Source organism: Anaeromassilibacillus sp. Marseille-P3371 (assembly GCF_900169665.1).
GTDB lineage: Bacteria > Bacillota > Clostridia > Oscillospirales > Acutalibacteraceae > Anaeromassilibacillus.
Genome location: NZ_LT835157.1, coordinates 1,206,726 through 1,263,712 on the forward strand (window position 1 = coordinate 1,206,726; position 56,987 = coordinate 1,263,712).

Consider the following 56,987-nt stretch of genomic DNA (forward strand, 5'->3'; position numbering starts at 1 on the left):
CCACCGCCAATGACGAAAGGAAGCATGTTGGAGACGCCGTTCATCAGATGCTTGTAGATCTGATGGCCGATCCCCTCCTTTTCGGCGGAGGCTTCGGTTTTTGTCGATCCGCCTTGTGCATGGAATACTGGTGCTTTGCCGTCGAGAATGGTCTGAATCAGTTCTTGTGGGCGAGAGATGCCATCGGATACCTGCGTCTGGATAACAGGCTTTCCGTTAAAACGGGGCATATCCACTTTTGTATCCGCGGCGACGATGATGCCGTCCGCGGCAGAGATCTCCGCCGGTGTCAAGACGTTTTTCTTTCCACCGGACCCATTGGTCTCAACTTTTATCGTTACGCCCATTTCCTTAGCCTTTTCTTCAAGGCTTTCCGCTGCCATGTAGGTATGTGCAATTCCTGTTGGGCAGGCGGTTACAGCAAGGACACGGTAAGTACCAGGAGCAACATGCTTTGCTTCGGCCTCCTTTTTCTGAGTTTCCGCGACCTTTTTGTTTTCAGCTTCATCGACTAGGCGGAGAAATTCATCCTTATCTTTGGCATCGATCAGGCTCTGCCGGAAATCATCATCCATCAACAGGACACTCAGGCGGCCCAGGACATCCAGGTGTATATTGTCCTCCGTGTCCGGCGCTGCAATCAGGAAGAAGAGCTTTGCGGGTTCCCCATCCAGAGATTCAAAATCCACGCCGTCATGTGCCACGATCACCGCCAGGCCGGCCCGTTGAACCGCCTTTGTCTTTGCGTGTGGGATCGCAACGCCTTCCCCGATGCCGGTAGAGCCGATGGTCTCCCGTTTTAAAACACATGCTTTATACACTTCTTTGTCGAGAATATTGCCAGACCGCACCATCAGGTCCACTAGAAGATTGATTGCCTCCGCTTTGCTTTTTGGTGCCGCATGCAGGTCCATAGCGTCTTTGTTTAGAAGTTCCGTAATACGCATAAAAAGTCCTCCTATCAAAAATCTCAAGCGGTTTATAGGGTTTTCAAGAGCTTCCGAATATCGTCGCCGCTGGCCAGCCACTCTTGAAACGCGGAGGCGCTGCCTGCGGCCAACCCAGTTTTAAAAGCAGTTTCATAGTTATGCGAAGAAAGATAACCAGCGAGGAATCCCGCGACCATGGAATCGCCAGCCCCAACAGAGTTGACGACCTTCCCTTTTGGGGGAAGACTCTTGTGGATCGTTCCGCCTTCATCCACTAGGATTGCCCCATCTCCAGCCATTGAAATCAGAACATTGCGCGCCCCCATCTGTTGAAGTTTTTGCGCATAGAAGATGATCTCTTGATCCGTTCGAAGCGATTGTCCAAAGAGATCGCCCAACTCGTGGTTGTTTGGTTTGATGAGGAAAGGGTGGTACTTCAACACATTGCGCAGCAACTCCCCGGTAGCATCTACTACCACGCGGATATTACGACCTTCCAGCTGTTGCAGAATCCTTTCATAAATATTGGATGGTAAGGTATTGGGGATACTTCCTGCTAATACCAAAAGATCTCCGTCTAAAAGTTGGTCCAACTTTTGGAACAGGTTTTGCAAGTTTTCTGTGGTGAGATTTGGCCCCTGTCCATTGATTTCACTTTCCTGTTCAGCCTGGATCTTCACGTTGATCCGTGAAAACCCTTCCGGCACTTGGATGAAATCCGTGCGGCAGCCACATCGATCGAGTAACCGGCAGATTTCGTTCCCAGTGAAACCGGCGGTAAAACCGAGTGCCGTGCTTTCAACACCCAGATTGCGCAGGACAATGGAAACATTGATTCCTTTTCCGCCTGGATAGAGTTCCTCCGCCTCCGTGCGGTTGACGCTGCCGAGCGCGAGTGTGGGCAGTTTTACAATGTAATCGAGGGAGGGATTGAATGTTACCGTATAGATCATAAAGCGGTCTCCTTTCCAAGATCCGTTTCAATCACAGTGGTGTGGGAACGGATCTGTTTATCCGGCAAGCTGGTGGTAATGATGGCTGCTTGGGACAAGTCGGCAAAGATCACGGAAAAGAGTTGGTTGTATTTGGAGGGGTCCGCCAGAACATAACGTTTGTTACAGCGGCGTATAGCTTCTGTTTTTACCCGTGCTTCTTCAATGTCTGGAGTGCTGAATCCATCGCGGATACCCATTCCGTTTGTACCGAAAAAACCAATCGAAAAACGGTACCGCTGTAGGCTGTGTACCGCTTCTGTACCGACAAGTGCTTCGGTTACGGCCTTGACCTTTCCAGAGAGAATATAGGCCTCCAATCCTTTTTCCGCAAGCTTCCGCGCATGTACAATTCCGTTGGTTACATAAATAGCATTTTTTTCCGTAAGATACTCTATCATGCGTTCGGTTGTAGTGCCCGCGTCCAGGAACACAAAATCATTTTTATGTACCAGGGAGGCGGCACATTGTGCGATTCGGTTTTTCTCATCTACATGAAGGCTGTGACGCACAGACGTTTTATCTTCTGTCATTTGATAGACACCATCGACCGACGTGGCGCCTCCGTGTACTTTGTTTAGCTTTCCCATCCGGTGTAGAGCGGACAAATCGCGCCGTATGGTAGATTCCGAACTGTTGAGCAGTTCTGTCAATTCTAAGACGGATACGGCTTTTTTTTCATTCAGTCGTTTGAGGATGGCAGCATATCGTTCCTCTGTCAACATTCCGATCACTTCCTTTGTTATGATAATACAATCAAATTCAACCAAAGTCAAGCAAAATCAATCATTAAATTGACGAAATATGAGCACAGAGATTGTGCAAAACTGCAATTTTAATAAAGATTACAGGGACATTCTGTGCATATAAATGGTTGCTGTGATTGAAATTGAACGATTTTACGCAAGCGTATTGAAAGGAAGTCCATGCCAATTTGCACATACTTTTAGTTGTATTTTGCCAGGGAATCGGATATGATAGGTTCATACAGCGTGTTATCTACAAAAGTTTGCGCGATAAATGATCGATTATGAGCGAATGGCAACGGTTTTTCGGAATCAGAGAACCGACAATGGATACAGAAAAGGGGATGCAGAATGATTTCACAGGATATATTGCGTAAATATGCTGAATTGGCTGTGCGGATCGGTGTGAATGTACAACCGGGGCAACTGATGGTACTGACGTCCCCTGTGGACTGCGCCTTTTTTGCCCGCCTTTGTGTGGAGGAAGCATACCGCGCTGAGGCCGGAGAAGTGCGTGTCAACTGGGTCGATGAACGAACCGACAAATTGCGCTATCAATATGAAGCGCAGGACTCTATGACGTCCATTGCCCCTTGGCGAATAGAACAAAAACAAAATGACATTGACCGTCAATGCTGCTTTTTGTATTTGAAATCCAGCACACCCGGTCTGCTGGCGGATGTCCCGGGAGAAAAGCTTCAGGCCGTGCGTGTCGCAGAAGAACTGGCTTTTGAGAAGTTTGAGTTTTATACAATGGCGAATCATGGTCAGTGGAGCATTGTCGCCGTACCCTCTTTCGCTTGGGCCAAGAAGGTCTTTCCAGAATTGGAAGAACAAGCGGCACTGGATGCACTGTGGGATGCTGTTTTGGCGGGCGTGCGGATCGGCAGCCACCGCGATGCGGTCGCAGAATGGCGGGAGCATATTGCAAATTTGGCGGAGAACAGCCGGCGGTTAAATGCATACCATTTCGAATCCCTGCATTTTCAAAACTGCCTGGGGACCGATCTCTTGGTTGGGCTGGCAAAGGGGCATGTATGGGAGGGCGTAAGCTCTCGTGCAGACAATGATGCTGTTTTTGTGCCGAATATGCCCACCGAAGAAGTTTTTACGGCGCCGGATAAGTACCGTGTCAACGGGCGTGTTTATGCAACAAAGCCGCTCAATTATCAAGGGAAAATGATTCACAATTTCTGGTTCGTATTTCAAGATGGCAAAGTCTGTGAATACGGTGCGGAAAGCGGCGAAGATGTGTTGAAGAATCTCGTGGAATTCGATGCAGGAAGCGCGTATCTCGGCGAGGTGGCGTTAGTTCCAGACGATTCACCCATTTCGCGTTCAGGTTTGTTGTTCCTCACCACGCTGTTTGATGAAAATGCTTCATGTCATTTGGCGCTGGGAGCTTCCTATCCGGAAAATATTGCAGGAGGCGCTACGATGGACTGCGGCCAGCTGGAAGCAGCCGGAGCGAATCAGTCAAAAGAACACTGCGATTTCATGTTTGGCAGTTCAGACATGCAGGTCGATGGAATTTTACCCGATGGACGGGAAATCCCGGTGTTCCGCAATGGTGTGTTTGCTTTTCCAGATACGATATAGATCAGAAATAAAAGTAAAGGAGTGATCTTTGATGATGAACATTCAAAAAGCAGCAATGATCGGTTGTGGTGCGGTGGGCGCGACTTCTGCGTTCAGCCTCATTCAGAGCGGCTTGTTTTCAGAGCTGGTACTGATCGATGCAAACCAGGAAAAAGCGGAAGGAGAAGCGATGGACCTCAGCCACGGCCTTCCATTTGCTCGTCCCATGAAGGTCTATGCAGGAACGTATGATGATTTGGCCGACTGTTATTTGATTATCATAACAGCTGGGGCTGCACAAAAACCCGACGAGACGCGCATCGATCTGGTCAACAAAAATGTAAAAATCTTTAAGAGTATTATCCCGGAGATTGTAAAACGCAATACCAATGGCATACTGCTGGTCGTTTCCAACCCTGTGGATATTCTCACTTATGTGACTTTAAAACTCTCGGGATTCCCGGCAAACCGCGTGATCGGGTCCGGCACGGTGCTGGATACAGCGCGCTTAAAATACCTGTTAGGAGAACATTTGCAGGTCGATAGCCGTAGTATCCATGCGTTTATCATCGGTGAGCACGGCGATAGTGAGCTCGCAGTTTGGAGCAGCGCAAATGTCTCCGGTGTGGATTTGAATCATTTCTGTGAACTGCGGGGGCACTACAACCATATGGAAGCGATGGAACGCATTTATACCGACGTCCGTGACAGTGCTTATGAAATCATCGAAAAAAAAGGCGCCACCTACTACGGCATTGCAATGGCAGTGCGCCGCATCTGTGAAAGTATTATTCGGGACGAACACTCCATTTTGCCCATTTCCAGTTTGATTTGTGGGCATTACGGTTTGGGCGATGTCTGCATGGGTGTTCCGACCGTTGTGGGGCGTTGTGGAGCGGAAACCGTCTTGGATATTCCTCTCAGTGGACTGGAACAAAGAAAACTGATGGCTTCAGCCGATGCGCTCCGTACGGTATTGGACGGGATTGAACTGTAATTTTATCTTTCGATCAAAGAGGGTATCCCAAAAGTCATGAAATGACGGAAGGATACCCTCGTTTTTTTAGAAACTCAAATATTTTTGCAGACAGAAAGAGGACGCCCCTTTCCTATGAATCGAAAAATTCGTAGTTTTGGGGTACCCTCTTTTGTAGATTGTGCGCATAATGGGTTCCATCGATTATGAATGAGGGGGAAAGGGATTGGTCCCAAATATATCAAAAGAAATCTTTCTGGCTGTCGTTTGATTGAAATAGTTAACCTTGACAAAGTTTTGATAGTGGGCTTATAATACATAAGGTAGCATAGGCTAACTTTTAAAAACATTATCAAATGGGGGATTGAGGGAATATGACATTAAACGAATTGAAGATCGGCCAAAAATCCCGAATTTTAGCGGTGAATGGGCAAGGGGCGCTGCGCCGCCGCTTGCTGGATATGGGGCTGACACCCCATACAGAAGTGATGGTCCGCAAGGTTGCGCCAATGGGGGACCCAATTGAGTTGCATTTGCGCGGCTATGAACTGACCCTCCGCATAGAAGATGCGAAAAACATCGAAGTGGAGGAGGAATAAACCATGATGTTTGCATTGGCTGGGAACCAAAATTGCGGAAAAACGACCTTGTTCAACCAGTTAACTGGTTCCAACCAACATGTGGGAAATTTTCCGGGCGTGACTGTGGAAAGCAAAGAGGGGGTCATCCGTGGCTATAAAGAGAATACTGTGGTGGATCTCCCTGGGATTTATTCGCTTTCCCCCTACACAAATGAAGAGATCGTCACGCGTGACTTCCTTTTAAAAAATAAGCCGGATGGGATCATCAACATAGTGGACGCCACGAACATTGAGCGAAATCTTTATTTGAGTATGCAGCTGATAGAGCTACATATCCCTATGGTGATCGCACTAAATATGATGGACGAGGTGCGTGCCAATGGTGGGACCATAAAAATTGATAAGCTTCAAGAAGAATTGGGAGTGCCAGTTGTCCCGATTTCTGCCAGTAAAAATGAAGGAATCGATGAACTGATCGATACAGCTGTTCGGACGGCGCGCAACCGGCAGTATCCCCGCCGGCAGGATTTTTGTTCTGGAGCTGTGCATAGAGCGATTCATTCCATTGCTCATCTTGTGGAGGATCACGCAGAACGCATTCAGACTCCACCTCGTTTTGCTGCTACCAAACTGGTCGAAGGCGATGAACCCATGCGAAACGCCTTAAACCTTTCGGAAAATGAAAAAGATATGGTGGAGCATACGGTCTCCGAGATGGAACATGAACTCGATACGGATCGAGAGGCTGCATTGGCGGATATGCGTTATACGTTTATCGACCATCTCTGTGCAGACAGCGTGGTAAAATGCGGAGAGAGTAAGGAACACGCGCGCAGTGTGAAAATCGATAATCTTTTGACGAATAAATATTTAGCGATCCCGATTTTTCTGCTGATTATGATGACGATTTTTTGGCTCACTTTTGGGGTAATCGGCAGTTTTTTGAGTGACCTTCTCTCGGAGGGAATTGATCTTCTCACTGCTGTTGTAAGTGATGCGCTTACGGCTTATGGAATGAATTCTGTGGTACACTCCTTGGTAATCGATGGAATCTTTGCGGGAGTGGGGAGTGTTCTATCCTTTATTCCAACAATCGTTGTACTATTTTTCTTTCTTTCGATTTTGGAAGACAGTGGCTATATGGCGCGCGTCGCATTCGTCATGGACAAGCTTTTGCGTAAAATAGGGCTTTCGGGCCGGAGCTTTGTTCCGATGTTGATTGGATTTGGCTGCTCTGTTCCTGCCATTATGGCTACGCGGACTCTGTCCAGCGAGAGAGATCGGAAGATGACCATCTTGCTGACACCGTATATGAGTTGCTCAGCAAAGCTTCCCATTTACGGAATGTTTACCATGGCCTTCTTTCCGGAAAACCGCGCTTTGGTGATGATTGGTCTTTACGTTCTTGGCATGGCGGTTGGCATTTTAATGGGCTTATTGTTGAAGGGAACCCTGTTTCATGGGAATCCAGTGCCATTTGTAATGGAACTTCCCAACTATCGGCTACCCAGTCCCAAGAGTGTCTGTATGTTGTTGTGGGATAAGGCAAAGGACTTTTTGACCCGTGCCTTCACTGTGATTTTTGTTGCCACAATTGTTATATGGTTCTTACAGAGCTTCGATACCCGCTTGAATCCTGTTTCCAGTGGAGAAGCAAGCATGTTGGCCGGAATCGGCCGGTGGATTGCCCCGGTCTTTGCACCGCTTGGCTTTGGAGACTGGCGTGCTTCGACTGCATTGTTGACTGGATTCAGTGCAAAAGAGGCAGTTGTGAGTACCTTTGCAGTTCTTACGGGTGCCAATACGGCGAATATGCCCTCTGCTCTTGCGTCTGTATTCTCTCCGTTGACCGCATTCTCTTTTCTGGTGTTTACATTACTTTACACACCTTGCGTTGCAGCCATTAGCGCAGTGCGTAGGGAAATGAACAGTGGAAAAGCGGCAGTCGGTGTGGTTTTTTTACAGACAGGTGTTGCTTGGATTGTCTCGTTTGCCATTTATCATCTGGGGATGTTGTTTGTGTGACAGAGAGGACATGATTTTATGAACGGAATCGATTTTGCCATTCTAGCGATTATTTTTGTGTTGGTTGTTTTAGCAGTTCGCTATGCTTGGAACCATCGGAATTCCTGTGGTGGGAATTGCTCCGGATGTTCCCACAGTCAATCGTGCCAGAACTTACGCGACCATTCAGAGAAGAAATAACGAGTAGGATTTTGATGATTTTGTATTTGGTGAGGAAAAGCATAATACAACAAAAGACGCCCTGTATCACGGTATGTTTAACCGGATACAGGGCGTCTAGCCTTGTTAGCAGATTTTGCTTAGTCGGTTGCGATCGCCTTTTATCTTGACAATCCATTCTTCAGCAAGTCGAACCAAGTTGCCTATTCCACCGAAATTCCAAGCTCGTCCATCTTCTCCCTCAGTTTTAAGAAGTCCTCAAAAGCGCCGGGCTTACTGCTCGGATTGCGCAATAAAGCGGCGGGATGAAGTGTGGCCATCATCCAAACGCCATTTTTTTCTGTAAATATGCCGTGCTCCTTTGTGATTTTAAAATCCGGGCGGATAAGTTTCATCGCTGCAATACGGCCGAGACAAACAATTATCTTTGGTCGAATGAGATATACTTGATTGCGCAGCCAATGGATACAAGTCTCCTGTTCCTCTGGTAGAGGATCACGGTTTTGGGGCGGACGGCATTTGACAATATTTGCAATATAGATGTTCTTTTGACGGTCTAAATCAATGGCATCCAACATTTTGTCCAAAAGCTGGCCGCTGCGTCCTACAAATGGTTCTCCTTTCAAGTCTTCCTGTTCTCCAGGGCCTTCTCCAATAAATAGAACCTTGGCTTCTTTGTTACCAACACCAAATACCAGGTTGGTTCGCCCGGAACACAGGCCGCACTTTTGACATCCCATACAGGCGGTTTCCAGCTCTTCCCAAGTTTGATACATATGGATTTTCTCCTTTATATCATTTTTGCGAAATTTTTTTAAACATGACCGTTGTGATCGCTAACCATATTGGCAGATAAGGTGATTCTACTTTACTCTTTAGTGATCAGAGGGAGGCGAGCTTTAGCGAAGCCGGCTTCCGGTTACAGCGTGAGGTTATCTAAAACATCCGAGTTTGAAGAATGGAAAGGCACTAATAGAAAATTTGCGAAATCACAAAGCCGGATGTTTCAATGCTCTCTCAGCCGTCGGAAGAGGGCGAGCTTTTGCGAAATCGACTTCCGGTTACGGCGCGAGGTTATCTAAAACATCCAAGCTCGAAGAATGGAAAGGCACTAATAGAAAATTTGCGAAATCACAAAGCCGGATGTTTCAATGTTCTCTCAGCCGTCGGAAGGAGGCGAGCTTTGGCGAAGCCGGCTTCCGGTTACGGCGTGAGGTTATCTAAAACATCCAAGTTTGAAGAATGGAAAGGTGCCAAGAGAAAATTTGCGAAATCACAAAGCCGGATGTTTCAATGCTCTCTCAGCCGTCGGAAGGAGGCGAGCTTTAGCGAAGCCGGCTTCCGGTTACGGCGTGAGGTTATTATAACACGAAATATTCCCCAGGAAAAGAAGGGAATTCCGTTGAATTTTCTTGCGTCCTGCGGTACAATAAATCCAGAACCAATTACCCTTTTAAGCAATTCGCATATTTTATAGAATTTAGGAGATGGATGATATGAAAATTATGGTGGAAACGTCCGCGCGTCATGTGCATTTGACGCAGGAACATTTGGATATTCTATTCGGAAAAGATTATGCCCTCACTCCCAAGAAAGCATTGTCCCAGCCTGGCCAGTTTGCTTGTGTGGAAAAAGTAGAAGTAGTTGGTCCAAAGGGATCTCTGAAAATGTCCATTTTGGGACCGGTCCGTCCAGAGACACAGATTGAAGTCTCAAAGACGGAAACCCGTACCTTGGGAATTGATGCGCCGCTGCGGATGTCTGCCGATTTAGAGGGAACGCCGGGGTGTAAAATCATCGGTCCCAAAGGGGAGATCACCGTTGATAAAGGTGTGATCGTTGCAAAACGCCACGCGCATTTTACGCCAGATGATGCAAAGGCATTTGGTGTGACAGATGGACAAGCCATTCAAATCAAGTTGGATTATAATGGCCGTGCATTGATTTTTGGAGATGTGATTGCTCGCGTAAGCAAGACGGCTGGTTTGGCTGTGCATATCGACACGGACGAAGCAAATGCCGCAGGTCTGACAGGGACTGTTGACGGCGAAGCAATTGTCGGCTGATTTTATCCGTTTTTTATGAAAGGGATGCTGCACGAGAAGCGGCATCCCTCTTTTTGATTTAAAACTGACCTGGTTAAATTTGCGAAAATTGGATATTGTGAAAGATACAGATGCGATTATAATAAAGACAACATGGGGAAGCCCTTGTTCCATCGGATGGAGTGTTTTGGCGCCGGATCAATTGGGAAATGTGGTTGCAAACACATACCCATTTATACAGGCTTGGAAGGGATCAATTTGTTGAGGCCTGTAATATCAACTGGATAGGAGGCCATTGAAATGCAAAATAACCGTTACGAATTGAACAAACAGCTTGCCCAGATGCTCAAAGGCGGAGTAATTATGGATGTTACAACACCGGAGCAGGCAAAGATCGCAGAGGCGGCAGGTGCTTGTGCTGTTATGGCTTTGGAGCGTATACCAGCGGATATTCGTGCAGCTGGTGGTGTCTCTCGTATGAGCGATCCAAAAGTGATTAAAGGAATTCAGCAGGCTGTGTCGATACCAGTGATGGCAAAGTGCCGGATCGGACATTTTGCAGAGGCGCAGATTTTGCAAGCCATTGAGATCGATTATATTGACGAAAGTGAGGTTCTCTCTCCGGCAGACGATGTTTATCACATAGACAAAACAAAGTTTCAGGTTCCGTTTGTCTGTGGGGCAAGGGATTTGGGAGAAGCCCTTCGTCGAATCAGCGAGGGAGCCTCGATGATTCGCACAAAAGGGGAGCCAGGGACAGGAGATATTGTCCAGGCTGTGCGCCATATGCGCAAAATGAATGCAGAAATTGCCAGATTGACAGCTATGCGTACGGATGAGCTCTATGAGGCGGCAAAAGAACTGCGTGTTCCATACGAATTGGTACAATATATCCATGAGAATCGAAAACTTCCGGTTGTCAATTTTGCAGCGGGAGGTGTGGCAACCCCGGCTGATGCGGCGCTCATGATGCAACTTGGCGCAGAAGGAGTATTTGTAGGCTCTGGAATCTTTAAGTCTGGAAATCCAGAAAAAAGGGCCGCTGCCATTGTTAAATCGGTTACAAATTATATGGATGCTTCCCTTTTGGCCGAGCTTTCCGAAGATCTGGGAGAAGCCATGGTTGGTATCAACGAACAGGAGATTGAGATTCTAATGGCAGAGAGGGGAAAATGACCCATGCGAATCGGTGTTTTAGCCGTACAAGGGGCATTTATAGAACATGAACAGATGTTGCGAAAATTGGATGTAGAGACTTTTGAGATCCGACGAAAAGAAGATGTAAGCCAGCCTTTGGATGGACTCGTTCTTCCAGGTGGAGAGAGTACCGTTATGGGAAAGTTGTTGCAGGAACTGGGGCTCTTTGAACCACTGCACAAACAAATAGTACAGGGGTTGCCTGTATTGGGAACCTGTGCTGGATTGATCTTGTTGGCGGAAACACTTTCTAATGATTCGCATACGTATTTTGGTACGTTGCCGGTCACAGTACGGCGGAATGCTTATGGGCGGCAGTTGGGAAGTTTTTTAAAGATTGGGCAGATAGATGGCCATGAAGCATTTCCTATGGTTTTCATCCGAGCGCCATCTATTGAATCGATTGGAGCGGATGTAGAAGTTTTGGCAACCGTTGACGGAAAGACCGTCGGTGTGCGATACAAAAATCAGATCGGCGTTTCGTTTCATCCGGAATTGACCAGCAACCTTACTTTTCATAGACTCTTTTTAAAAATGATAGAACAATCCAAAAACAAATCGGAAAAGCGTCGATTTCCCGATGTAGAAGGATGGGAAAAAGTAGGATCGGGTTGAAAACCGTATAGCTCGATTAAAAGATCGTTTGACAAAAGCGCACCTTCGATTGGCCTTTTACAGCCAATATCTCAAGGTGCGCTTTTCATAGCTTGATTATTTTGTGATCTTTAAGCGTCAAAGCGTATGCTAAATCAAAGATTTAATAACGCCTTTATCACTTGTGATATTTTTCCACAATGTCCGTCACAGCGTCAATCACGTATTGTACCTGCTCGTCCGTCATGGTGGGATAAAGCGGAAGAGAAATCAATCGTTCGAAGTGCTTTTGTGCCATTGGAAAATCACTGTCAGCAAAGCCAAAACGCTTCTTATAGGCGGACATATTGTGAACCGGAATGAAGTGGACACTGGTGCCGACATTTCGTTCATTGAGTTCTACGATGAATTGGTCGCGATCAATGGCCAAAAGCTTGGGAACAATGCGAAGCACATACAGATGCCAACAATGTGTGGCGTAGTCCGGGACGAAAGGCGGGTCTAAAGCGTCAATCTTTCCAAACGCTTCCTGATATTTAGCGGCGATTTTCAGACGCGCGGCCTGCATTTCCTCCAATCGGGAAAGCTGCACCAGCCCCAGAGCGGCTTGAATGTCGAACATATTATATTTAAAACCCGGCTCTGCAATATCATATCGCCAAGAACCGCCTTTTGCATAGCGATTCCATGCATTATGGCTCATCCCCTGGCCGGCAAGGACGCGCGCTTTTGCATCAATTTCATCGCTATCGGTGACAAGCATTCCACCGTCGCCTGTACACAGATTTTTTGTTGCGTAAAAACTGTAGGAAGCGGCTCCCTGCAACCGATTGCCGATCAAGCGTCCCTTATAGCGGCTCCAAAGCGCATGCGCTGCATCTTCGCTTACATACAAGCCGTGTTTATCGGCAATGGCATAGATACGGTCCAAATCGCATACCTGCCCACTGTAATGTACAGGAACAATGGCCTTCGTCCGGGAAGTAACTTTTTTTTCAATCTCGTCTGGATCGATGCAACCAGTCCGATAATCAATATCCGCAAATACAGGGGTAGCGCCCGTGTGGATAATGGTGCTCGCGGTGGAAGCGAATGTCATTGGAGTTGTAATCACTTCGTCGCCTGGACCAATCCCTTTTGCAAGCAGCGAAATATGCAGTGCCGCTGTACAGGAGTTCATAGCAATGGCGTGCTTTGCACCGAGATAACCGGCAAATTCCTGTTCAAAACGGTTGGTTCGAGGGCCTTTTGCAACCCAACCGGATTTCAGGGTTTCTACAACTTCGTTGATTTCCGCATCGGTAATGTCCGGTACATTATAAGGGATAAAATCGTCCCTTTTCTGAAAATCACTCATGAATCAATTGCCTCTTTTTCTCACAAAATATGGGCATACCATATAACGTGCAACCTGGATGGGAGTTCCTTGCAAATTTGCTGCGGCCGCACAGCCACACAAGAGTATTTTACGCCCAATATGCGGTTTTACTAATAATTACGTGTAAATCATAATACGATTGATACCTATTGTCAACACTAATTCCATGGCGAAAGATTGACTAAAAAGGGCCTTCGAGCTATAATGTTAGGGAATAAATGGCGGGAAGAATCGGGTAAAATAGGAAAAAACGGCGTGTTCTTTCCGCTGATAAGGAATGGGGCTTGTTCGTGGAGAATACCGCAAACGACACATTTTTTGTTCATCCGAGTGCATGTGTAGACACAAATGTGCAGATCGGCGAGGGAACAAAGATCTGGCATTTTTGCCATATCAGTCAGGACGCCTCCATTGGGAAGAATTGCACGATGGGGCAGAATGTCTTTGTTGCACCCGGGGTAAGAATTGGAAACTTCTGTAAGATTCAAAACAATGTCTCCGTATACGATGGCGTCGAACTGGGCGACTACGTATTTTGCGGGCCGTCCATGGTCTTTACCAATGTGCAGCGGCCTCGTTGCAAATATCCGCAATCCGGGCATCAGTTCTATGTGCGGACGCCTGTGTGTGAAGGCGCTAGTATCGGCGCAAACGCAACCATTGTATGTGGCCATCGGATTGGCCGGCATGCATTTATTGCTGCTGGAAGTGTGGTCACAAAGGATGTGCCCGACCATGCCATTATGATGGGTGTCCCGGCAAGGCAACATGGATGGGCTTGTGAATGCGGAGAAACGTTGGATCAATCGCTCCACTGCCCCAAATGCGGTAGAAATTATCGCGAGGGTGCAGAGGGCCTTGAGGAGGAAGTCAAATAAATGCAAAAAATTGCTTTTAATGATTTGGAAGCGCAATATGCACATTTAAAAGAAGAAATCGACGCGGGAATTGCCTCCGTGATTAAAGGGTGTCATTTTATCTCTGGACCCCAGGTGGGAGAACTGGAACAAGCGCTCTGTGCTTATACGGGACGGAAATACTGTGTGACGGTGTCCAGCGGAACTGATGCGTTATTGATGCCCCTGATGGCGTGGGACATTCATGAGGGTGACGCCGTATTCGTGCCGGGCTTTACGTTTTTTGCCACGGCAGAAGTGGTTAGTTTGACCGGTGCGACTCCGGTATTCTGCGACATCAATCCCCATACGTTCAACCTGGACCCGGATTCCTTAAAAGAGCAGGTAGAGCGCGTGCTGCGGGAGGGAACGCTCACCCCGAAAGCTGTGATTCCGGTGGACCTGTTTGGTGAGCCCGCGGAATTCCCAAGAATCGAAGAAATCTGCCGGGAGTACCATCTTTTATTGATGGAGGATGCCGCACAGGGATTTGGCGGCGCTATCCAGGGCAAACGCGCATGTTGCTTTGGCGATGTTTCAGCTACCAGCTTTTTCCCGGCGAAAGTTCTGGGGTGTTACGGCGACGGCGGCGCGATATTTACGGACGATGAGGAGATGTATCAAAAGCTGCTTTCCATCCGTGTGCACGGAAAAGGCTCTGATAAGTATGAAAATATACGTCTTGGCCTAAATGCACGCTTGGATACGATGCAGGCGGCAATTCTGCTGCCGAAACTCCGGGCTTTGGATGAGGAGATAACCGTCCGGAATCGGATGGCCGCGCGCTATTCCGAGCAGTTGGAAGGGATTGTAGAGCCTCAGGCGGTATTGGACGGCTATTTTTCTAGCTTTGGATATTATACAGTTCAGGCAAGGGACGGCGCACATCGGGACGCCATCATGAAAGAGCTGAAGGAGCAGGGAATTCCAACGATGATTTATTATCCGATTCCGCTCCATCTTCAAAAAGTATATGAACCATTGGGCTATCAAAAGGGAGACTTGCCGGTTTGTGAAGCACTGTGCGAGCGCGTATTTAGTTTGCCAATGCACGGTTATCTGACGCAGGAACAGGTCGACTTTATCTGTGATACAATCAAAAGCCTTTGAGAAACAATAAAATTAGAATAAGGTAGGTATGAAAGATGTCTGATGTAAAAAAGCAGCTGCTGGATAAAATCGCAAATAAAACCGCAGTGGTCGGCATTGTGGGCTTGGGATATGTGGGGTTGCCCCTTGCAACCGAGTTTGCAAAATCCGGCTATAAGACCATTGGCTTTGATGTACAGGACAAGAAGGTGAATTCAGTCAATGCAGGCCATAACTACATTGGGGACATTGTGGACGATGTTTTCAAAGAGGTTGTGGAGTCTGGAAAGCTTTCGGCCACATCGGATTTCTCCTTTATTAAAGATGTAGATGCAGTGGCCATTTGTGTGCCGACCCCGCTGGACAAGTATCAGCAGCCGGACATCAGCTATGTAAAGGGTTCTACAGAATCCGTGGCTAAGTACCTACATGCTGGCATGGTTGTGGTTTTGGAGTCCACCACCTACCCGGGAACAACAGAAGAGCTGTTGATGCCCATCTTGGAGGCCAGCGGGCTGAAATGTACAGAGGATTTTTATCTCGCATTCTCTCCGGAACGTGTGGACCCGGGCAATAAGCAGTATAAAACCAAAAATACGCCGAAGGTGATCGGCGGTGTGGGTAAGGACTCCACTGAAGTGGCGGCTACTTTGTACCGCAACGTCCTTGAAGGCGGCGTCTATGAGGTTTCTTCTCCGGCTGTGGCAGAGATGGAGAAGCTTTTGGAAAATACCTATCGCAACATCAACATCGGTTTGGCCAATGAGATGGCGATTATCTGTGATCGTATGGGGATCAATGTGTGGGAAGTGATCGATGCGGCAAAGACAAAACCGTATGGATTCCAGGCATTTTATCCAGGTCCGGGGCTCGGCGGGCACTGCATCCCGTTGGACCCGTTTTATCTGGCGTGGAAGGCGCGCGAATATGACTATCACACCCGCCTGATTGAGACGTCGGGAGAAATCAATACGGGCATGCCGGAGTATGTGGTTGACCGTGCGATGAAGGTGCTCAATAAAAATAAGATCGCTATGAACGGCGCAAAAGTGCTCGTTCTCGGTGTGGCGTACAAGTCGGACATCGATGATTACCGTGAAAGTCCGGCGTTAAATGTCATTGACCGCTTGAATGAACAGGGAGCAGTCACGACGTTCTATGATCCGTATATCCCGGAGTATAAGCACAAGGGTATGGTGCATACTGGTGCCAAGGAGTTGACAGATGATATGCTGAAAGAGGCGGATATTGTCATCATTTGTACAGCACATGAGTGCTTTGATTATGACCGGATTCAGAAGTGCAGCAAAGAGATTTTTGATACGCGCAATGCGATGAAGAACGTCAAAGATCGTTCCAACATCGAGCTGCTGTAAGGTTTTAAACCAGCAAAATTCCCCCGTTCTGCGACGGGGGAATTTTCAACTGACGCAGGAGCCTGTGCAGGACGGCATCCTGTCCCTGAACCTGCTTAAAAAATTGCAAATAGGAGAGAATATGAAAAATGAAGAAACTTCGTTTTGCCTTGATTGGATGCGGCCGTATTTCGAAAAATCACATTGTCGCTTCTGCGGAGAATTCGGAAATCTGCGAATTGGTTGCAGTTTGCGACCCGGTGACGGAACGTGCGCAACAGAAGGCTGCCCAGTATGAAGAGCTGATGGGTGTTCGGCCAGCCGTTTATGGGGATTATAAAACCATGTTGGAAGAGATGGAGATCGACTGTTGCGCAATTGCTACAGAGAGCGGTTATCATGCAGAAATTGCCCTTTACTGCATACGGCACGGCAAACATGTTTTGGTAGAAAAACCGATGGCGCTCTCCACCGCGGATGCAGATGAGATGATTGCAGAGGCAAAGGCAAACGGCGTTACGTTGGGGGTATGCCACCAAAACCGTTTCAATGCGCCCATTCAGCAGCTGCATCGAGCACTGGAGGATGGCCGTTTTGGAAAGCTGGTCAACGGCACAGCGCGTATTCTCTGGAACCGTACGATGCCGTACTATGAGCAGGCGCCTTGGCGTGGCACTTGGGCGCAGGACGGCGGAACGCTGATGAACCAGTGTATTCACAACATTGACCTACTTCAATGGAGCCTTGGCGGGGAACCGGATACGGTTATGGCTATGACAGGGAATTTCCTGCGCGATATTCAGGCAGAGGACTTTGGAGCAATTTTGATTCGTTTTAAAAATGGAGCTATTGGCATTGTAGAAGGAACTGCCTGTGTGTACCCAAAGAATCTGGAAGAGACGCTCTCCATCTTTGGAGGGACTGGCACTGCAGTTATCGGTGGTCTGGCAGTGAACCGTGTGCAGACCTGGAACTTTGAGACCCCAGCTCCACAGGACGAAGAAGTGGCGCAGCTTGCGGGCAATGATCCAAAGGACGTCTATGGAAGTGGACACACCCCCCTTTATGCGAACTATATTCAGGCCATTCACAATGGCGTGGACCCACTGGTGAGCGGCACAGAGGCCATAAAAGCGATGAAAATCATTTTGGCGGCCTATAAGTCCCAGAAGACCGGAAAGCCTGTCCAATTCGATGACCTTCAGTTTTCCACACTGGATATGCAAGATGCCGATGTGCGTTGGAACAGGGGGTAAGGGATGAAAATTTTAACCGTAGTGGGTGCCCGCCCGCAATTCATCAAGGCATCTGTCGTTTCAGAGGCATTGAAGGGGATTTGTGAAGAAAAGATCGTGCATACCGGTCAGCATTACGACCCCAATATGTCCGATGTCTTTTTTGAAGAGCTTGGAATCCCTAAGCCGGCCTATAACTTGGGAGTTGGCTCTGGCACACATGGCCACCAGACCGGCGAAATGCTGATGAAAATTGAAGATGTGTTGTTGGAAGAAAAGCCCGATATTCTACTGGTCTATGGGGATACCAATTCAACGCTGGCAGGGGCGCTTGCGGCTTCAAAACAACATATCCGAGTAGCTCATGTAGAGGCGGGGCTGCGCTCGTACAATATGCGTATGCCGGAAGAACAGAACCGTGTTCTGACCGACCATATTTCGCAGTGGTTGTTCTGTCCGACGCAGACAGCCGTGGATAATTTAAAAAAGGAAGGGCTCACGAAGGGGGTGCAGATTACCGGCGACGTGATGTTGGATTCGGTACTGCATTTTCTGGAAGTAGCCCGCAACAATCCGGATAAAATGGCTCTGCTGAATACATTGGAAATTTCTCCAAAGCAGTATCGCTTAGCCACCCTGCACCGGGCGGAGACGACGGATGGCGGTGTGGATGCGATTGTACGTATTTTTCGCGCATTTGAGCAGTTGCCGCAGCGCGTGGTGATTCCAATTCATCCGCGTACACGCAAGTTGGCCGAACAGGCGATTGCACAAGAAGGCTTCCATAACATCCAGTTGATTGATCCGGTTGGATATTTGGAGATGCTCTTGTTGACTTCCAATGCTTGTCAGGTATTGACCGACTCCGGCGGCCTGCAAAAGGAAGCTTGGTTTATGGAAGTACCATGCGTCACTCTGCGCAAGGAAACGGAATGGGTCGAGACGTTGGACGGCAATTGGAATGTGCTTGCGGACCTAACGACTGAGGATATCTTAGAGAAAGCACTGCACACGGTTCCCGATCCGGCTGTTCGTGGAAAGCTGCCGTTTGGCGATGGCAAAGCCAGTCAGAAGATCGCAGAGGCATTGAAAAAAGAGACGGAGTGAGTGTCCTTTGAATATCGTCTATATCAACCATTACGCTGGTTCGGATAAGCATGGGATGGAATACCGGCCATATTTCATGGCAAAACGCTGGGTGGAGGCCGGACATCATGTCACGATTGTAGCAAGTTCGTACTCCCATCTGCGGACCAAAAATCCCGATATGCAGGGAAAAAAAACGATGGAAGAGCTGTACAATGGGGTTCGATACCTGTGGCTTGAAGGGCCCTCTTATCAGGGAAACGGCCTGGGGCGCATTAAAAATATGCTCTCCTTCTTGCGTGGTTTAAAAAAATACCGCGCACAGATCACAGCTCAGGGAAAGCCGGATGCTGTGATTGCTTCCTCTACCTATCCGCTGGACATCTATCCTGCCAGAAAGATTGCCAGGGAATCCGGCGCCCTTCTAATTTATGAGGTGCATGATCTTTGGCCACTTAGCCCGATTGAGCTTGGAGGAATGAGCCCGCGGCATCCTTATATTGTTTTGATGCAAATGGCAGAGAACTACTGCTATAAACATAGTGACTATGTGGTGTCCTTGTTGCCCTGTGCAGAGGGGCATATGAAAGAGCATGGTTTGGCCGATGGAAAATTCGTTTACATTCCCAATGGGATTGTAAAGGAGGATTGGGAGAAGTCCCCGGGGAATCCACCGGTTTATGCGGATAAGTTGGGACAGTATCGCCGTGATGGCTGGTTCCTGATTGGCTATACAGGCGCGCATGGAATTGCCAACGGGTTGGACAGCTTCATCGAAGCGGGAAAGGCGTTACAGGGAAAAAAGATCAAACTGATTTTGGTGGGACAGGGGCCGGAACGGGACCGCTTGGTACAGAAAGTTCAAGATCTTCATTTGGAAGAGAATGTTGAGCTTTTGCCGGCGGTTAAACGCGACGCGGTTCCAGAGCTTTTGGCGCAATTTGACGCCCTGTATGTGGGGTTGCAACGGCAACCGTTGTTCCGGTTTGGCGTTAGTCCCAATAAGCTGATGGACTATATGATGGCCGGAAAGCCTGTGATCTTCGCAATTGATGCGGGGAATGATATGGTGGCGGATGCATCCTGCGGTATTTCGATCGAACCTGAAAATAGTGCTGCCATCGCAGATGCAGCGGTTCGGCTTGCAGAGCTTCCAAAGGAAGAGTTACAGAAGATGGGGGCCCGTGGAAAAGCTTACATCTTGGAGCATCACGAATATGGTGTTTTGGCAAAACAGTTCCTGGATGTCTTTTCCATGCCAAGGAGAGAAAACAAATAAATCCTAGAACGAGCAGGCAGAAGAAACTCTCTGTCTGCTTTTTTGTTGGTTATTTATCTGCAACAATCTCTGTAAAATTTCAAAGAAAAAAGCAATAAGAGGGAAAAGTTGTAAAAAATTTGGAAGGACCTCTTTACAAATCAGTTTCCTTATGCTATGATTACATCCAGTAATAGGAATTGTTATCAATTATGATCTGACACATTCTGAAATGAAGGAAGGTGCCGATGTTTCCATGGAAAAGCGACAAAACTTCAGCCGTAAACGAGAAGCGATTCTGATGACCATCCGCAATGCAACCATTCATCCTACAGCGGAATGGGTATATCAGCAACTGAAACCGCAATATCCGGATTTAAGTTTAGGGACGGTTTATCGCAATATTGCTCAATTCAAGAGTGACGGGATTATCAACAGCGTTGGCGTTGTCAATGGACAGGAGCGCTTTGATGGAGATGTCCGTCCACATACACATTTTATTTGCACAAAATGTGGTGCTGTAACCGATATTCCAGGGGAGTTTGTCGGTCCCCGGGTGAGCAAACAAGTGGCTAAGGAGAATGGACTGTTGGTAGAAAGCTGCGAAGTTGTGTTTCGTGGCACATGTTCCGATTGCATGAAAAGACAAGAAAGTCTTTCCTAATAATTTTTATCTGTATGGAGGAACCAATCATGAAAAAATTTGTGTGTTCTGTATGTGGCTACGTGTATGAAGGCGAGCAGGCCCCAGAGTTTTGCCCCCAGTGCAAGGCTCCGAGAGAGAAGTTTATCGAGAAAAAGGAAGGCGCTTCTTTTGCTTGCGAGCATGAAGTCGGCGTTGCACAGGGCATCGACAAGGAAGTCTACGATGGCTTGGTCATGAACTTCAACGGCGAGTGCACAGAGGTTGGCATGTATCTTGCGATGAGCCGTCAGGCAGAGCGCGAGGGTTATCCGGAGGTCGCAGAGGCATTTAAGAGATATGCATTTGAAGAGGCCGAGCATGCTGCAAAGTTTGCCGAGCTGTTGGGTGAAGTAGTTACGAATAGCACAAAGAAAAATGTACAGATGCGTGCAGAGGCTGAGGCAGGTGCATGCGAAGGGAAGCTGCAGATTGCAAAGCGCGCAAAGGAGCTGGGATACGATGCAATCCATGACACGGTTCATGAGATGGCTAAAGACGAGGCCCGTCATGGCGCTGGCTTCAATGGCCTGCTGAAGAGATATTTCGCAGACTAATTTGCAAAACGCTACATAGAAATCACACAGGGTGGGATGGCAAAGTGGCCATCCCACCCTTTTCTATTCTGTAAAACAGGTTTTAATTTGTGATATTTCTGTTAAAACCAATCAAAAAGGTTGCCAGAATCGCTAAAAGTGGTTTATACTAAGATAAATTTGCTTCGTCTGTGAAAGGAATTGGGTAGACACAGCGGACAAGCGTTTGGTGAGAATTGGAGGAACAAAATGGATTCCATTGTTGAGGCAATCGTACAGACATTTAGCAGTTCTGCATCCCGGGAGCTGATTATTTTCCTGGTGTCCATGATGCCGATTCTAGAGCTGCGCGGCGGCATTTTAGCGGCGAGTTTATTGGGGGTAGATTGGCTAAGGGCGATGACCATTTGTTTTGTTGGAACAATCCTGCCGATCCCATTTATCTTGTTGTTTATCCGCCAGATCTTGGAATGGCTGAAAAATACGCGCTTTGTCAAGCTGGTACACCGGATTGAAGCCAAAGCAGAGCAAAAAAGCAAATCCATCGAGAAGTATAAAACCTTTGGTTTGTTCCTATTTGTTGCGATTCCATTGCCTGGAACAGGCGCTTGGACAGGAGCTTTAGTCGCTGCTTTGCTCAATATGCGCTTTAAGCACGCCATGCTTTCCATCACTTTGGGGACGTTGACCGCAGATGTGATTATGGTTGTGCTTTCTTATGGCCTTTTGGGCGCAATTCTTCCGTAAGGCAGGGGGATTTTATGGAGAGATATGACATTGTGGTGTTGGGTGGAGGCGCCGCCGGTTTGATGGCCGCCGTTTCTGCTGCTGAAGCAGGGAACGGCGGCCTCCGTGTGTCCGTCCTGGAGGGGAATGCGCGTGTTGGGAAAAAGTTACTCGCCACAGGGAACGGGCGCTGCAATTTGAGCAATCGGTTTGTAGCACCTACCCATTATCACGGCGATGTTAGCCGCGCTGCTGGACTGTTGAAACGGTTTCCCACGGAGAAAGTGATCGGGCAGTTCGCACATTTGGGATTGCTCTGCCGGGAACTGGATGAGGGACGCATCTATCCGTACTCATTGCAGGCAGCTTCCGTTCTGGAAGTTCTTCGTCTCCACCTGGAACAGCGTGGAGTGGTTGTGCAGTGTGGGACGCCTGTTACGGAAGTTCGTAGGGAAAAAGGCGGTTTCTGCCTACAATGCGATGGGAAATGGCTGCAAGCAGCCCGGGTGATTTTTGCGACCGGCGGCCTTGCGTATCCACAGCTTGGTGCAAATGACAGCGGATATCGGATGTTACGAGCATTGGGGCATACTGTGACCGCTTTGCGGCCGGCATTGGTACAGATTCGAACCGAACCGCGCAGGGCGAAACCCTTAAAAGGGATGCGAAGTTCGGCCGAGGTGACACTTTTGGTCAATCACCGGCCGGTGCAGACGGCAAAGGGGGAGGTTCAGTTCACAGAACACGGACTGTCCGGCATCTGTATGTTTGAACTATCCCGCAAAGCAGGAGAATGTTTGGAGCGGAAGATGGGACCGGTGGAGTTGGGACTGGATTTGATGCCGGAATATACGGAACCACAAATTCTTTCTATGCTATACCGGACGATCGAACGGTTGCCAGATCTTCCAGGGGGCGAGCTGCTGGGAGGATTGTTAAACCGTACAGTGGGGCGGGAGGTTTTGCGCACGGCCCTTCCGCAGACGCCCAAAGCGGCCGCTCACTTTTCAAAGGGACAGCTTACAGCGGTGAGCCGGATGATAAAATGTTTTCGATTTCCTGTTTTGGGTTTGCTGTCGTGGGACAGTGCGCAGGTCACGGCCGGCGGAGTGCCATTGGGAGAAGTGGACTGCCGGACGATGGAATCAAAAACGTGTAGGGGGCTCTACCTAGCAGGGGAATTGCTCAATGTGGACGGAGACTGCGGTGGATACAACCTTCATTGGGCTTGGAGCACCGGAATGGCCGCAGGGCGCGCCAGTGCACATTCCCTGCAGAACGGCATATCGGAGGGATAAAGCAATGCTATACCGAATTTCAGATCTATCGCTGCCGCTCGATGGAACCATCGAGGATTTGACGAATCTTGCAGCGAAACGGTTGGGGGTTTCGCCGGGGGAAGTCCATCATTTGACTTTGCGAAAGAAATCCGTGGATGCACGCAAAAAGGATGATGTCCATTTTACATACACCGTAGAATGTGTGTGCAATCGTGCACGGATTCGGGGAGACCGCAAAGTCGCAGAAGCGGTTCCTTATCATTACACAATACCAGCCAGCCGGCCGCTTCCAATACGGCCGGTTGTCGTGGGGCTTGGGCCAGCCGGTCTCTTTGCAGCTTTGCTTCTAGCGCAAGCCGGACAGCGCCCGATTGTTTTAGAGCGTGGGCAATCCGTGGAAAAGCGCAGTGAAGCGGTAGAGCGGTTTTGGCGCGAAGGGATATTGGATCAGCAAAGCAACGTCCAGTTTGGTGAAGGCGGCGCAGGGACTTTTTCAGACGGAAAGTTGAACACAGGTACAAAGGATCCCCGCGCCCGGAAAGTCTTGGAAGAGCTAGTTCAAGCAGGTGCGCCAGAAGAGATTCTCTATATGGCTAAGCCACATGTTGGGACAGATCGGCTTCCACACACAGTTAAAAAGATTCGGGAGACCATCTGTGCGTTGGGGGGAGAAGTGCGGTTTGCTTCTACCATGGATGCGCTGGTTTGTAAGGATGGGCGCATAAAAGGGATTCGTGTCCATCCAGCTGGAGGGAACTCTTATATCTTGGAGGCCAGCCATGTCATACTTGCGATCGGACACAGCGCTCGCGATACATTTGTTATGTTGGAGCAACATGGAATTCCGATGACGCCAAAGCCATTTTCGGTGGGAGCCCGAATCGAACATCCACAAGAGGTCATCAATCGGGCACAATATGGCCGGTTTTCTCAGCATCCTGCCTTGGGAGCGGCGGATTACAAATTAGCGGTTCATCTTCCCAATGGCCGGGGGGTATATACATTTTGCATGTGCCCCGGTGGACAGGTTGTGGCAGCAGCCAGTGAAGAGGGACGAGTGGTGACCAACGGAATGAGTAATTTTGCGCGTGATGGTAAAAATGCCAACGCAGCTTTGTTGGTCGGAATTGGTCCGGAGGACTTTGGCTCAGATAGCCCGTTGGCCGGGATGGTGTTTCAACGCGAGTTGGAAGAAAAGGCTTACCGGTTGGGTGGTGGCGGTTACGCAGCCCCGGTGCAACGCGTGGAGGACTTTTTAAAGGGACGGGCGTCCAAACGGCTTGGAGATGTACAACCAACTTACCGGCCGGGGGTGACTCCATGTTCCATAGCAGAGTGTTTTCCGGCAGAGCTATCGGATGCGATGCGCCAGGGAATTGTGCAGATGGAACGTTACTTGCATGGGTTTTCGTATCCCGATGCACTGCTGACCGCGGTGGAGAGCCGAAGCTCGTCCCCGGTTCGCATCCTGCGGGGAGGGTCGTACGAATCCCCTGCGGCGGCGGGGTTGTATCCCTGTGGAGAAGGAGCTGGATACGCAGGCGGTATCATATCCGCTGCGGTGGATGGGATTCGATGTGCTGAAAAAGTTTTGGAAGATTCACATAAGTCTTATTAAAAGCAAAAAAGCGGCATCTACTCCTCTGCAAAAATGTAGAGAAAGCAGATGCCGCTTTTTCATCAAATATGGATTCAACGCACATAGGAGACGTCGTCCGTACGGCGCGGTACAGGGGGTTCTGCGTGTTCCTTGGGATAACCCAAAGTGATGCAGCTATAAGGAATGTATCCTTCCGGCAGTTTTAACCGGGACTGGAAAGCAGGTTCCCGAAGGATGTCGCGTACACAACCGATAAAGCAGGTTCCCAAGCCGTAAGAATGTGCGGCTAGCATGAGATTCATAATGGCGCAGCTGGTATCCTCCGGAGCGAAGCGTGCATCTGCCGGTGCGGAAAGCACGATGACAGTGGGCGCGCCATAAAAAGGGTCCTCTATGGTGCCTTGCATAGCTGCACAAATGTCCGATAAGAGTCCTTTATTTTGAATGACAGTAAAATGGCGGGCTTGCCGTCCCATTGCAGATGGCGCATATTTTCCTGCTTTTAGAACATCGGTTAGTTCTTCTTCGCTGATCTGTTCACTTCGATACGATCGGATCGAGCGGCGCTCCATCAATGCCTCTACTGTATGGTTTAAGATCATGAGAAACTCCTCCTTTGCATATTGTCTTTATTATATTCTACCATTTTGGGTTTCGCAAGGACTTCTGTTTTCCGAATGAAAAACAGTTGTAACCGTGGATTACGAAACTTTAACTGCCGTTTTATTCGTAAGATTGCTATAATGAAGGAGAGAAAAGATCGATATCAATCGATGAAAGGAGGACTTCAGATGCGGCGAGCAAAACACTTCAAAAAACGTTCAGGAGAAAGAGCGATCCCCATTCTGGCAACTTTGCTGCTTTTTACCCTTTTTTCCAGCACTTGTTTTCCACTTTCACAGGCGCTTCGAACAGAAGAAGTCCCTTCTTTGCCTGCGATTGCCGGCCAAATTGAAATAAAAGGAGCACTTTCGGCTCGGCCAGAGTGGATCGTTGAGACAGCTCCGGAAGAAAATGCTCTGCCAAATGACCCCTATCCATTGCTATATACGGCAAGCGTTTCTCCACAGGATGTCAAGCCAAAAGAAAAGGTGGCTTACTTGACTTTTGACGACGGCCCATCCAATTTGACGCTTCCTCTGTTGGATGTACTGGATCGCTACGGCGTCAAAGCGACGTTCTTTTTGGTTGGAAAAACAGGAGAAGAAGACCGGAAGGCTATGCGCGAGATTGTCCAGCGAGGTCATGCGATTGGCGTACATAGCTATTCGCACGATTACCAGAAGATCTATGCCTCCGTGGATGCTTTTCTATCGGATTTTGCAAGGATTCATCAATTGATCTTGGAGGAAACCGGTGTGGATACACCGATCTATCGCTTTGCGGGGGGAAGTGTAAACGCCTATAATCGGGATACGGCGAAAGCAATCATCACGGAGATGAACCGAAGAGGGTATGCTTACTTCGATTGGAATGTGGATTCAGGGGATGCTACGGTGGGAATCACTGCACAGCAGATTTATCAGCATGCGGTCAACGACAGCAAAAATTTCGATCAACCAGTGATTTTGTTTCACAATACTGGAACCAAAGAGATGACGCTAGAGCAAATGCCGGCGATTATTGAAGCACTTCAACAAGCTGGATATCGGTTTGAAACATTGAAGGCGGATTCTCCGCCAGTTCGATTTCGCCTCCCATAGATCCACGTTTTTACAATGATCGTTTGTGGAGGAATTGTAGCAGGAAAAAATGATTGTAAAATAAAGCAACCGGGTGTGCTCGATGGCAGGATGGCCATGGAGAACCCCGGTTGTTTTTTGTCATTACTCAAGAATCATTAGTTGCTGTTTGTTCCTCCCGCCATTCAGCAAGAAGAAGATCTACTACCCGGCCATAGCTTTTGACGCCGTCGTATTGCCGGTTGGCTTTTAAGTAGGCATTGTTTACCTGTTGTGCGACTTCGGCCATAGGGGTTTCAAATTGATCCCAATAGGCAGTGTTGGCGCTCAGGTCAAGCGCCACGCCTTCTCCCAAAGAAGCGGAGATCTTCTGCGCTGCTTGGGGATTTTCAGCATACAGAGCATTTGACGTATAGATATACGCCAACATTTTTCCGGAATATTGAAATTCTATTCGCTCGCTGCGCTCACAGGCGAGATACGCAATAAAGTTCGCCTCGTCTTCCCGCATAAAACCACTCAGATGTGCCAGTTCATGGCACATAGTGGAGGGAAGAGAGTAGTCCGGGATGTCGGTATTTACATTTGCTTCCAACGTAAATGGAAAAAAGATGCCAGTGATATTGCAATGGGAAAGAGCGCGGGAAAAAAGAACCGGTTTAGGCCCCAGATAGGTCCCATCGAGCAGCGGGTAGTCGGAAGCGGCTTTCTGCATGGCGGAACGAGCGTACCCAGTTATATCTGAGAAGGTAGCGTCCAAAGACATGACGCCATCTGAGTCGGTATTTACCTGTTCGCGCAGGAGGGTTACTTCTTCAGCGAGGGATTGACAGAGTTGCTGCAATTCCTCCTCAGAAGAAGGGGTTAGGTGGAGTCCAGAAGTTTGTGAAAAGGTATACCGACTATAGTTGATACCGCAAAAGAGAGTGAACAGAAAAAGCAAAAGGCTGATGATACTCAGCAGGCCACGGGAAAACCGGAGGAGAAGCTTACACCACATTTCACGTTTCTTGAGGAAGACCCATACAAAGAAAACCACACAACCGATTATGGATAGAAACGCGGTAAGAACCAGCATTTCTCCCACGGAAAAGTAAGCCAGAGAGGTAAGAAGGTTTCCCCAATGGGAAAGCACACGGTAAGGACCGGTAGCATACCACTCTGCAAATGCGGGCAGGTTTTGTGCCAAAAGCAGTAGAAAAATGGAAAGAAAAAGAAGAATGGCTGGAATCCAGTTGGCTGGTTTGATTGGACGGTGCTGTTTCATAAAAGACTCCTCAATTATTAGATCGATCTCATCGTGTTGTAATTTTAGGAATACAAAATCATCACCAAGAATTTACCTTCCTATTTTACCATATTGTCGAAAAATGTACAGACGCCGTGTTCATAAAAATACTCATTTTTTATGAGTTAATTAGATACGATGAATTTTTTTCCAATTTAGAGGTTATTTTTTCTAATTCGACATAAATATAGCTTGAGAATGTATTATCATTTTTACATAAAGTTAATCTGGCTTTAACGAATAGCCAACAAAAATTAGTAACTAAATTTTAATGATTGGCAGGTTGCTCAGATGACAATTGAGAATTTCATGATGTTGCTTTGCGGACTCGGACTCTTTCTGTATGGTATGAAACTTATGGGCGATGGATTGGAATTGGCGGCCGGGTCCAGGCTCAAAACCATGATCGAACGGTTGACCACCAACAAGTATATGGGGGCATTGATTGGCCTAGCAGTCACAGCGGTGATTCAAAGCTCCTCCGCGACCACTGTCATGGTGGTTGGTTTTGTCAACGCCGGCTTGATGAGCTTGGCACAGGCGGTCGGTGTAATTATGGGCGCGAATATCGGAACGACGGTGACAGGATTTATGATCGCAATCAAGCTCAATAGCTTGGCGCCAATTGCGATTTTCTTGGGCGTCGTGATGATGATGTTCTGTAAAAAGAACAACCATAAGCATGTTGGGCAAATCATCTGCGGATTTGGCATTTTGTTCTATGGGATGACCGTGATGAGCACGGCGATGGAGCCGTTGAGCGAATCGGAATTTTTCCGTAATTTGTTCATCCAAATGAAGAACCCCTTCCTGGGCTTGCTGATTGGCCTTGTGTTCACAGCGTTGATTCAGAGCTCTTCTGCTTCTGTTGGTGTTTTGCAAGCGCTGGCGGCATCGGGAGCGATTGGTTTGGACTCTGCGATTTTCGTCATCTATGGCCAGAACATCGGAACCTGTGTGACGGCAATGATGGCATGTGCAGGGACGACCAAGACGGCAAAACGTACGGCGACGGTACACTTGTTGTTCAATGTGCTCGGCGCAACTATGTTTACGATTATCACATTGGTAACACCGTTTACGGATCTTGTAAAAAGCATCTCTCCGGACAATGTGATGATGCAGATTTCGATTGTTCATATTTTCTTTAATATCGTGACGACGGCTATTTTGCTGCCGCTGAGCGGTTATCTGGTGAAGCTTGCGTGCAGAATTATTCCAGGAGAGGATCGCCAGCGCGAAGCGCTTCGCTTGAAGTATCTTGACCAGAGAATTCTCAATACACCTCCGATCGCGGTGGTGCAGGTCCTCAAGGAAGTGGAACGCATGGGGGCGTTAGCGCGCGAGAATTTCTTAAATAGTATGGAGGCCCTCTTCCATAAGGACCCCCAAAAGCTGGAAGAGGTAGCAGAAAACGAAAAGGTCTTAAACTTCTTAAATCAGAAGATCACAGAATACTTGGTACAGATCAACGGTTTGGAGCTACAGGACCCGGACCATGAGGTGATTGGGGCGCTGTTCCATGTGGTAAGCGACTTTGAGAGAATCGGGGACCACAGTACAAATATCGGGGAAATGGCGCAGATTATTATTGATAAAAAGGCCTCTTTGAGCGAAACGGCGGTCAAAGAACTGCAACATATGCAGGAATTGGTCGTCACCATTCTGGATGATTCGGTGCGCCTCTTTGAAGACGGCGGCCGGAATAAAGATCTGGCGGATCAAGTCAATCGGATTGAGCAGACCATTGACGACGAGACCGACCGTCTCAAGGAAAACCACATTCAGCGTCTCACAAACGGTACATGTACGCCGCAATCTGGTGCGATATACAACGATATGCTGATGAATCTGGAGCGTATTGCCGATCATTCGACCAATATTGCGTTTTCAACCGATCACATTGCGCACTTGCCCGCAAAGGGGCTGTTGCCTAATTTGACCAATGTGACAGCATAAGGAACATAAGGAGCCGGGGACCGACATCCCCGGCTTTTTTACGTTTTTCTGAGGATGAGGACATTTTCGGTTGCGATAAAAGCGTAAAAATGGTACAATACTATCCTAAGAAAATGGAAAGGCGCGACTCGAGAGGAGGCTGCAATTTGAATTTGTATCTCAAGCAGGATACGGAGGCAAATGCGGGCCTTTTTACGGTCTACGATGCCTGCGGCCGCATGTGTTACCGTTTGACGGGGGACGCGCAAACCCTGGGTGGAAAAATTTTTTTGTGCGATACAAATCATAGAGAAGTGGCGCGTATCACGCACATGGGATTGGCGGGGATTTCCCGCTATACCATAGTAATTGCCGATAAGGAACGTGCGCGCATCTTGCAAAACTTGGCGTCTATCAAAATGCCGTTCCGGATTCGAGGAATTTCATGGAGATTGCGGGGAGACTTGGTGTTGCGTTCCTTTGACATCGTAGATGTATCGGATGCGTTGGTGATGTCGCATGGACGTTGCTGGGAATCAAATGGCGAGTGCTTTGCGCTTGACATTGCGCAAGAGAAGTATGCGCCATTATGCATTTGTATGGCCGCTGTGATTGATAGTAGCGCACAGTCAGGTTCTGCTGTAGCGTTGCCGGTTTGATCCTGCCTGCGCCCATTGACAAAAAGGGGCGTGAATGGCATACTATAAAATACATTTCTTTGCAGAATTTCGTAAAAAAACGCCGCTGCGCTCTTTGCTCCAGCGCTTGCGGCGATTGTGTTGATTAGGGGGAAAATGCATGAGCAGGGAATTGGCAAAAACCTACGATCCGCAGGAAGTGGAAGATCGAATTTATGACTTCTGGCTGAATGGCGGTTACTTCCATGCAACGGTCGATCCGGAGAAAAAACCATACACCATCGTGATTCCGCCGCCCAATATTACAGGCCAACTCCATATGGGGCATGCGATGGATGAAACCCTTCAGGATATTCTGATTCGTTGGAGAAGGATGCAGGGGTATTCGGCTCTGTGGCTTCCTGGCACGGATCACGCTTCCATTGCAACGGAGGCGAAGATTGTTGAGGCGATGCGTCAAGAAGGGCTTTCGAAGGAGGACCTGGGACGCGAACAATTTTTGGAGCGCGCGTGGGCTTGGAAAGAGAAGTACGGCGGCCGTATTGTTGAGCAGCTCAAAAAACTCGGTTCTTCCTGCGACTGGGACCGTGAGCGCTTTACGATGGATGAAGGTTGCAATAAAGCCGTGCGAGAAGTGTTTGTGCGGCTGTACAATAAGGGACTGATTTATCGCGGGGAACGGATTATCAACTGGTGTCCGCATTGTAAGACCTCGATTTCCGACGCAGAAGTGGAGTTCAGCGAGCACGACGGTAATTTCTGGCATATCCGCTATCCGTTTAAGGATGGAAGCGGTTATCTGGAGCTGGCCACTACCCGCCCGGAGACGATGCTGGGGGATACCGCTGTAGCAGTTCATCCGGAGGATGAGCGCTATAAGAATATCGTTGGAAAAATGTTGGTGCTTCCACTTGTCGGCCGGGAAATTCCGGTTGTGGCGGACACGTATGTTGAGCAGGATTTTGGAACGGGTGTCGTCAAGATTACGCCGGCTCATGATCCGAACGACTTTGAGGTCGGTCTGCGCCACCATTTAGAGATCATCAATGTGATGAACGAAGATGGCAGCATCAACGAAAACGGCGGAAAATTTGCAGGTATGTCCGGCCTAGAGGCGCGCAAGCAGATCGTCAAGGAGCTCGACGAACAGGGCTTCCTTGTTCGCGTGGAACCCATTAAGCACAATGTTGGCACCTGCTATCGCTGCCATACCGTGGTAGAGCCGCGTGTTTCCAAGCAGTGGTTTGTGAAAATGGAACCGTTGGCAAAACCGGCAATCGATTGTGTCCGGGACGGCCATGTGCGCTTTATTCCGGAACGCATGGAAAAAATCTACTTCAATTGGATGGACAATATTAAGGATTGGTGTATTTCCCGCCAGTTGTGGTGGGGACATCGAATCCCGGCCTGGTACTGTGAGGACTGCGGGGAGACGGTTGTCGCAATGGATACACCGCATGCCTGCCCCAAGTGTGGTTCTACAAAGCTGCATCAGGATGAAGATACATTGGATACCTGGTTCTCTTCTGCTCTGTGGCCATTCTCGACGCTCGGTTGGCCGGACCAGACTGAGGATCTCAAGTATTTCTATCCCACTGACACCTTGGTCACCGGTTATGACATTATCTTTTTCTGGGTAGCCCGTATGATTTTCTCCGGCATGGAGCATATGGGGGAACCGCCCTTTAAGACGGTCTTTATCCATGGCTTGATCCGTGATGCACAGGGCCGCAAGATGAGTAAATCCCTTGGCAATGGAATTGATCCTTTGGAGGTCATTGCACAATATGGTGCGGATGCACTGCGCTTTACATTGGTGACCGGCAATAGCCCCGGAAACGATCTGCGTTTTTCACAGGAGAAGGTGGAAGCTAGCCGCAATTTTGCCAATAAGATCTGGAATGCTTCCCGTTTCATTCTGATGAATATCGATGGCCACGATGTTCCCAATCAGTTGCCCGAGAAATTGGCTCTGGAAGATAAGTGGATTGTTCATCAGTTTAACCAGGTGGTTAAAGAGGTTACAGACAATCTGGAACACTTTGAAATCGGTATTGCGGTTCAAAAACTGTATGACTTCCTTTGGGATGAGCTGTGCGACTGGTACATTGAGATCGCAAAGATCCGTTTGCAGTCCAGCGATGAAACGACTGCGCAGGCAGCCCGTCAGGTATTGGTTTGGGTGATGACAGGTACGCTTCAATTGTTACATCCGTTTATGCCATATATTACCGAGGAAATCTGGCAGTCCCTGCCTCACGAGGGCGAGTCCATTATGGTTTCAAAATGGCCAAGCTTTGAGCAGGCACATTGCGATCCACAGGCAGCCTCCGATATGCAGAATATCATGGATGTTATTCGTGCCGTGCGCAACCGCCGTTCGGAGATGAATGTTCCGCCGTCGCGTAAGACGCACCTATATATTGCCACTGCGGCTGCTCAGGTGTTCCAGGAGGGTGCCCCGATTATTGAGCGATTGGCCTTTGCCAATGGTGTGGAAGTGGGGGACGCATTTGAAATTGAAGGCGCTGTAAATATTGTCACCAGCGGCGCTAAGACGTATATCCCAATGGATGAATTGGTGGACAAAAAGGCCGAACTTGCACGTTTGGCCAAGGAGTTGGAGTCTGCGCAAAAGCAGTATGCGACGACGCAACAGAAGCTGAGCAATGAGAAGTTCCTGTCCAAGGCGCCGGAAAATGTTGTAGAAGGTGTCCGCCAAAATGCTGCAAAGCTGAAAGAGCATATCGCTTTAATTGAGTCCAGTATGGAGGCATTATCTCATTAAGAGCTGGTAGCAAATAAAAGGCATACTTCCAGAACCGGAAGTATGCCTTTCTCTACAGTCTTTCTTTTATTTGATAGTAGACGATTCGGCGGGCAATATTGCGCGCAGGGTTTCTTGATCGGCTCCGCTTAAAACAAGAATGTCACCGGCCTTCAAGGAAGTCGAGCCGCGTGGTACAAGGGACTTTTTATTCCGTTGAATCAGGACGACCAGCACACTTTCGGGAAGATCGATGTCCGATAAGGCACATCCGCACCACGGATGTTCTTGGGTCAGCCGCATTTCAGAGAGTTCCATATCATTTTTTTCTTGATAATCATTGAATGTCCTTAGGATGGAGGTCTCCTTTTCAACTAAATCCAGTTTTTTGGCGACTGTTGGCATGAGGGTTCCCTGAACGAGAACAGAGAAGAGTACCAAAAAAAATACGATATGAAAGACATCTGTCTGTAACATTGCGCGATCCGTCACTGCATAGATGGCGAAAACAATCGAGGCAGCGCCTCGAATACCAACCCAGGAAACCAATATTTGTTGACGTACGGGAATCTTAAACCAACTCAAAATGGCAAACACTGCAGCAGGGCGTGCCACAAAGATCATGAATAGAGAGATGAAGATGCTTTGCCAGGCCACCGCTGGAAGACGCGAAGGAAAAGAGAGCAATCCAAGGGCAAAGAAAAGCAATATTTGCATCAGCCAGGAGATACCGTCGAAGAAGTGGACTAAGCTGCGTTTATAAGGAATCTTGCTATTGCCGAGCAGGATACCAGCTATGTAGACACATAAGAAACTGTTGCCTCCGATGACGTCGCAGAGCGCATAGCAGAGGATAGCAACGGCTGTGACGAAGAGGGAATAAAAGGCCTCCACTTCAAAGCGGACATGACGGAGGAAATAGACTGCGCCTACCCCCAACAGGCCGCCGATAAGGAGGCCAAAGCCGAGCTGTTGGAATAAAAGAAGAGCGAAATGATTGTCCCCTTTCCCAGACATCATGGTCAATAAAATAATGGTCAGCATAAAGGCAAACGGATCGTTGCTGCCGCTTTCAATTTCCAATAGGGAGGCCATTCCACCTTTTAAGTTAAGTTTGCGCGAACGCAGAATGGAAAAGACGGAAGCGGCATCCGTTGAGGCAACAATGGAGCCAAGCAGTAGGCTTTCCAATAGGGGAAATTGCAAGACAAACCGGCAAAAGAGGCCGGTTAACAGAGCGGTCAGAGTAGTACCAACGGAGGAAAGTAGTATAGCGGGGGCGGCCACCGGCTTGGCAGCCTTCCAATTGGTACTGAACCCGCCGAAAAACATGATGAAGGTCAGTGCAACAGAGGAGAGTGTCTGTGCAAGGGCGTAATCGTCGAAATAAATTCCGCCGATTCCATCCGAACCTGCGAGCATGCCGAGGACGATGAAAATTAAAAGGGACGGTACTCCAAAGCGATACAGTAGCTTGCTAAAGCCGATGCACAGCAATAGAATGGCGGCGCCAGCAATCATGTAATAGGCCATGAACAGCCTCCTTTCTGTATATAAAAATGAAAATATTTGCAGAAAAAAGGCGAAAATCCCCCTGTAAGTCTGATAATAATAACTTTTCCAGTATAAGTATACCATATTGAACCGGATAAATCGAAGGAAAATCCGGTGAATATTTTCTGAATTTTTGTATTTCCAGAAGGCAGGTGATTTTATGACATATGAACAAGCTCTAGCAGCGATTCATTCCTTTCCACGCTTTGGCGGCTCCCCTGGAGTGGAACGGGTCCGAACATTTTTGAATGATTTGGGAAATCCACAAGAGGGGCTGAAATACATTCACGTAGCTGGTACAAATGGGAAGGGCTCCACTTGTGCAATCCTGGCTTCGGTACTAAAGCAGGCAGGGTATCGCACAGGACTGTTTACTTCGCCTTTCATCAGCGACTTTTGTGAACGAATTCAGGTGGATGCTCAGCTGATTCCGCGGGAAGCCCTCATATCGTTGGTGGAGGAAACCCTTCCGGTTGCCCACCGTTTGGAGGAAAGCGGGGAAGCGCTTACGGAGTTTGACTTTACAACCGCATTGGGTTTTTTGTGGTTTGCCCGCCAGCAGTGTGATTTTGTCGTTTTGGAAGTTGGATTGGGCGGCCGGATGGATGCTACAAATGTCATTGGAACCCCACTTGTGTCGGTACTTACCTCTATATCCTTGGATCACACACGTATACTGGGAAACACTGTGGAACAGATTGCCGCAGAAAAGGCGGGGATCATCAAACCGTATGGGGTGACCGTTGCCTATGGAGATCAAATGCCCGGTGTGCTGGAGGTGTTCCGACGCACGGCGGCCAGGCAGCATAACCGGCTTTTGGAGGTATCCTCTTCTGTGGTATCGGTTATATCCAGCAATCTACAAGGAACCGATTTCCTCTATGGGGGACTGGCCTTACATTTGCCGCTTTTGGGAGAGCATCAGATCAAAAATGCGGCTACGGCATTGACCGCCTTGTCGGTATTGCAAGAACAGGGATATTCTATCTCAGAACAGGCGGTTATGGAAGGATTCGCTTCTGTGCGTTTTCCTGCCCGCTTGGAACGGTTGGGCGACCATCCGCTTGTGCTTTTAGATGGTGCACACAATCCAGATGGAACGCGTGCCCTTGCAAAAGCGCTGCATTTATATCTGAAGGGACGTCCCTTGGTGGGATTGATTGGAATGTTAGCGGATAAGGACGTCCCGACAGCGGTCCAAAATTTGGATGGCCTGTTCAGGCAGATTGTGACCATTACGCCGGACAATCCGCGGGCTATGCCGGCCGAAGAACTGGCAGAAATATGGCGTGTACGGGGTACCAGAGCAATCCCGGCAAAAAACAGAGAAGAGGGCTTGAAGAGGGCGTTCTCTTTTGTACAGCCAGGCGGCGCGTTGGTTATTTGCGGTTCTTTGTTCCTTGCGGGAGAGATACGGCCGCTTTTATTGAGGCACATGCGGGAAAAAGTCGGCTTGTCCGCAGAATTCGAGTAAAATTTTAGTGAGAACCCTTTATCTTTATAGATAAAGGGTTCTTTTTATGAGATGGCAGAGGCTTTTTGTTTGGGCTAGTTAAAAAAATTTCCTAAAGCTTACATATAACGGAAAAAAATGGACAGCCTTTATGATGGCTATTGTTTTGAATATCGATTACATAGGAGGCAGTCGAATGGGTGTCAGGCTGATTTTAAAGGATGGATGTCTTACGGCTTTGCTCAGCGGAGAGATCGACCACCATGTTGCGAGAGAATTGCGGGAGGAGATCGATGAAACGGCGATGCGAACACAGCCAAAACAATTAAAACTGGATTTTTCCGGCGTGCAGTTTATGGACAGCTCTGGAATCGGGTTGATTATGGGGCGCTATAAACTTATTCAGACTTGGGGTGGCGGCGTGACAATTGCCAATTTACCGCCAAAACTGGAAAAAATCGTATCCCTATCAGGCCTGCGGGATCTCTGTACCATTGTAAAGGAGGTGAAGGAAGTTGAAGGCGAAGAATGAGATGCGCATTTCATTCCCCAGCAGCTCCAATAATGAAGCATTTGGGCGGGCTGTGGTGGCAGCTTTTGCTGCACAGTTGGACCCGACCATTGATGAATTGAGCGATATTAAGACGGCCGTCTCAGAGGCAGTGACAAATTGTATTGTACATGCCTACCGGGATACGATCGGTATGATTTACATAAATGCCAAATATGACGACCGAGGAACTTTACAGATTAAAATTCGCGACAAGGGATGTGGCATTGAGGACGTGGAGCAGGCCATGCAACCCCTCTTCACAACGGCGGGGGAAGAACGCGCAGGATTGGGTTTTGCAGTCATGGAAAGTTTTATGGACAAGCTTCGTGTGACTTCAAAACCAGGGCATGGCACCACCGTCACGATGCAAAAAAACCTTGCGCGGCGTGTGATGAAGAATGGATAGGGATCAACAGGTACAGGAGAATATCGGCTTAGTACATGCCTGCGCCAAGCGATTCAAGGGGCGCGGGATTGAATACGACGACCTCTTTCAAGCGGGATGTTTAGGATTGGTAAAGGCGGTCGATCACTTTGATGAAAGCCGCGGACTCAAATTTTCCACCTATGCTGTTCCGGTGATTTTGGGAGAGATGCGCCGCCTGTTTCGTGACGGAGGAGCAGTTAAAGTGGGACGTTCCCTCAAGGAGCTGTCGATTCGCGCTTCCCGAAAGGCCGCCGATTTTGCGGAAAAGGAAGGGAGATCTCCAACCGTTGGAGAACTTGCCAAACTTCTGGGAGTGGAACCGGCGGAAGCTGCACAGGCGCTTGGAGCAGCGCAGATGCCACTTTCTTTGACTGCATCTGAGGAAGAGGGTGGCGGACAAATCGATGTCAGCATTGATGGGGAGGATGAGAAGATTGCAGAGCTTCTTTCCCTAAAACAAGTGGTAAAAGAGCTGCCGCAAAGGGACCAGAATATTATCTATTTTCGCTACTACAAGCATCGTACCCAGACCGAGACTGCGCAGGCCCTTGGTATGACACAGGTGCAAGTATCCAGAAGGGAGAAAGTGATTCTACAGGAGCTTCGACGAAAGCTGGTTTAAATAAGAAGAATTCGAAAAAGACAGGATTTTATTGGGGTCTTACAGCGTAGAAGTAGTGAAATATCAAGAAAAATGGTGGCATGCCAAAGCGTGCCACCATTTTTTGGTTTATTCCCTTTCGAAGCGGTCCAAACGATTTCCCAATCGACTCAGGATTTCGTTGGAGATAGTCCCGACCTGGCCGGCAACTTCACAAACGGTAATCTGTTGCCCACCGGAATGGCCGATCAGCACGGCTTCATCGCCGGGAGAAACGGACGGGATCGCGGATACATCCACCGAGAGTTGATCCATACAGATACGCCCAATGATGGGAGCTTTTTTCCCATGAATCAGCACATACCGTTGCTGCAGGCTATTGCGCGGAACTCCGTCTGCATAGCCGATGGATATGATAGCGATTTTGCGGTCGGTGGAACAGGAAAACGTTCGCCCATAACCGAGTGTCTCACCCGCATAGAGTATTTTTACGCATGAAACCCTTGCTTTAAGGGTTAAAACTGGTTTTAAGCGAGGATGTACCTGGATGCGGTCGTTAGGGTGGCTTAAAGCCCCATAGAGTGCGATGCCAATCCGCGCGTAGTCAAAGGACAGCGTGGGGTAGTTCAGTACTCCGTAGCTGCCTTGGATATGTGTTTTGAAGGGCGGGAACCCTTTTTGGCGCAGTGCTTTTGCCACCGTTTGAAAGCGTTCGAGCTGTGTTAAAGTAAAGAGCCGGTCCTCCGGTGTACTCCCGTCGGATACACAGAAATGGGAAAACAGGCCGGTAATCTTGAGATGTGGAAGCTTCCAAATCGAAAGAATATCATCCAACGCATCGCTGCGTTCTCCCAACCGCCGCATTCCGGTATCGATGCCGACATGGACAGAAAGTGTTTTTCCATATGCACTCAGGATCTGCGCATACGTGTGATCTATGACGGTTTGAACCAGATTGTAGTGAGAAAGTTCTGCAAATAGGGAAGGATGGGTATATCCAAGGACGAGGATTTGTCCGGTTATTCCAGATTGGCGAAGTGCAATACCCTCCTGAACAGTGGCAACACAAAAATCGGAAATGCCCAAATCTTGTAGGGCTTTTCCAATTAAAACTGCCCCGTGCCCATAGGCATTTGCTTTTACGACAGCCATGATTTTCGTATGGCCAGGAAGGATTCCCTGCAGTTCACGGACATTGTGAGATAAATTTGCCCGGCTTAACTCGATCCAGGCCCTTCCCGTTTGGCACATTTTACGTTTCTCCTTCCCAGATAAAATAGAATTCCAGCACTGCACGCCGTTGAGAGGAAGCAGACGCTTCCGTAAAGGATCATAGAATTATCGACAAATATTTGAGTAAGGCCTGTAAATTTGGCAAGTCCACGGACGAGGACGATCACGGCAGGATGAACCAAATACAAAAGGGTGGACGTTTTCCGGAGATAATATGGAGCTTGTCCCCGCACTTGCAATAGCATTTGAAACAGGAAGTACATGACCAGCGGCAAAGAGAGGTACATGCTGTTGTGGCGCTGCAGATGCAGGAAATCGGTCCAATACCCTTCCAATAACAAGATAGGGACAAAAATAGCCAGTCCCCACTTGTATGCAAATTTGGAACAGCGGTTTTGCGGAGTAGCGATCGCCAAACCGAGAAACAGGAAGATGGGTGTAAAAAAGAACCCATTCCGGGTATAGCTGCTAAAGGAAAAAAGCACATCATAGAATTCCTTAAGAAAAGGGACGGATGAAATCAAACCGTAGTAGCTATCGCCCGCTAATCCGACTATATAGGCAGCCACACTATAGATGCAGGCCGCACGCATGGAGATTCGTACCAGAAGGACGACGATCCAACATCCAATTATGGCCGCAGGAAAGTACCAAAGATGATAAAAGGTTCCGTCGAAGCATAGGGCCTTTAGGAATTCTTTAACATTGTGAGGGAGATTTCCGGCATACCAGCTAATTGGCAAATAAAGAATGGTGGCGGTAAGATAGAGCCATAGATTGTGCTTAAGATAAGAAGAAAAACGGTTTGTTTTGCGCAAGCCACTTTGTATATAAGGGCCTAGGACAAAAAAGCCAGTGGTCATCAAAAAGAAAGGAACGGCTATTCGGAAAAGGCTGTAGGTGAGGAGAACATCCAGAGTAGGGTTCCAAACAGCAAAGGGGGCGATATGGATGGCAACGACCATCCATGCGGCAAGGATGCGAAAATAGTCGATCCCAGCATAATTTTTATTCTGCATAAGCTGGCCCCCAGAGCGTTAAGACGATGCCGCCCTCGTTTGTACCAGAGACCGAATCGTTTATTTCCTCCGAGAGCTCGATCTGCTTGGCTTCTTCACGTTCCAACGGCAGGTAAAATAGAGAGTAAGTGATCCCATGAATACATACATGAAAGGGATGCTGGGGGCTGGTCGTTTTTTTCAAAAAACGGATGTATTCCTCCAAGACCATCCCTTTTTTCGAGAGAATCTCAGCGTGTGGCACTCCAACATATCGAAAATGCCAAGGCTCTTCGGCAATACCTGTAACGCTCTCTTTTCCTCGCAAGTATCGTTCAATCCACCCATAGCGTGGGGCTATTTCTCGAAACTGCTGGAATATACCGGTTCGCGGGAAATCTGGACAAATAAAGTCAATTTTCGATTTTTGTTCGGCTAGATCGATGGCTAGACCTGTTTGATGCTCGCTGTGGCCGGGAATAGCAACAAATTGTCTTGCAAAAGGGAGCCCTTTCTCTGCAATTGCATCCTCCCAGATGTGTTGCTGTTCGTCCTGTGTACGATACCCACTGACAGCGGCAAATTGCGTGTCACAGTGCAAATGGCGAAACACTTGTTGCAGGGATTCAGCAGCCTTAGCTTGTAAAAGAATTTTGGACTGACCGGGGATTGCCGGAACCAATGCTTGTATATCAGCAGCGTATGGCAGTGGATGATTGGGGGTGACTAGGAGCAAATCTCCACGGAAGCTATCCTCATATTGTATAAGAATGGATCTCATATGCATTCCCCTATTTTCAACAACTGGTGGACTACTTCGGAAAATGTCCACCCGGCAGCTTTTAACATGTTGGGATACCGGCTGTGTGGAGTGAATCCGGGGATGGTATTGACCTCATTAAACACGATTTTCCCCTCCGGAGTCAGGAACAGGTCAACTCGTGCAAATCCTTTGCAACCCAAAATCGTATAGATTTGTTTGGCTGTCTCTTGAATTTCTTTTGCTTTTTTGTCTGAAATACGGGCAGGAACATGGATTTTTGCGGTTTCTAGGGTGTATTTTTCAGTATAATCGAAGAATCCCTGCGATAGTTCGATTTCATCGACAGCCCCAATGGTCAGTGGATTTGTCCCCAGGATGGCGCATCCCACTTCGAAGCCGGGAATCGTTTCCTCCAAAAGAACATGGGAGTCGTGAACAAAAGCGCGCTCGATGGCGGGAAGTAGCTCCTGTTCAGTCAATACTTTTGTGATTCCGAAAGAGGAACCGGATCGCACTGGTTTTACAAAGATGGGATAACCGAGCGTTTGTATATCATGCATCAACTGTTCTTTATCAAAGGCAGGCTGGATTAAGATGGACTTAGGAGTCGCAATCCCTTCTGCTGCAATCAAACGGTGGGCCAGCTCCTTATTCATACAGAGCGCGGAGCTCAGAAGGTCACATCCGATGATTGGAATTCCGGCCAGTTCCAAAAGGCCCTGGACCGTTCCATCTTCTCCGTTTTTTCCATGAAGAATGGGAAGGGCAGCGTCAAATGAGATTGAGCGTACAGAATGGTCTTTCACATATTGAACTCCGTGGATGGAACGATCTGTGGTTGGAAATACCGGTACACAAAATTCCTCGACACACCATTCGCCGTGTAGAATGCGCTCCGGATTGCCCTGATACCAATACCATTGGCCGGTTTGGGGATGGAGGCCGATCAGAAACACGGAATAACGTGAAGTGTCGATTTGCAAGAATACAGAGTAAGCGGATTGTAGAGAGACATGATATTCGGTAGAACATCCACCGAATAGAAGGGCAATGGTGGCTCGACTGCCGGAAAGGTTCTGTGAGGGTGTATGTGAATGAAACTGCCCAAAGGAATCCGGAAACTGGTTAGAGGGATTCTCTTCTATCGTTTGATTTCGATTCATTTTCATTTTCTCCTTCCTGAAAGACATGAAAACGGGAACTACCTTTTTGTAAGGCCATACGCTATAGAGGCTCGTTGTTTTTGTGACAAAATAAAAGATCGTTGCCGTTCAGGTTTTATTCTACCGAACAGCAGCGATCTTTGTTTTACAATTCACGTTTCAACTTCTTAAGAAACCAAAAAGAACATATTAAGATTTTCTGAAGATGGTTTTCATAAATAAAGGTTCATCCATTTTGCATCAGCAAAATGACCATCATCGTAGTGAAAAAAGCGGGGATAGCAACCTACTTCTTGAAATCCGTACCGCCGATACAGACGAATGGCGCGTTCGTTCTCTGCATGGACCGTTAAGCCGATGACTTGGATCTGTTTAGAATCCCGCGCAAACTGTATGAGTTGTTCCATTAAGATCTGAGCGATGCCTGAACCCCAATCCTTTTTTCGCACAGAGATTGAGAGTTCGCTTGTGTGTGATATGCGCGGTGCATTTACTGATGTGCGATAAAGAAGTAATAGAAGTGTAAAAAATTTTGCCGTTCCTATCCGGCACTTGCGCATTGTGTCGGATAGGTCGGGCGGTTATTCGGGCAAGTCCACCTTGCCAACAAAAGAATAATAAATCTCAATGTCCTGTCTGCGGGTCTTGTTCTCGTCATAGCTGCACTCATGCACAACGATTTTCTCTACAAACTCCCGCAGCAGAGTAGGGGTAAGTTCTTCAAAGCTGGTATGCCGCCGGACAACATTCATAAACTTTTCTGCGTTCACGGTGGCTTCCTGTGCTTTGGAAAGCTCCGCTTGAATAGCAGCGGCTCTTTCTTTCAGCTCCCGTTGCTCTGCTTCATAGTCTGCCGACAGCTCTGTGAAACGCTCGTCTGATATGCGCCCGGTCACGCTGTCCTCATACAGCCGCTTGAAGATAGCGGATAACTCGGCTATGCGTTTCTCGGAGGCTTCCAGTTCCTTTTTCTTGGCGGCGTTCCTGCGTTTGCCCCCGTCCTCGTTCTGCTCAATCAAGAGTTTCATAAACCGGGCTTCATGCTTTGCCGCATAGCTGGTCACTTTCCGCAGATTGGAGAGTACACCAGCGGTCAAGAGGTCGGTGCGGATAAAGTGCGCCGTACAGTCATGGGTGCGTTTCTTGTAGTTGCCGCAGATATAACAGTCCTGCTTGCGCTTGTCCGTCTGGTATCGCTGCTGATACATCACGCTGCCGCAGTCCGCACAGAACAGTATGCCGGAGAACAAACCCACTTCATCATAGCGGTTTGGGCGTTTGCGCTGTTTGCGAAGCTCCTGCACCCGTTCCCATGTTTGGGTGTCTATGATAGGCTCGTGGTGGTTCTCGAAAATCACTTGCTTTTCCGGGGGATTTTCTACACTGTGCTTGACTTTGTAAGAAAGTTTTTCTGTCTTGAAATTTACCAGACAGCCTGTGTATTCCCGGTTTTCAAGGATATGCACTACGGTATTGGTCGCCCACTTGCACTCATAGCCGGGGTGGTAGCGGCGGGTGCTGCCCGTCCTGCGGTATTCAAGCGTTCCCGGCGTGGGGATTTGCTGCTCTGTGAGCATACGGGCTATCTTGGTCGGACCATTCCCGGCAAGACAGAGGTTGTATATCTGCTTGACTACGGGTGCAGCTTCCTCGTCAATAATGAAATTTTCATCCTCGTCCATGAGGTAGCCATACACAGGCTTGCTTGTGATGGGCTTGCCATTCATGCCTTTTGAGCGTTTTACTGCTTTGATTTTCTTGCTCGTATCTCTCACCAGCCATTCGTTAAAGATATTCCGCAGCGGGGCAAAGTCATTGTCGCCCTGTGCGCTGTCCACTCCGTCATTGATAGCGATGAAGCGGACACCTTTCTGTGGGAAAATCATTTCCGTGTACATTCCCACTTGCAGGTAGTTTCGCCCTAACCTCGACATATCCTTTACGATAACTGTCCCGACTTTTCCGGCTTCAATGTCCGCAAGCATGGCTTGAAAACCGGGTCTTTGAAAGTTCGCACCAGAATAACCGTCGTCCGTGTACCAGCGCAGATTGGAAAAGCCGTTCTGCTTTGCATAGGTTTCAAGGATACGCTTCTGATTGGAAATGGAATTGCTTTCGCCTTGCAGCTCGTCCTCATGGGATAGTCTTGGGTAAAGGGCGGTAATTGGTTGTTGGTTGGTCTGTCTTAACATAAAATCCTCCGTTTCCGACAGCCAGCCCCACTATTCCGTACCTTGATTGTACCACATGGGGCGGCTGTCTGTATAGCGGCAAAAGCGTCAAATCTGCTTCTTTATGGTCGGTCAAATCGCCGTTTTTTGTGTAGCAGCTTCCGCTTCCAGCACTTTCATCATCTTGTCGGCTGCGGTGTCGGTTGCGCCCTGCTTGAAGAAGCCGGAAACGGTAAGGACGGAGTTGCCCATGCGGATTTCCGTCACACAGTCCGGGCGGCGGTCTGTTTTGGTGGTGCTTGTCTGTTTCGTTTCTGTCATAGGCTCTCCTTTCGCTGCTTCATCAGTTGCTTTAAGCGTTCCAGCTTTTCCTGTGCGGTTTCCTTTCGGAAGTTGCTGCCCGTGAAGCGGACGGGGGCGCACATGGAAGTCAGCCTGTCATAGATACGGGCGTGGGGCGTGTCCTGCGGGTGCTGCAATTCCTCCAGCGTGAGGTTGGTCGTGGCGATCAGCGGCTTGCCGCTTCGGTAACGGCTGTCAATCACGCTGTAAACCTGTTCCAGCCCGTATTCTGTTCCTCGCTCCATACCGAAATCATCAAGTATCAGCAGAGGGTAGCTGCAAAGGCGGGAAATATATTCGTTCCTGCCCTCAAAGCTGGCGGCAAGGTCACCCAGTATCGTTGCAAAGTTTGTCATGCAGACGGCAACCTCTTTTTCCATAAGGGCGTTGGCGATACAGGCGGCAAGGTAGCTTTTTCCCGTCCCCACGCCGCCCCAAAACAGGTAGCCGATATTTTCAGCCTGCATGGTTTCCCAGCTCTCCACATAAAAGCGGGCGGTTTCGGTCTGCGGGTTTCTGCCGTTGTCATGCTCAAATGTCCAGTTCCGCATAGCAGGGTCGGTAAAGCCCCGGCGTTTCAAGTCCTCCACTTTTTCAAGGTGCTTCTGTCGGCTTTCGGCGGCTTGCTGCTTTTCACGGGCTGCCCGCTGGCAGTCGCACTCTGCCGGGTGGCGGTCACGCCCGAAACAAGTCTTTCCCTCTGCAAAATAGGCTTCTTTGGGCGTATGGCACTTACCGCAGTATAAAAGCCCGTCCTCGCCTGTGTAGTCCTCCGCTTCGGCGGTAGTGGCTGTAATGTCCGTAATCATAGCTTCAATTCCGTTTTTCATAAGCTCTCGCCCTCCTTGCATGAATAATCGGGTATGCCCTGTTTCGGGGCAGCCTTGCCTTTGGCAGCGTCCTCCTGCGCCCACTTGTAAATGGTGGCTGCATGGCTGTGGTACTGTTTCCCGGTGGAAGCGATATGGCAGGAAAGCCGGTCAATATAATACTCCCACTTGTCGGGCAACTCTGTTTTTAGCCCGGAAAGCTCTGTATCGGTCAGTATCACATTGTTGTATCTGCCATAAGCGGCGGGGGCGGGGTGTCCCGTTTCTCCCTCTCTCTCTTTTTCTATCTCTATCTCTTTCTCTAACTCTATCTCTATCTCTGGTGGACGAATGTCGGACAAATGTCCGCCTTTTGTCCGGGGCGGTAAAAGTGCCTTGTTTTCCAGTCTTGCAGCCCGTTTCCGCTCGGCTTCGGTAGAGGACTGTCCTATCATCAGCTCAATGTCGGTCATATAGAAAGCCCCGCTGTCAAGCTGCTCCACAAGCCCCAACTGCCGGAAAATCTCTAAAGCCCTCTCAACCGTCCCTATCTGGTGGCGGGTCAGTGTCGCTATCATCTGCGCTGTGTAGGGGATATGCTCGTCAAGCTGCAATTTCCCGCCGTTTTTCAGCGATTTTAAGTACAGCTTCAAGAGGATATTGGAGTATAAAATCCCGTCTTTCATATCTTCCAGCAGCACAATGGAGTCGCTGTCAAAAAAGTTCTCTTTCAGCTTGAGGTAGTAATACTTGCGGTTATCTGCCATTGTCCCTGTCCTCCTTTTTCCGGCGTTTGGAGTAGTAGTGGGGGCAGAGTATGATAACCGCCCGGAAGCTCTGCTTGCAGCTATGGGTACAGCCCCGGCAGAGGTCATTGTATGTGATACGATCGCAGGTGGAATTCCCGACTTTCACTTGCCGCAGGAAAAAAGACCATTCCAGCCGCCGTTTCTTGCTCATTCTTGGCATGGGTGCGCTCCTTTCTGCCGTTTCCGCTGGTGTGGCGGTATCGGCGGTAATTCTGTATCATCTCGGTATCATTTTCGGGTTTTTTCTGCCCTATAAGCCCGTTAAAAAATCCTTTGGTATTTGCGGATAGGGTACGGGGCAGCCCCCTTGTTCTGTATAGGTTCGGGTACATTTTGGGGCGGTTTTTATCGTTCCTGTTCCTGCCTTTTCACAGGCTTGCGCTCCCGGTGTAAAATCTGGTCGATATTGCCCTTGACAGTCTGTAAGCGGCGGTATTCCTCCCGTTTTGCCCGGTAATCGTTGTAGCCGCTGTTTTTCTCTTGGATAAGGGTTTCAATCTCTGCTTGCAGGGCTTTATAGCTCGGCAGCTTGGAAATGCCGTTTTCCCTGAAATAGCGGGCGGCTGCGTCTGCTATGATAAAGTCGCTTTCGTACTTCTGACGGTAGGCTGCTTTTGCTTTGGCGTTTTTCTGCTGTTTCAGCCCGTCCCGGACAGGGCGGGTCTTGGAATAGGCAAGCACCTGCCGTTGCAGCTCCTTTTTCCCGTTCAGCGTCTTTTCCATCTGCTTCAGCTCTGTAAGGCTTTCCCGCATGGCGGTATAGGCGGCAGAACAGGCTTCGTCCAGTTCCTCCGGGGAAGAAAAGCCGTACTGCTGATAGGCGGTAACGGTAGCTGCCATTTGCTTTAGGTTGTGCTTTGCCGCCCAGCGGTCATAGCCCACGCCCTTGCCCTCGGCTCGCTTGGCTTCCCGGTCAACCATGCGCTGCAAGGTGTTGTCTGCCGGGGTGGTTTTTGTGGTTTTTTCCCCTTGTGACAGCTTTTTAACCGCGGCAGGGTATTCGAGTATGGCTTTGCTCTGTTCGGCGGCTCTGTGGGCGTTCTGCGTAAGCAGGACAAGGACAGCAGCCTTGTCAAAATCGTCCCCCAGCTTCCGGGCTGTGATAGGCTTTGTCCTGTCCGGCGTGAGGTAGGAAAGCCGCCCCCGGCTCTCCTTGACGGTCACACCCTCCCGCAGCAAAAGGGAAGAAAATTCGTCAAAGCTGCCAGCTTGGGAAAGTGCCTGCCGTATCGTCCGGCGCAGCTTCGCCTTGTCCGTTTCAAACTTGGTGGGCTTGGTCGGCTGTCCTGCGGCTTCTCTGACAGCGTTCTCTTTATCAAGGGCAAGCTGTCCTTTCTTTGCCGCCCAGTATTCCCGTTCGGTTATCCGTTCCTTGCTGCCGCTTAGGAGGTCGATTTGGTAAAGCCCCTCCCGGTGGCACATCTCCATGACTTCACTCTTGAAATATTCCATAGCGGCGTTGGTGCAGCGGTGCTTGCAGCCCTCCCGTGTGTCGGCTGGTCTGTCCATGTAGGGCAGAAGCGGGACTTCATAAATCCGCAGGGAGTTGATGACGATATGCACATGGATATTGCCGCTGTGGTTATGCCCGTCCGGGTGGGTGCAGACTAAGGCTTGGTGTCCGGGGAAATGCTCTTTACAGAACTGCTCGCCCAGCTCCTGCGCCCGGTCTACGGTCAAGCCGTTGTCTGTCCCGTCCCGTGGGTCAAAGCTGATGATATAGTGGTGGCTTTTCACATCTTCCCGTTTTTGGTTTTTCTCATAGCGGAGATTAGCCCGCATACAGGCAACAGCGAAATCCTCGCCCCCACAGTTGAGGGAAGAAATGCGGTAATCCTCCCTCGGTATCAGCCGCCCGTTTTCATCAAGGGTGGGCTTCATGGTAAACTCGTCATGCTCAAATGTGAGATAGGCTTCCGCTGCGCCATAGTCCGCATTTTTAGAGCTGATATGTTTGAATGTTGCCAACAGCGTCACCCACTTTCTGCAAGACTTCAAACTTTAGGGCAGCAAGGTCGGAAACCGCCGCCCGTACCTCCCCGGCAAGCTGCGGGTAGGGGCTGTGCCACTCGTTCAGCGTCCGGGCTATCTGGTTTAAGTTGCCGCCGATCCTGCCGTATTCGGCGGTCAGCTTCCCGACAGCGGCAAGCAACTCGTCATTGACGGGGGAAACGGTTATGATGGGGCGTATGGCTGCCCCGGTTATGGCTTGCCGGATAAACTCGGCTTGGCTCATGTTGTAAGCAGAAAGCCTTTCCGCAAACTCGGCGTATTCTTCCTCGGTCATGCGTGTCTTGACTACCCGGCTGCGGTGCGGCGTGTTATATCGTTTTCGCATGGTAAAACCTCCTTCGGCTGTGCGTGGTGTCCTCTCACTAATAGGAGAAAAACAGGGTGTAAAGCGGAACTGTTTTTGAAAAATCCGAAAAATTATTTTGAGGGATTTTCCAGCGGCGTAAGCCGCATAAGCAGGGTTTGGGGAAGGCACTCCCCAACAAGATTCCCGCAGGGGCAAAATGAGCGATAAGCGAATTTTGGTACTGCGGTAGAATCTTGCTCTGAAAAACTCCGGCGTTCCCCGGCTTCCGTACTTTCCGCTAACAAGACGTTTCAAAAGGGCTTTGCTACCCGCTATTCCGGCATATCTTGAAAATTTTCCTTTCACTACCTACAACACCACGCAAAGCAAAATGGACGGAGATTTTTAGAATTTCCCCTTATTCCCTACAACACCACGCAAGCCGAAAAAGGCGGACAATGGCAGTATTTTTTTCTTTGATACCCTCCACGGATAAGTAAGGGATTTTGCCAACTGCGGCGGCAATTTTCCCTTTTGTTTTTTCATACTGGGGATTTTCAAAAATGCCAAACAGGAACGAAAAAAAGCAGCAAATCTGTTGAATAGATTTACTGCTTTCTGGTTGCCGGCGAAGCGGCGGTTATTCAGTTGTAGGCGGTAGGGCTATCTCCCAAAGCGGAACTTGAAAATAGCTGTGAGAAGCGTCTGGGTGATGTAGTCCTCTGTATCTTGGTCTACCCGTCCATTCACACGGGCGGCACATTGTATGCGGCGGCGGTAATACTGCAATACAGTTCCCACCGCTTCCGGCTCCCCGCTGGTGGCTTGGACGATTGTTTCATAGGGGAGAAGCCTATTATTTCTCATATGCCATTCCCTCCATTTCCGCTTGGAGCTGCCGTAGGACTTTTCGGATATGGTAGCCCGCTGTGCTGCGGCTGCGCCCGTACTGTCTGCCAATTTCGTGCTGTGGAATACGCTTGAAAAAGGACAGGTAAATCATTTCCCGCTCCCGTTCGTCCAGCCGTGACAGGGCTTCCGCAAGTAAGCCGCTGCTGAAAATGACCGTATCGCCGCAAAGGGTAAGTATGTATTCCTCGTCCGGCTCCGGGGCTTGGAAATATTCATCTGTCGTGCCTAAAGGGTAGTGCTTTTCGTCTGTGAGGTATTCAAGGGATATTTCTCTTTTGTGCTTCCTGCTCCGTGTCCTCGCTGCGTTGATCGTTGCATTTCGGATAACGACTTTGCAAAAGGCATGGAAAGTGTACTCGATATGTTCCCGATATTCTTCTGTACAGGTCATGGAAAATCCCCCTTTCCTCCCAAAAGGGCTGTGGCTGGTTAGTAGTTGCTTTTTATGATAGTAAGGGGCGGCAGCACTTTAGGCTGTCGCTCCTTGACTGCCTAACTGCAAAACCGGGCGGGGCTGTCAACGGCGGGCGAAGCCCGTTCATCTTGACCGTTGACTGGCTCGGCCAGGTTTGCTATTTATCCGGCAAACTTGAATTTATTTTAAGCTATCACGTTTTACCTTTTTAAGCCTTACTATCATTACCATAGGAATTTCTTTGTTGTTTTTGAAACATTCTTCATAAAATCCATCAATGACAAATCCAGCTCTAAAACAAAGGTTAAAAATATCTTGTATGGAACGATGATAATAAATCTGCTCCTCCGGTTGCCCTTCAATCGCTATACCATAGTAACTGTGCGGTGTCATATATTTTTCAGTCAACGTGATAAAACAAGGGTGTTGCGTTGCAAAGACAAAAATTCCGCTTTCCTCCAACAGTTCATAAACAGCCATAAGAAGTGGTTCAATATCCGTAATATCCATAATTGCCATATTAGAAACTGCTTTCGTAAAGGCTCGATTTCTTTTTAATTCTAATATACTTTCTCTATTGGTCGCATCCGCTACACAAAATTCAATTTGTTTTGCATATTGTGATTGCCGTCTTTTAGCCAATTCTATCATTTTTTTGCTGTAATCAAAAGCGACAATCGAAGCGCCTCTTTGTGCAAGATACGAAGAATAATTTCCATTGCCACACGCAATATCCAAAATGTAATCCGCAGGATTAGGAGATAGAAGTTCCGTTACTTTGGGACGCACTACCTCTCTGTGAAATTCATTAGATTTGTCACCCATTGCATTATCCCAAAATTGTGCGTTTTTCTCCCAGATTTTTTTACTTTCCTCTGTTCCCATGTTCTCTCCCACTCCCAAAATTTGCCTTTTTGCTTCCATTAAATCTTCCTTACTATATTCCATTGTTACCCTCCATAACTTCTGATTGTTGCCGTCTTGACTATTATGTATCTTTTCTTTCCAAAATGGTATAGGCTTTTATTTTTATAATGCTGCAAAACTTTTCTTCTGTAAGGTATTCAAAGGATATTTCCCTTTGCCGCCGCTATTGGAAAGCCAAAAGCAGCGGCTTTTTTACGCGATATGACCGAAAAGTCTAGAAAGCAGGATATGTCATCATTTGTCATTTCTTCTCAATGTAATAACTGCATGGCATATCAAGCCAAATACAAGAGAAAAACAGCCACCGCCAAATAGTGATGCTCCCCACCCTGCACCCGACATTGTCATAAAACCGCCAACAAAGAAAATACCAATGCCAAGAAATATCCCGACACCATAAAAAAGTCCAATTGCCATATCATACTTATTAAATTGTCGTTTCTCTTTTTTTTCACATGTTTCCATTTTTGTTATTACCTCCTTCGCAAAATCGTCCATGTGGACTCCAAAAAGAAAACAAATTTTTTTCAACGTATTTAAATCGGGTTCATTAACATCTCTCTCCCAATTCGATAGCGCCTGCCGGGTAACATTCAATTCCCCAGCCAGTTCTTCCTGTGTCATTCCCGATTGTGTTCGCAGATGACGTATTTGCTTTCCTGTTGTAATATCCGTCTGTTTCTGGTTCAAAATGGTTCCTCCTCTCTGATGCTGATTTTATCAATGATATTTCGCAATAGCCAGCAATGAACGCTTGCATTGCGCAAGACGTTACATTATCTTCTGAAACATATGCCGGATCTTGTCTAAACGGCTGTTCGGGCGGCGTGGCTGAAATACAGGCTCGCCGGAAGTTTCCTGATACCCTTTTAATTCTGTAATGCAGACACTTCTTCCATTTGTATAAAAATTCAGATCATTCCTATATTCACCGATACAACGGGCAGGGATTTCACCCTTAAAAATAACTTCATCTTTTTCAAGTCTGGTTGATTCAATGATTGCGCAATACTTTGGTGCATCATTATAAGCCCGTGAAAGATATTCCTGCGGTGCAAAAAGGGTAAAGGAAAGGTATGGTTCCAACAGTTGTGTCCCTGCTTTTTTCAATGCCTGCTCCAACACGACAGGCGCAAGAAAACGAAAATCAGCGGGGGTGCTGACCGGGCTGTAATAAACTCCATAATCAAAACAAATTTGGCAGTCTGTCACTCCCCAGCCATATAAGCCCTGCTCCATTCCATAACGCACACCCTCCATGACGGCATTTTGAAAACTTTGGTTTAAATAGCCGAGAGATACCTCGCTTTTATATTGTGTTCCGCTTCCAACAGGAAGCGGTGTTACAGTCAAACCAATAGATGCCCAAAACGGATTCGGCGGCACTTCAATATGAATCGTGCAGCTCGCTTTTTTTTGCGGTCTTTCCAGATAAATAACCGAAGGCTCTTTCATAGCCACGCCCACATGATATTTTTCTTCTAATAGCGAACAAATAACTTCTAACTGTACTTTTCCCAAAAAAGATAACATAATCTCATGGGTAACAGTATCAATGTCAAAATGCAAAAGAGGGTCTGTATCAGCAATCTCTGCGAGGGCATTTAACAGGGCTTCCCTTTGCTCCGGCTTTTGCGGCTCTACCGTTGTCCGAAGTAATGGCATGGGATTATCAATCCGTGTTTTGTGAGGCAGGAGTTTTTCATTTCCCAGGATATCGTTCAGTTTCAAAGTATCATCAGCTAAAATAACAATTTCTCCCGGACAGGCATGGTCAGCCGGGACGATTTCACCATTTGACGGAATACACATTTCTGTAATCTTTATTTTTTCCTTTTTTGACAGCAGCAGGGTATCCCGTAAATGGAGCGTCCCATGATACAGGCGTAAATAAGAAAGCCGTTTTTTCCGCTCTGTATACTCAACCTTAAAAACATATCCACATAATTCAGACTGAATATCGTCCGTTTCTGTAATGAAAGTTTCTATAATCGCTTCAATCAGTTTTTCTGTTCCTAAATTGTCTTTTGCACTCCCATGATAAACAGGAAACAAAGAGCAGCATCTGGTTCTTTTGCACTTTTCATATTGTAATTCCTGTATATCCAAAGAATCCTCTGCAACATATCGTTCTAATAGTTCATCGCTTCCGGAAATAATCATATCCCATTTGTCTAAATCAGAAATATCGGTCATGGTTATCTTTGGCGACAGGGAAACCTCCTGCATGACAATCATATCACTGGTAAGTTTATCTTTAATGCTTTGGTAAACACACTGCAGGTCGATCCCATTTTGGTCTATCTTATTTATAAAGATAATTGTCGGAATGTCCATTTTCTGAAGCGCATGGAATAATATACGGGTTTGTGCCTGTACGCCGTCTTTTGCTGAAATGACTAAAACAGCTCCGTCAAGGACAGATAAAGAGCGGTATGCTTCGGTTAAAAAATCCATATGACCGGGAGTGTCCACGATATTGATTTTATAATCATTCCAATAAAAAGAAGTAACCGCTGTCTGAATGGTAATTCCCCGTTGCCGTTCCAAAATCATAGTGTCTGTTCTTGTGGTCCCTTTATCCACGTTTCCCTGTTCCGCAATCGCTCCACTGGTGTATAGCAGACTTTCTGTCAATGTAGTTTTTCCTGCGTCTACATGGGCCAGAATGCCGATATTGATTATTTTCATGTGATTGTCCTCCCTTTACAGCCCCAAAGGGCATAAAAATCCCCAGCAGTAAAATACTTTTACCACTGGGGATTCTAATTTGCGGACATACACATATACAGCATACACCTATTTGTGATTGCTGTTTTTTGAATATGTCAAAATTGATAAGGCAAAAGTATTCTTAAATTGGGTACAAAAAACCAAGCCCCCACAAAAGGAGCTATCATAATTCTTTGTTCCCACTATTTGATTATAGTTTTATTTAAGAATACCTTGCCGCATATTTTTTACTCCTTTTCTGGAATGAAGCTATTATATCACATCAGTTTTAGGAAAGAAAGTACTTAAAAGAAATTTTTCTTCCCCTTATATGTAACAATCATACCGGCTTCCTGGTGTTCAGAATGGTTTCTGCTGTCTGCTGTGGTGTTTGATTGGAATTGTCCAGCCAAAAGCCGATCCGTGGTGTTGTCTGCATAAATGTATCGTATAAGGTTTCAACCGTAAAGCCGGAATAGCCTGTTTTCTCCCTGTATCGTTCCCTTTCTTTTATTGTTTCCACATCTGGACAAAGAACGACAACCTCAACAGGGTATTTATGCAGATAATTTATCATTCGGTTTAATTCATCACCGTAGTAGTTATCTTGGATCACTACAGAAAAGCCGTTGTCAAAGTATGACCTTGCCGCATCAGCAGTCAATTTGTATCGAAGGTACAGCTGGCGGACTGCTTCCGCTGATGGGGTAGCTGACATATTTTCTCTGCCTGAAATAATCATTTTTCGGAACACATCACCACGAAGATGGACGCATTTTTCTATTGATTTTGCCAGTAAATCGGAAACTGTAGATTTTCCAGAAGCCATTAAGCCTGTAATGAGATAAATTTTTTGTTTCATTTCACTTCCTCCGGCACAAAAAATATGTACATGTAACTAATTCAACACATTTATAATTTGAATAGGGACATTATAGCATTTACTAAATACAAATTCAATGTATACGGAAAGAAAGATATAAGGAGTGGGAGGGATTCCGCCGTAGTCGGCATTGTAGGAAAATCCAAAAGTTTAGATTTTCCCACAATGCTTATCTTTTGGTCTTTGGTTCGGAATAGTGTAGTGCTGGCGGTCTATCTCTTGTTTTCGGTTGCTTGCTTCCTTACCGTACATGAGCATTTTGCGCGGTAAGGTCGCCCATAGCAGCTAATTCTCCATCGACTCGAACAATCCATAAACTCTGGTTAGGGGCCTGAAAGTGTTCAATATATTTTTCCTCTTCAACGATGGATATTGGAAATCCATCTTTACCAAAGGTCAGAAACTCACTTTCTCCGCCAATGCAATTGAGATATTCGATGATATCCTTTGCATCGGAGGGAATTGCTTGGCGCAATTCAGCAGTTCTTCCATCTTTCAATAGAACAGTCATTTGATACCTCCTAAAGTCTCTCTATTTAGTAAGATTCCATATGTATAATAATAGAATAAGAATAACCTCTATCATATACGCTTGTCAATTCAAAAGGAATTCGTATGGGTGCGGGCGGTTCTTGCGGCTTCAGCCAACAATGAAATATCGCCTATTTTGAATTCTAAAAAATGTTGAAAATATATTTTAAATACGCTATACTGCATGCAGAAGAAGTCTTTAAACAACTATGACAAATAAACATGGAATGGGGGAATCAAAATGAGCAATGTATTAGTCGCGTTTTTTTCAGCTAGTGGTGAGACAGCCCGTTTGGCAAAGACCTTAGCCGATACTGTAAAAGGGGATCTATATGAAATTCAGCCAGGAGTACCCTATTCATCTGCCGATCTGAATTGGAATAATCAAGCAAGCCGCAGCAGTGTGGAAATGAACGATAAAACCGCTCGGCCGGTCATTAAAAATCGCGTGGAGGATATGACCTCGTACGATGTCATTTTTATTGGATTCCCTATCTGGTGGTATGAAGCGCCGCGCATCATACATACTTTTCTGGAAAGCTATGATTTTTCAGAGAAAACTGTGGTCCCATTTGCCACTTCAGGTGGCAGCGGAATGGGAGAGACGGACCATATCCTGAAACAAACTTGTCCAATGGCCCGCTGGTTGCCGGGAAAACGATTCAGCAGTAGAGCAAATACGGAAGAAATTTCGGCTTGGGTCAAAGGCTTAAAAATGTAGCAAGACAGGATGAAATCAAATCAACATAGAAAGAATATGGAAGTTGTATAGACAAAGAGGGATTCACTGTATTTGTATGGACGAATGGATTGGAATCATCTAAGGAGGAATTCCTATGTCTTATCTTGGGGAAGAAATCAAAAAATTGGGATTTGGTTTGATGCGTTTACCTCAGAAAGCTGGACGTATCGACATAGAGCAAACAAAAACAATGGTTGACCTATTTCTGGAGGCAGGTTTTACATACTTCGATACGGCTTGGGCCTATGCGGGCAGTGAAGATGCGATTCGTCAGGCGCTAGTCGAGCGTTATCCGCGGGAATCCTTCCAGCTCGCAACTAAAAATGCCGCTTGGATCAACTGCAAAACGCGGGAAGAGGCAATCGCTCAGTTTGATGTTTCTCTTAAGCAGACAGGGGCAGGATATTTTGATTTTTATCTGCTTCATAACCTGGGAGAGGGGCGGACGCACTTTTTTGATGATTTTGACATGTGGAGCTTTGTACAAGAAAAGAAGAAGGAAGGTCTCATCAAACATGCCGGTTTTTCTTTCCACTCCACACCGGAAGAGTTGGATGAATTGCTGACAAAGCATCCGGAAATGGAGTTTGTTCAACTGCAAATTAACTATGCAGACTGGGAATATCCAGCTGTGCAATCCCGTCGATGCTATGAAGTGGCAAGAAAACATGATAAGCCAGTGATTATCATGGAGCCGGTTAAGGGAGGTATGTTGGCGAATCCGCCCGTACCTGTTCAGAGAATTCTCAAGGGCGCAGAGCCAGATCAGTCCTTTGCTTCTTGGGCAATCCGGTTTGCAGCCGATCTGGAGGGAGTGATTACGGTTCTTTCCGGTATGAGCAATGTAGAACAAATGCAGGACAACCTATCTTATATGAAGAATTTTACAGGTCTTACAGCGGCAGAACAGAAAACGCTCAGAGCAGCTCAGGAAGCGCTTAGCCATATTTCGTTAATTCCCTGTACATCCTGCAACTATTGTGCAAAAGTCTGCCCCAATAATATAGGAATTTCTGGAACCTTTACAGCAATGAATTATCTAACCCTTTATCGAGATCAGGCAGCAGCAGCTCATCAGGAGGCATGGCTGGTGGGGGGCCATGGGAAGAACAAGGCGAATGCATGTATCCATTGTGGAAAATGTGAAGAGGTGTGTCCACAGCATATTTCCATCCGCACAGAGCTGAAAAAAGCGACGGAAATGTTGGGGTGATATTGGCATTGAGCAGGGGTTTATTTACTTTTTGAATGGAATTTTGTTTGAATAGAGTATATGATTCCGTCCCAATCTCCCTTTAACCAAAGCTGTGGGGAAAACAAAACGGTACGCCTGATTACAGTCCATACCACAGTAATCGAGCGTACCGTTTTACAATATCAATAAAGAGCCTTTTGTAACCGTTTCTTTTTTAATCCCTTGGGTTTTAGAATACA

The 56,987-nt window shown here is 47.8% G+C and carries 57 protein-coding genes; 30 read left to right on the forward strand and 27 right to left on the reverse strand.

Annotated elements, in window-relative coordinates:
• From B9Y59_RS04130 to B9Y59_RS04140, 3 genes are all read right to left on the reverse strand, one after another.
• Positions 1-947: fructose PTS transporter subunit IIA (locus tag B9Y59_RS04130; RefSeq protein WP_158089059.1), on the reverse strand; the 947-nt coding region annotated here is incomplete at its 3' end.
• A gap of 32 nt (positions 948-979) precedes the next feature.
• Positions 980-1,882, reverse strand: coding sequence for a 1-phosphofructokinase (pfkB, locus tag B9Y59_RS04135; RefSeq protein ID WP_054323632.1), 903 nt, complete (start codon positions 1,880-1,882; stop codon positions 980-982).
• Entirely contained in the window at positions 1,879-2,646 is a 768-nt protein-coding gene (locus tag B9Y59_RS04140) for a DeoR/GlpR family DNA-binding transcription regulator (protein ID WP_085531962.1), read from the reverse strand. The genes pfkB and B9Y59_RS04140 overlap by 4 nt, the downstream gene beginning before the upstream one ends.
• 372 nt (positions 2,647-3,018) lie before the next feature.
• Here B9Y59_RS04140 and B9Y59_RS04145 point away from each other — a divergent pair, with 372 nt between their 5' ends.
• The 5 genes from B9Y59_RS04145 to B9Y59_RS04165 all read left to right on the forward strand — a co-directional run bounded on the left by B9Y59_RS04145 (position 3,019) and on the right by B9Y59_RS04165 (position 8,007).
• Positions 3,019-4,266 carry an aminopeptidase gene (locus B9Y59_RS04145; protein WP_085531964.1) on the forward strand — a complete coding sequence of 416 codons (1,248 nt, stop codon included), beginning with the start codon at positions 3,019-3,021 and terminating at the stop codon, positions 4,264-4,266.
• A gap of 31 nt (positions 4,267-4,297) precedes the next feature.
• A complete protein-coding gene (locus tag B9Y59_RS04150) occupies positions 4,298-5,242 on the forward strand; it encodes an L-lactate dehydrogenase (RefSeq protein ID WP_085531966.1) in 945 nt (314 codons plus the stop codon).
• 353 nt (positions 5,243-5,595) lie between these two features.
• On the forward strand, positions 5,596-5,820 hold the full coding sequence (locus B9Y59_RS04155) for a FeoA family protein (RefSeq protein WP_054323630.1): 225 nt from the start codon (positions 5,596-5,598) through the stop codon (positions 5,818-5,820).
• Between the two features lie 3 nt (positions 5,821-5,823).
• Complete coding sequence (gene feoB, locus B9Y59_RS04160; RefSeq protein ID WP_085531968.1) at positions 5,824-7,827, forward strand: ferrous iron transport protein B; 2,004 nt, start codon at positions 5,824-5,826, stop codon at positions 7,825-7,827.
• 18 nt (positions 7,828-7,845) lie between these two features.
• Positions 7,846-8,007: a FeoB-associated Cys-rich membrane protein gene (locus B9Y59_RS04165; RefSeq protein ID WP_082402131.1), complete on the forward strand. Its 162-nt coding sequence runs from the start codon at positions 7,846-7,848 to the stop codon at positions 8,005-8,007.
• A 182-nt stretch (positions 8,008-8,189) separates the two neighbouring features.
• Here B9Y59_RS04165 and B9Y59_RS04170 read toward each other — a convergent pair whose 3' ends face one another.
• Positions 8,190-8,762, reverse strand: coding sequence for a uracil-DNA glycosylase (locus B9Y59_RS04170; protein ID WP_085531970.1), 573 nt, complete (start codon positions 8,760-8,762; stop codon positions 8,190-8,192).
• Between the two features lie 407 nt (positions 8,763-9,169).
• Between B9Y59_RS04170 and B9Y59_RS04175 the strand changes: the two genes are divergently transcribed.
• The 4 genes from B9Y59_RS04175 (at position 9,170) to pdxT (ending at position 11,843) form a co-directional block, all read left to right on the forward strand.
• On the forward strand, positions 9,170-9,463 hold the full coding sequence (locus B9Y59_RS04175; protein ID WP_085531972.1) for a hypothetical protein: 294 nt from the start codon (positions 9,170-9,172) through the stop codon (positions 9,461-9,463).
• 19 nt (positions 9,464-9,482) lie between these two features.
• Positions 9,483-10,052, forward strand: a complete 570-nt coding sequence (locus B9Y59_RS04180; RefSeq protein WP_054323628.1) for a phosphate propanoyltransferase — start codon at positions 9,483-9,485, stop codon at positions 10,050-10,052.
• 279 nt (positions 10,053-10,331) lie between these two features.
• On the forward strand, positions 10,332-11,207 hold the full coding sequence (gene pdxS / locus B9Y59_RS04185; RefSeq protein ID WP_085531975.1) for a pyridoxal 5'-phosphate synthase lyase subunit PdxS: 876 nt from the start codon (positions 10,332-10,334) through the stop codon (positions 11,205-11,207).
• Between the two features lie 3 nt (positions 11,208-11,210).
• Complete coding sequence (pdxT, locus tag B9Y59_RS04190) at positions 11,211-11,843, forward strand: pyridoxal 5'-phosphate synthase glutaminase subunit PdxT (protein ID WP_054323625.1); 633 nt, start codon at positions 11,211-11,213, stop codon at positions 11,841-11,843.
• 157 nt (positions 11,844-12,000) lie between these two features.
• Here the strand turns inward: pdxT and B9Y59_RS04195 are convergent, their stop codons facing one another.
• Positions 12,001-13,179 (reverse strand): DegT/DnrJ/EryC1/StrS family aminotransferase, encoded by a 1,179-nt coding sequence (locus tag B9Y59_RS04195; RefSeq protein WP_085531977.1) that lies wholly within the window; start codon positions 13,177-13,179, stop codon positions 12,001-12,003.
• Between the two features lie 311 nt (positions 13,180-13,490).
• On the opposite strand from B9Y59_RS04195, the gene B9Y59_RS04200 reads away from it, so the two are divergent.
• The 11 genes from B9Y59_RS04200 to B9Y59_RS04250 all read left to right on the forward strand — a co-directional run bounded on the left by B9Y59_RS04200 (position 13,491) and on the right by B9Y59_RS04250 (position 24,961).
• Complete coding sequence (locus B9Y59_RS04200; protein ID WP_054323715.1) at positions 13,491-14,078, forward strand: acyltransferase; 588 nt, start codon at positions 13,491-13,493, stop codon at positions 14,076-14,078.
• Positions 14,079-15,206, forward strand: coding sequence for a DegT/DnrJ/EryC1/StrS family aminotransferase (locus B9Y59_RS04205; RefSeq protein WP_085531979.1), 1,128 nt, complete (start codon positions 14,079-14,081; stop codon positions 15,204-15,206). It begins immediately after the preceding gene.
• Positions 15,207-15,241: 35 nt separating this feature from the next.
• The gene (locus B9Y59_RS04210) at positions 15,242-16,561 is read left to right on the forward strand and encodes a nucleotide sugar dehydrogenase (protein WP_054323623.1); all 1,320 of its coding nucleotides are present in this window, start codon (positions 15,242-15,244) and stop codon (positions 16,559-16,561) included.
• 128 nt (positions 16,562-16,689) lie between these two features.
• Complete coding sequence (locus B9Y59_RS04215) at positions 16,690-17,796, forward strand: Gfo/Idh/MocA family protein (protein WP_054323622.1); 1,107 nt, start codon at positions 16,690-16,692, stop codon at positions 17,794-17,796.
• Positions 17,797-17,799: 3 nt separating this feature from the next.
• On the forward strand, positions 17,800-18,882 hold the full coding sequence (wecB, locus tag B9Y59_RS04220; protein WP_085531981.1) for a non-hydrolyzing UDP-N-acetylglucosamine 2-epimerase: 1,083 nt from the start codon (positions 17,800-17,802) through the stop codon (positions 18,880-18,882).
• Positions 18,883-18,889: 7 nt separating this feature from the next.
• Complete coding sequence (locus B9Y59_RS04225) at positions 18,890-20,140, forward strand: glycosyltransferase family 4 protein (protein WP_085531983.1); 1,251 nt, start codon at positions 18,890-18,892, stop codon at positions 20,138-20,140.
• 235 nt (positions 20,141-20,375) lie between these two features.
• Positions 20,376-20,783 carry a Fur family transcriptional regulator gene (locus B9Y59_RS04230; RefSeq protein ID WP_054323714.1) on the forward strand — a complete coding sequence of 136 codons (408 nt, stop codon included), beginning with the start codon at positions 20,376-20,378 and terminating at the stop codon, positions 20,781-20,783.
• Between the two features lie 29 nt (positions 20,784-20,812).
• Positions 20,813-21,358 carry an NADH peroxidase gene (locus tag B9Y59_RS04235; RefSeq protein WP_085531985.1) on the forward strand — a complete coding sequence of 182 codons (546 nt, stop codon included), beginning with the start codon at positions 20,813-20,815 and terminating at the stop codon, positions 21,356-21,358.
• Positions 21,359-21,586: 228 nt separating this feature from the next.
• Positions 21,587-22,084, forward strand: a complete 498-nt coding sequence (locus tag B9Y59_RS04240; RefSeq protein WP_054323619.1) for a COG2426 family protein — start codon at positions 21,587-21,589, stop codon at positions 22,082-22,084.
• A 14-nt stretch (positions 22,085-22,098) separates the two neighbouring features.
• On the forward strand, positions 22,099-23,361 hold the full coding sequence (locus B9Y59_RS04245) for a BaiN/RdsA family NAD(P)/FAD-dependent oxidoreductase (RefSeq protein WP_085531987.1): 1,263 nt from the start codon (positions 22,099-22,101) through the stop codon (positions 23,359-23,361).
• Between the two features lie 4 nt (positions 23,362-23,365).
• Positions 23,366-24,961: an NAD(P)/FAD-dependent oxidoreductase gene (locus tag B9Y59_RS04250; protein ID WP_085531989.1), complete on the forward strand. Its 1,596-nt coding sequence runs from the start codon at positions 23,366-23,368 to the stop codon at positions 24,959-24,961.
• A gap of 74 nt (positions 24,962-25,035) precedes the next feature.
• On the opposite strand, the gene B9Y59_RS04255 is transcribed toward B9Y59_RS04250, so the two are convergent.
• Positions 25,036-25,545: a nitroreductase family protein gene (locus tag B9Y59_RS04255; protein ID WP_085531991.1), complete on the reverse strand. Its 510-nt coding sequence runs from the start codon at positions 25,543-25,545 to the stop codon at positions 25,036-25,038.
• A 189-nt stretch (positions 25,546-25,734) separates the two neighbouring features.
• Between B9Y59_RS04255 and B9Y59_RS04260 the strand changes: the two genes are divergently transcribed.
• The gene (locus tag B9Y59_RS04260; RefSeq protein ID WP_085531993.1) at positions 25,735-26,646 is read left to right on the forward strand and encodes a polysaccharide deacetylase family protein; all 912 of its coding nucleotides are present in this window, start codon (positions 25,735-25,737) and stop codon (positions 26,644-26,646) included.
• Between the two features lie 127 nt (positions 26,647-26,773).
• On the opposite strand, the gene B9Y59_RS04265 is transcribed toward B9Y59_RS04260, so the two are convergent.
• On the reverse strand, positions 26,774-27,892 hold the full coding sequence (locus tag B9Y59_RS04265) for a DUF3810 domain-containing protein (protein ID WP_085531995.1): 1,119 nt from the start codon (positions 27,890-27,892) through the stop codon (positions 26,774-26,776).
• A 312-nt stretch (positions 27,893-28,204) separates the two neighbouring features.
• Between B9Y59_RS04265 and B9Y59_RS04270 the strand changes: the two genes are divergently transcribed.
• The 3 genes from B9Y59_RS04270 (at position 28,205) to B9Y59_RS04280 (ending at position 33,277) form a co-directional block, all read left to right on the forward strand.
• Positions 28,205-29,872 carry a Na/Pi cotransporter family protein gene (locus tag B9Y59_RS04270; protein ID WP_082402128.1) on the forward strand — a complete coding sequence of 556 codons (1,668 nt, stop codon included), beginning with the start codon at positions 28,205-28,207 and terminating at the stop codon, positions 29,870-29,872.
• A gap of 146 nt (positions 29,873-30,018) precedes the next feature.
• Positions 30,019-30,510 (forward strand): LURP-one-related family protein, encoded by a 492-nt coding sequence (locus B9Y59_RS04275; RefSeq protein WP_085531997.1) that lies wholly within the window; start codon positions 30,019-30,021, stop codon positions 30,508-30,510.
• Positions 30,511-30,649: 139 nt separating this feature from the next.
• On the forward strand, positions 30,650-33,277 hold the full coding sequence (locus tag B9Y59_RS04280) for a valine--tRNA ligase (protein ID WP_085531999.1): 2,628 nt from the start codon (positions 30,650-30,652) through the stop codon (positions 33,275-33,277).
• Positions 33,278-33,343: 66 nt separating this feature from the next.
• Here the strand turns inward: B9Y59_RS04280 and B9Y59_RS04285 are convergent, their stop codons facing one another.
• A complete protein-coding gene (locus B9Y59_RS04285) occupies positions 33,344-34,789 on the reverse strand; it encodes a potassium/proton antiporter (RefSeq protein ID WP_085532001.1) in 1,446 nt (481 codons plus the stop codon).
• Positions 34,790-34,970: 181 nt separating this feature from the next.
• Between B9Y59_RS04285 and B9Y59_RS04290 the strand changes: the two genes are divergently transcribed.
• From B9Y59_RS04290 to B9Y59_RS04305, 4 genes are all read left to right on the forward strand, one after another.
• Positions 34,971-36,284, forward strand: a complete 1,314-nt coding sequence (locus B9Y59_RS04290; RefSeq protein WP_085532003.1) for a bifunctional folylpolyglutamate synthase/dihydrofolate synthase — start codon at positions 34,971-34,973, stop codon at positions 36,282-36,284.
• A gap of 175 nt (positions 36,285-36,459) precedes the next feature.
• Positions 36,460-36,795, forward strand: coding sequence for an STAS domain-containing protein (locus B9Y59_RS04295; protein WP_054323611.1), 336 nt, complete (start codon positions 36,460-36,462; stop codon positions 36,793-36,795).
• Entirely contained in the window at positions 36,779-37,222 is a 444-nt protein-coding gene (gene spoIIAB / locus B9Y59_RS04300; protein WP_054323610.1) for an anti-sigma F factor, read from the forward strand. The genes B9Y59_RS04295 and spoIIAB overlap by 17 nt, the downstream gene beginning before the upstream one ends.
• A complete protein-coding gene (locus B9Y59_RS04305) occupies positions 37,215-37,865 on the forward strand; it encodes a sigma-70 family RNA polymerase sigma factor (RefSeq protein WP_085532005.1) in 651 nt (216 codons plus the stop codon). Before spoIIAB ends, B9Y59_RS04305 begins: the two co-directional genes overlap by 8 nt.
• 108 nt (positions 37,866-37,973) lie before the next feature.
• On the opposite strand, the gene vanT is transcribed toward B9Y59_RS04305, so the two are convergent.
• From vanT to B9Y59_RS04410, 19 genes are all read right to left on the reverse strand, one after another.
• Complete coding sequence (gene vanT, locus B9Y59_RS04310; RefSeq protein WP_054323608.1) at positions 37,974-39,095, reverse strand: serine racemase VanT catalytic subunit; 1,122 nt, start codon at positions 39,093-39,095, stop codon at positions 37,974-37,976.
• Entirely contained in the window at positions 39,062-40,096 is a 1,035-nt protein-coding gene (locus B9Y59_RS04315) for an acyltransferase family protein (RefSeq protein WP_085532007.1), read from the reverse strand. The genes vanT and B9Y59_RS04315 overlap by 34 nt, the downstream gene beginning before the upstream one ends.
• The gene (locus tag B9Y59_RS04320) at positions 40,086-40,856 is read right to left on the reverse strand and encodes a D-alanyl-D-alanine carboxypeptidase family protein (RefSeq protein ID WP_158088946.1); all 771 of its coding nucleotides are present in this window, start codon (positions 40,854-40,856) and stop codon (positions 40,086-40,088) included. Before B9Y59_RS04320 ends, B9Y59_RS04315 begins: the two co-directional genes overlap by 11 nt.
• On the reverse strand, positions 40,853-42,001 hold the full coding sequence (gene vanG / locus B9Y59_RS04325) for a D-alanine--D-serine ligase VanG (RefSeq protein WP_085532011.1): 1,149 nt from the start codon (positions 41,999-42,001) through the stop codon (positions 40,853-40,855). The genes B9Y59_RS04320 and vanG overlap by 4 nt, the downstream gene beginning before the upstream one ends.
• A 212-nt stretch (positions 42,002-42,213) precedes the next feature.
• Positions 42,214-42,561 (reverse strand): GNAT family N-acetyltransferase, encoded by a 348-nt coding sequence (locus B9Y59_RS16745; RefSeq protein ID WP_085532013.1) that lies wholly within the window; start codon positions 42,559-42,561, stop codon positions 42,214-42,216.
• A 21-nt stretch (positions 42,562-42,582) separates the two neighbouring features.
• Positions 42,583-44,193, reverse strand: coding sequence for a recombinase family protein (locus tag B9Y59_RS04335; RefSeq protein WP_002569232.1), 1,611 nt, complete (start codon positions 44,191-44,193; stop codon positions 42,583-42,585).
• A gap of 111 nt (positions 44,194-44,304) precedes the next feature.
• Positions 44,305-44,493, reverse strand: coding sequence for a transposon-encoded TnpW family protein (locus tag B9Y59_RS04340; protein WP_002569233.1), 189 nt, complete (start codon positions 44,491-44,493; stop codon positions 44,305-44,307).
• Positions 44,490-45,344 (reverse strand): ATP-binding protein, encoded by an 855-nt coding sequence (locus tag B9Y59_RS04345; protein ID WP_002569234.1) that lies wholly within the window; start codon positions 45,342-45,344, stop codon positions 44,490-44,492. Before B9Y59_RS04345 ends, B9Y59_RS04340 begins: the two co-directional genes overlap by 4 nt.
• Positions 45,341-46,090 carry a phage replisome organizer N-terminal domain-containing protein gene (locus tag B9Y59_RS04350; RefSeq protein ID WP_002569235.1) on the reverse strand — a complete coding sequence of 250 codons (750 nt, stop codon included), beginning with the start codon at positions 46,088-46,090 and terminating at the stop codon, positions 45,341-45,343. The genes B9Y59_RS04345 and B9Y59_RS04350 overlap by 4 nt, the downstream gene beginning before the upstream one ends.
• Positions 46,080-46,292 (reverse strand): hypothetical protein, encoded by a 213-nt coding sequence (locus B9Y59_RS04355; protein ID WP_002569236.1) that lies wholly within the window; start codon positions 46,290-46,292, stop codon positions 46,080-46,082. The genes B9Y59_RS04350 and B9Y59_RS04355 overlap by 11 nt, the downstream gene beginning before the upstream one ends.
• Positions 46,293-46,477: 185 nt before the next feature.
• Complete coding sequence (locus B9Y59_RS04365) at positions 46,478-48,100, reverse strand: relaxase/mobilization nuclease domain-containing protein (RefSeq protein ID WP_002569237.1); 1,623 nt, start codon at positions 48,098-48,100, stop codon at positions 46,478-46,480.
• On the reverse strand, positions 48,072-48,470 hold the full coding sequence (locus tag B9Y59_RS04370) for a plasmid mobilization protein (protein ID WP_002569238.1): 399 nt from the start codon (positions 48,468-48,470) through the stop codon (positions 48,072-48,074). The genes B9Y59_RS04365 and B9Y59_RS04370 overlap by 29 nt, the downstream gene beginning before the upstream one ends.
• Positions 48,471-49,094: 624 nt before the next feature.
• Complete coding sequence (locus tag B9Y59_RS04375) at positions 49,095-49,298, reverse strand: helix-turn-helix domain-containing protein (protein WP_003505336.1); 204 nt, start codon at positions 49,296-49,298, stop codon at positions 49,095-49,097.
• Complete coding sequence (locus tag B9Y59_RS04380; protein WP_003505338.1) at positions 49,288-49,734, reverse strand: RNA polymerase sigma factor; 447 nt, start codon at positions 49,732-49,734, stop codon at positions 49,288-49,290. Before B9Y59_RS04380 ends, B9Y59_RS04375 begins: the two co-directional genes overlap by 11 nt.
• Before the next feature lie 204 nt (positions 49,735-49,938).
• Complete coding sequence (locus B9Y59_RS04390; protein WP_003505400.1) at positions 49,939-50,706, reverse strand: class I SAM-dependent methyltransferase; 768 nt, start codon at positions 50,704-50,706, stop codon at positions 49,939-49,941.
• A 213-nt stretch (positions 50,707-50,919) separates the two neighbouring features.
• The gene (locus tag B9Y59_RS04395) at positions 50,920-51,375 is read right to left on the reverse strand and encodes an XRE family transcriptional regulator (protein WP_003505401.1); all 456 of its coding nucleotides are present in this window, start codon (positions 51,373-51,375) and stop codon (positions 50,920-50,922) included.
• Between the two features lie 81 nt (positions 51,376-51,456).
• Positions 51,457-53,376, reverse strand: a complete 1,920-nt coding sequence (tet(32), locus tag B9Y59_RS04400; RefSeq protein ID WP_003505402.1) for a tetracycline resistance ribosomal protection protein Tet(32) — start codon at positions 53,374-53,376, stop codon at positions 51,457-51,459.
• Between the two features lie 361 nt (positions 53,377-53,737).
• Positions 53,738-54,259: a P-loop nucleotide/nucleoside kinase family protein gene (locus B9Y59_RS04405; protein WP_003505403.1), complete on the reverse strand. Its 522-nt coding sequence runs from the start codon at positions 54,257-54,259 to the stop codon at positions 53,738-53,740.
• Between the two features lie 262 nt (positions 54,260-54,521).
• Positions 54,522-54,791, reverse strand: coding sequence for a hypothetical protein (locus B9Y59_RS04410; RefSeq protein ID WP_085532015.1), 270 nt, complete (start codon positions 54,789-54,791; stop codon positions 54,522-54,524).
• A 261-nt stretch (positions 54,792-55,052) separates the two neighbouring features.
• On the opposite strand from B9Y59_RS04410, the gene B9Y59_RS04415 reads away from it, so the two are divergent.
• Both B9Y59_RS04415 and B9Y59_RS04420 read left to right on the forward strand, forming a co-directional pair.
• Complete coding sequence (locus B9Y59_RS04415; RefSeq protein ID WP_054323603.1) at positions 55,053-55,532, forward strand: flavodoxin; 480 nt, start codon at positions 55,053-55,055, stop codon at positions 55,530-55,532.
• Positions 55,533-55,647: 115 nt separating this feature from the next.
• Positions 55,648-56,766: an aldo/keto reductase gene (locus tag B9Y59_RS04420; RefSeq protein ID WP_085532017.1), complete on the forward strand. Its 1,119-nt coding sequence runs from the start codon at positions 55,648-55,650 to the stop codon at positions 56,764-56,766.
• Positions 56,767-56,987: the final 221 nt, after the last annotated feature.

Bases quoted from the DNA above. Each gene is read 5' to 3' on its own strand.
- pfkB (WP_054323632.1), bottom strand. From the start codon at position 1,882: ATGATCTATACGGTAACATTCAATCCCTCCCTCGATTACATTGTAAAA.
- B9Y59_RS04140 (WP_085531962.1), bottom strand. From the start codon at position 2,646: ATGTTGACAGAGGAACGATATGCTGCCATCCTCAAACGACTGAATGAA.
- B9Y59_RS04145 (WP_085531964.1), top strand. From the start codon at position 3,019: ATGATTTCACAGGATATATTGCGTAAATATGCTGAATTGGCTGTGCGG.
- B9Y59_RS04150 (WP_085531966.1), top strand. From the start codon at position 4,298: ATGATGAACATTCAAAAAGCAGCAATGATCGGTTGTGGTGCGGTGGGC.
- B9Y59_RS04155 (WP_054323630.1), top strand. From the start codon at position 5,596: ATGACATTAAACGAATTGAAGATCGGCCAAAAATCCCGAATTTTAGCG.
- feoB (WP_085531968.1), top strand. From the start codon at position 5,824: ATGATGTTTGCATTGGCTGGGAACCAAAATTGCGGAAAAACGACCTTG.
- B9Y59_RS04165 (WP_082402131.1), top strand. From the start codon at position 7,846: ATGAACGGAATCGATTTTGCCATTCTAGCGATTATTTTTGTGTTGGTT.
- B9Y59_RS04170 (WP_085531970.1), bottom strand. From the start codon at position 8,762: ATGTATCAAACTTGGGAAGAGCTGGAAACCGCCTGTATGGGATGTCAA.
- B9Y59_RS04180 (WP_054323628.1), top strand. From the start codon at position 9,483: ATGAAAATTATGGTGGAAACGTCCGCGCGTCATGTGCATTTGACGCAG.
- pdxS (WP_085531975.1), top strand. From the start codon at position 10,332: ATGCAAAATAACCGTTACGAATTGAACAAACAGCTTGCCCAGATGCTC.
- pdxT (WP_054323625.1), top strand. From the start codon at position 11,211: ATGCGAATCGGTGTTTTAGCCGTACAAGGGGCATTTATAGAACATGAA.
- B9Y59_RS04195 (WP_085531977.1), bottom strand. From the start codon at position 13,179: ATGAGTGATTTTCAGAAAAGGGACGATTTTATCCCTTATAATGTACCG.
- B9Y59_RS04205 (WP_085531979.1), top strand. From the start codon at position 14,079: ATGCAAAAAATTGCTTTTAATGATTTGGAAGCGCAATATGCACATTTA.
- B9Y59_RS04210 (WP_054323623.1), top strand. From the start codon at position 15,242: ATGTCTGATGTAAAAAAGCAGCTGCTGGATAAAATCGCAAATAAAACC.
- B9Y59_RS04215 (WP_054323622.1), top strand. From the start codon at position 16,690: ATGAAGAAACTTCGTTTTGCCTTGATTGGATGCGGCCGTATTTCGAAA.
- wecB (WP_085531981.1), top strand. From the start codon at position 17,800: ATGAAAATTTTAACCGTAGTGGGTGCCCGCCCGCAATTCATCAAGGCA.
- B9Y59_RS04230 (WP_054323714.1), top strand. From the start codon at position 20,376: ATGGAAAAGCGACAAAACTTCAGCCGTAAACGAGAAGCGATTCTGATG.
- B9Y59_RS04235 (WP_085531985.1), top strand. From the start codon at position 20,813: ATGAAAAAATTTGTGTGTTCTGTATGTGGCTACGTGTATGAAGGCGAG.
- B9Y59_RS04240 (WP_054323619.1), top strand. From the start codon at position 21,587: ATGGATTCCATTGTTGAGGCAATCGTACAGACATTTAGCAGTTCTGCA.
- B9Y59_RS04245 (WP_085531987.1), top strand. From the start codon at position 22,099: ATGGAGAGATATGACATTGTGGTGTTGGGTGGAGGCGCCGCCGGTTTG.
- B9Y59_RS04250 (WP_085531989.1), top strand. From the start codon at position 23,366: ATGCTATACCGAATTTCAGATCTATCGCTGCCGCTCGATGGAACCATC.
- B9Y59_RS04255 (WP_085531991.1), bottom strand. From the start codon at position 25,545: ATGATCTTAAACCATACAGTAGAGGCATTGATGGAGCGCCGCTCGATC.
- B9Y59_RS04260 (WP_085531993.1), top strand. From the start codon at position 25,735: ATGCGGCGAGCAAAACACTTCAAAAAACGTTCAGGAGAAAGAGCGATC.
- B9Y59_RS04265 (WP_085531995.1), bottom strand. From the start codon at position 27,892: ATGAAACAGCACCGTCCAATCAAACCAGCCAACTGGATTCCAGCCATT.
- B9Y59_RS04270 (WP_082402128.1), top strand. From the start codon at position 28,205: ATGACAATTGAGAATTTCATGATGTTGCTTTGCGGACTCGGACTCTTT.
- B9Y59_RS04280 (WP_085531999.1), top strand. From the start codon at position 30,650: ATGAGCAGGGAATTGGCAAAAACCTACGATCCGCAGGAAGTGGAAGAT.
- B9Y59_RS04285 (WP_085532001.1), bottom strand. From the start codon at position 34,789: ATGGCCTATTACATGATTGCTGGCGCCGCCATTCTATTGCTGTGCATC.
- B9Y59_RS04290 (WP_085532003.1), top strand. From the start codon at position 34,971: ATGACATATGAACAAGCTCTAGCAGCGATTCATTCCTTTCCACGCTTT.
- B9Y59_RS04295 (WP_054323611.1), top strand. From the start codon at position 36,460: ATGGGTGTCAGGCTGATTTTAAAGGATGGATGTCTTACGGCTTTGCTC.
- B9Y59_RS04305 (WP_085532005.1), top strand. From the start codon at position 37,215: ATGGATAGGGATCAACAGGTACAGGAGAATATCGGCTTAGTACATGCC.
- vanT (WP_054323608.1), bottom strand. From the start codon at position 39,095: ATGTGCCAAACGGGAAGGGCCTGGATCGAGTTAAGCCGGGCAAATTTA.
- B9Y59_RS04315 (WP_085532007.1), bottom strand. From the start codon at position 40,096: ATGCAGAATAAAAATTATGCTGGGATCGACTATTTTCGCATCCTTGCC.
- B9Y59_RS04320 (WP_158088946.1), bottom strand. From the start codon at position 40,856: ATGAGATCCATTCTTATACAATATGAGGATAGCTTCCGTGGAGATTTG.
- vanG (WP_085532011.1), bottom strand. From the start codon at position 42,001: ATGAATCGAAATCAAACGATAGAAGAGAATCCCTCTAACCAGTTTCCG.
- B9Y59_RS16745 (WP_085532013.1), bottom strand. From the start codon at position 42,561: ATGCGCAAGTGCCGGATAGGAACGGCAAAATTTTTTACACTTCTATTA.
- B9Y59_RS04335 (WP_002569232.1), bottom strand. From the start codon at position 44,193: ATGTTAAGACAGACCAACCAACAACCAATTACCGCCCTTTACCCAAGA.
- B9Y59_RS04340 (WP_002569233.1), bottom strand. From the start codon at position 44,493: ATGACAGAAACGAAACAGACAAGCACCACCAAAACAGACCGCCGCCCG.
- B9Y59_RS04345 (WP_002569234.1), bottom strand. From the start codon at position 45,344: ATGAAAAACGGAATTGAAGCTATGATTACGGACATTACAGCCACTACC.
- B9Y59_RS04350 (WP_002569235.1), bottom strand. From the start codon at position 46,090: ATGGCAGATAACCGCAAGTATTACTACCTCAAGCTGAAAGAGAACTTT.
- B9Y59_RS04355 (WP_002569236.1), bottom strand. From the start codon at position 46,292: ATGCCAAGAATGAGCAAGAAACGGCGGCTGGAATGGTCTTTTTTCCTG.
- B9Y59_RS04370 (WP_002569238.1), bottom strand. From the start codon at position 48,470: ATGCGAAAACGATATAACACGCCGCACCGCAGCCGGGTAGTCAAGACA.
- B9Y59_RS04375 (WP_003505336.1), bottom strand. From the start codon at position 49,298: ATGAGAAATAATAGGCTTCTCCCCTATGAAACAATCGTCCAAGCCACC.
- B9Y59_RS04380 (WP_003505338.1), bottom strand. From the start codon at position 49,734: ATGACCTGTACAGAAGAATATCGGGAACATATCGAGTACACTTTCCAT.
- B9Y59_RS04390 (WP_003505400.1), bottom strand. From the start codon at position 50,706: ATGGAATATAGTAAGGAAGATTTAATGGAAGCAAAAAGGCAAATTTTG.
- B9Y59_RS04405 (WP_003505403.1), bottom strand. From the start codon at position 54,259: ATGAAACAAAAAATTTATCTCATTACAGGCTTAATGGCTTCTGGAAAA.
- B9Y59_RS04410 (WP_085532015.1), bottom strand. From the start codon at position 54,791: ATGACTGTTCTATTGAAAGATGGAAGAACTGCTGAATTGCGCCAAGCA.
- B9Y59_RS04415 (WP_054323603.1), top strand. From the start codon at position 55,053: ATGAGCAATGTATTAGTCGCGTTTTTTTCAGCTAGTGGTGAGACAGCC.
- B9Y59_RS04420 (WP_085532017.1), top strand. From the start codon at position 55,648: ATGTCTTATCTTGGGGAAGAAATCAAAAAATTGGGATTTGGTTTGATG.